The organism is Bacteroidota bacterium (assembly GCA_017303975.1).
In the GTDB taxonomy this organism is placed as follows: Bacteria; Bacteroidota; Bacteroidia; order JAFLBG01; family JAFLBG01; genus JAFLBG01.
Genome location: JAFLBG010000014.1, coordinates 1 through 57,671, shown reverse-complemented (window position 1 = coordinate 57,671; position 57,671 = coordinate 1). Strand labels below are relative to the sequence as shown.

Annotated in this window: 46 protein-coding genes; 24 read left to right on the top strand and 22 right to left on the bottom strand. The window is 35.6% G+C overall.

Annotated features, from left to right (window positions below; all coding sequences use genetic code 11):
- Window positions 1–33 precede the first annotated feature (33 nt).
- The 11 genes from J0M08_06925 to J0M08_06875 form a co-directional block, all read right to left on the bottom strand.
- Window positions 34–810 (bottom strand): hypothetical protein, encoded by a 777-nt coding sequence (locus tag J0M08_06925; protein MBN8702779.1) that lies wholly within the window; start codon window positions 808–810, stop codon window positions 34–36.
- Between the two features lie 41 nt (window positions 811–851).
- Complete coding sequence (locus J0M08_06920; protein MBN8702778.1) at window positions 852–3,395, bottom strand: SBBP repeat-containing protein; 2,544 nt, start codon at window positions 3,393–3,395, stop codon at window positions 852–854.
- A gap of 47 nt (window positions 3,396–3,442) precedes the next feature.
- Complete coding sequence (locus J0M08_06915) at window positions 3,443–9,037, bottom strand: hypothetical protein (protein ID MBN8702777.1); 5,595 nt, start codon at window positions 9,035–9,037, stop codon at window positions 3,443–3,445.
- A gap of 66 nt (window positions 9,038–9,103) precedes the next feature.
- Entirely contained in the window at window positions 9,104–10,204 is a 1,101-nt protein-coding gene (locus tag J0M08_06910; protein MBN8702776.1) for a hypothetical protein, read from the bottom strand.
- A 90-nt stretch (window positions 10,205–10,294) separates the two neighbouring features.
- On the bottom strand, window positions 10,295–12,658 hold the full coding sequence (locus J0M08_06905; protein ID MBN8702775.1) for a hypothetical protein: 2,364 nt from the start codon (window positions 12,656–12,658) through the stop codon (window positions 10,295–10,297).
- Window positions 12,659–12,956: 298 nt separating this feature from the next.
- The gene (locus J0M08_06900; protein MBN8702774.1) at window positions 12,957–14,234 is read right to left on the bottom strand and encodes a RelA/SpoT domain-containing protein; all 1,278 of its coding nucleotides are present in this window, start codon (window positions 14,232–14,234) and stop codon (window positions 12,957–12,959) included.
- Window positions 14,235–14,237: 3 nt separating this feature from the next.
- Entirely contained in the window at window positions 14,238–15,776 is a 1,539-nt protein-coding gene (locus tag J0M08_06895) for a restriction endonuclease subunit S (protein ID MBN8702773.1), read from the bottom strand.
- Complete coding sequence (locus J0M08_06890; GenBank protein MBN8702772.1) at window positions 15,769–17,208, bottom strand: N-6 DNA methylase; 1,440 nt, start codon at window positions 17,206–17,208, stop codon at window positions 15,769–15,771. The genes J0M08_06895 and J0M08_06890 overlap by 8 nt, the downstream gene beginning before the upstream one ends.
- A 2-nt stretch (window positions 17,209–17,210) precedes the next feature.
- On the bottom strand, window positions 17,211–18,146 hold the full coding sequence (locus tag J0M08_06885; GenBank protein ID MBN8702771.1) for a DUF4268 domain-containing protein: 936 nt from the start codon (window positions 18,144–18,146) through the stop codon (window positions 17,211–17,213).
- Window position 18,147: 1 nt separating this feature from the next.
- Window positions 18,148–20,556, bottom strand: coding sequence for a DEAD/DEAH box helicase family protein (locus tag J0M08_06880; protein MBN8702770.1), 2,409 nt, complete (start codon window positions 20,554–20,556; stop codon window positions 18,148–18,150).
- A gap of 112 nt (window positions 20,557–20,668) precedes the next feature.
- Window positions 20,669–22,006: a lytic transglycosylase domain-containing protein gene (locus tag J0M08_06875; GenBank protein ID MBN8702769.1), complete on the bottom strand. Its 1,338-nt coding sequence runs from the start codon at window positions 22,004–22,006 to the stop codon at window positions 20,669–20,671.
- Window positions 22,007–22,150: 144 nt separating this feature from the next.
- Here J0M08_06875 and J0M08_06870 point away from each other — a divergent pair, with 144 nt between their 5' ends.
- On the top strand, window positions 22,151–23,554 hold the full coding sequence (locus J0M08_06870; GenBank protein ID MBN8702768.1) for a hypothetical protein: 1,404 nt from the start codon (window positions 22,151–22,153) through the stop codon (window positions 23,552–23,554).
- Window positions 23,555–23,685: 131 nt separating this feature from the next.
- Here J0M08_06870 and J0M08_06865 read toward each other — a convergent pair whose 3' ends face one another.
- From J0M08_06865 to J0M08_06855, 3 genes are read right to left on the bottom strand one after another with little or no spacing between them, the layout of a single operon-like run.
- On the bottom strand, window positions 23,686–25,725 hold the full coding sequence (locus J0M08_06865) for a type IV secretory system conjugative DNA transfer family protein (protein ID MBN8702767.1): 2,040 nt from the start codon (window positions 25,723–25,725) through the stop codon (window positions 23,686–23,688).
- Window positions 25,722–26,774 carry a hypothetical protein gene (locus J0M08_06860; GenBank protein ID MBN8702766.1) on the bottom strand — a complete coding sequence of 351 codons (1,053 nt, stop codon included), beginning with the start codon at window positions 26,772–26,774 and terminating at the stop codon, window positions 25,722–25,724. Before J0M08_06860 ends, J0M08_06865 begins: the two co-directional genes overlap by 4 nt.
- Entirely contained in the window at window positions 26,758–27,207 is a 450-nt protein-coding gene (locus J0M08_06855) for a hypothetical protein (GenBank protein MBN8702765.1), read from the bottom strand. Before J0M08_06855 ends, J0M08_06860 begins: the two co-directional genes overlap by 17 nt.
- An 863-nt stretch (window positions 27,208–28,070) precedes the next feature.
- Between J0M08_06855 and J0M08_06850 the strand changes: the two genes are divergently transcribed.
- Both J0M08_06850 and J0M08_06845 read left to right on the top strand, forming a co-directional pair.
- On the top strand, window positions 28,071–28,754 hold the full coding sequence (locus J0M08_06850; GenBank protein ID MBN8702764.1) for a ParA family protein: 684 nt from the start codon (window positions 28,071–28,073) through the stop codon (window positions 28,752–28,754).
- Window positions 28,755–28,765: 11 nt separating this feature from the next.
- Complete coding sequence (locus J0M08_06845; GenBank protein ID MBN8702763.1) at window positions 28,766–29,170, top strand: hypothetical protein; 405 nt, start codon at window positions 28,766–28,768, stop codon at window positions 29,168–29,170.
- 1,560 nt (window positions 29,171–30,730) lie between these two features.
- Here J0M08_06845 and J0M08_06840 read toward each other — a convergent pair.
- From J0M08_06840 to J0M08_06825, 4 genes are all read right to left on the bottom strand, one after another.
- Window positions 30,731–31,795, bottom strand: a complete 1,065-nt coding sequence (locus J0M08_06840) for a replication initiation protein (protein MBN8702762.1) — start codon at window positions 31,793–31,795, stop codon at window positions 30,731–30,733.
- A 249-nt stretch (window positions 31,796–32,044) separates the two neighbouring features.
- Window positions 32,045–32,968, bottom strand: a complete 924-nt coding sequence (locus J0M08_06835) for a DUF1738 domain-containing protein (GenBank protein ID MBN8702761.1) — start codon at window positions 32,966–32,968, stop codon at window positions 32,045–32,047.
- A gap of 82 nt (window positions 32,969–33,050) precedes the next feature.
- Window positions 33,051–33,254, bottom strand: coding sequence for a hypothetical protein (locus J0M08_06830; protein MBN8702760.1), 204 nt, complete (start codon window positions 33,252–33,254; stop codon window positions 33,051–33,053).
- An 8-nt stretch (window positions 33,255–33,262) separates the two neighbouring features.
- A complete protein-coding gene (locus J0M08_06825; GenBank protein MBN8702759.1) occupies window positions 33,263–33,709 on the bottom strand; it encodes a JAB domain-containing protein in 447 nt (148 codons plus the stop codon).
- Between the two features lie 666 nt (window positions 33,710–34,375).
- Between J0M08_06825 and J0M08_06820 the strand changes: the two genes are divergently transcribed.
- Complete coding sequence (locus tag J0M08_06820) at window positions 34,376–35,767, top strand: T9SS type A sorting domain-containing protein (protein ID MBN8702758.1); 1,392 nt, start codon at window positions 34,376–34,378, stop codon at window positions 35,765–35,767.
- A 154-nt stretch (window positions 35,768–35,921) separates the two neighbouring features.
- On the opposite strand, the gene J0M08_06815 is transcribed toward J0M08_06820, so the two are convergent.
- On the bottom strand, window positions 35,922–37,376 hold the full coding sequence (locus J0M08_06815) for a toprim domain-containing protein (protein ID MBN8702757.1): 1,455 nt from the start codon (window positions 37,374–37,376) through the stop codon (window positions 35,922–35,924).
- Window positions 37,373–37,609 (bottom strand): hypothetical protein, encoded by a 237-nt coding sequence (locus tag J0M08_06810; protein MBN8702756.1) that lies wholly within the window; start codon window positions 37,607–37,609, stop codon window positions 37,373–37,375. Before J0M08_06810 ends, J0M08_06815 begins: the two co-directional genes overlap by 4 nt.
- Window positions 37,610–37,697: 88 nt before the next feature.
- Between J0M08_06810 and J0M08_06805 the strand changes: the two genes are divergently transcribed.
- From J0M08_06805 to J0M08_06755, 11 genes are all read left to right on the top strand, one after another.
- Window positions 37,698–38,246, top strand: a complete 549-nt coding sequence (locus J0M08_06805) for a hypothetical protein (GenBank protein MBN8702755.1) — start codon at window positions 37,698–37,700, stop codon at window positions 38,244–38,246.
- A 15-nt stretch (window positions 38,247–38,261) separates the two neighbouring features.
- Window positions 38,262–38,576, top strand: a complete 315-nt coding sequence (locus tag J0M08_06800; GenBank protein MBN8702754.1) for a hypothetical protein — start codon at window positions 38,262–38,264, stop codon at window positions 38,574–38,576.
- Between the two features lie 301 nt (window positions 38,577–38,877).
- Window positions 38,878–41,310: a TraG family conjugative transposon ATPase gene (locus tag J0M08_06795; GenBank protein ID MBN8702753.1), complete on the top strand. Its 2,433-nt coding sequence runs from the start codon at window positions 38,878–38,880 to the stop codon at window positions 41,308–41,310.
- Window positions 41,311–42,348: a hypothetical protein gene (locus J0M08_06790; GenBank protein MBN8702752.1), complete on the top strand. Its 1,038-nt coding sequence runs from the start codon at window positions 41,311–41,313 to the stop codon at window positions 42,346–42,348.
- Window positions 42,349–42,355: 7 nt separating this feature from the next.
- Complete coding sequence (locus J0M08_06785; GenBank protein MBN8702751.1) at window positions 42,356–42,982, top strand: hypothetical protein; 627 nt, start codon at window positions 42,356–42,358, stop codon at window positions 42,980–42,982.
- Complete coding sequence (locus J0M08_06780) at window positions 42,982–43,806, top strand: DUF4138 domain-containing protein (protein MBN8702750.1); 825 nt, start codon at window positions 42,982–42,984, stop codon at window positions 43,804–43,806. Before J0M08_06785 ends, J0M08_06780 begins: the two co-directional genes overlap by 1 nt.
- Before the next feature lie 3 nt (window positions 43,807–43,809).
- Window positions 43,810–44,790 (top strand): conjugative transposon protein TraM, encoded by a 981-nt coding sequence (gene traM / locus J0M08_06775; protein MBN8702749.1) that lies wholly within the window; start codon window positions 43,810–43,812, stop codon window positions 44,788–44,790.
- 1 nt (window position 44,791) lies between these two features.
- Window positions 44,792–45,646 (top strand): hypothetical protein, encoded by an 855-nt coding sequence (locus J0M08_06770; protein MBN8702748.1) that lies wholly within the window; start codon window positions 44,792–44,794, stop codon window positions 45,644–45,646.
- 3 nt (window positions 45,647–45,649) lie between these two features.
- The gene (locus J0M08_06765) at window positions 45,650–46,180 is read left to right on the top strand and encodes a hypothetical protein (protein MBN8702747.1); all 531 of its coding nucleotides are present in this window, start codon (window positions 45,650–45,652) and stop codon (window positions 46,178–46,180) included.
- A 1-nt stretch (window position 46,181) separates the two neighbouring features.
- Window positions 46,182–48,956 (top strand): T9SS type A sorting domain-containing protein, encoded by a 2,775-nt coding sequence (locus J0M08_06760; protein ID MBN8702746.1) that lies wholly within the window; start codon window positions 46,182–46,184, stop codon window positions 48,954–48,956.
- A complete protein-coding gene (locus tag J0M08_06755; GenBank protein MBN8702745.1) occupies window positions 48,956–49,630 on the top strand; it encodes a PKD domain-containing protein in 675 nt (224 codons plus the stop codon). Before J0M08_06760 ends, J0M08_06755 begins: the two co-directional genes overlap by 1 nt.
- Before the next feature lie 209 nt (window positions 49,631–49,839).
- Here J0M08_06755 and J0M08_06750 read toward each other — a convergent pair whose 3' ends face one another.
- Window positions 49,840–50,565, bottom strand: coding sequence for an SOS response-associated peptidase (locus J0M08_06750; GenBank protein MBN8702744.1), 726 nt, complete (start codon window positions 50,563–50,565; stop codon window positions 49,840–49,842).
- Between the two features lie 109 nt (window positions 50,566–50,674).
- Here J0M08_06750 and J0M08_06745 point away from each other — a divergent pair, with 109 nt between their 5' ends.
- The 4 genes from J0M08_06745 to J0M08_06730 are packed head-to-tail and all read left to right on the top strand — an operon-like array spanning window position 50,675 to window position 53,495.
- Window positions 50,675–51,247, top strand: coding sequence for a hypothetical protein (locus tag J0M08_06745; GenBank protein MBN8702743.1), 573 nt, complete (start codon window positions 50,675–50,677; stop codon window positions 51,245–51,247).
- Between the two features lie 25 nt (window positions 51,248–51,272).
- Window positions 51,273–52,001, top strand: coding sequence for a hypothetical protein (locus J0M08_06740; protein MBN8702742.1), 729 nt, complete (start codon window positions 51,273–51,275; stop codon window positions 51,999–52,001).
- 25 nt (window positions 52,002–52,026) lie between these two features.
- Entirely contained in the window at window positions 52,027–52,551 is a 525-nt protein-coding gene (locus J0M08_06735) for a hypothetical protein (GenBank protein ID MBN8702741.1), read from the top strand.
- A 14-nt stretch (window positions 52,552–52,565) separates the two neighbouring features.
- On the top strand, window positions 52,566–53,495 hold the full coding sequence (locus J0M08_06730; protein ID MBN8702740.1) for a putative phage abortive infection protein: 930 nt from the start codon (window positions 52,566–52,568) through the stop codon (window positions 53,493–53,495).
- A 120-nt stretch (window positions 53,496–53,615) separates the two neighbouring features.
- Here J0M08_06730 and J0M08_06725 read toward each other — a convergent pair whose 3' ends face one another.
- The gene (locus J0M08_06725) at window positions 53,616–54,371 is read right to left on the bottom strand and encodes a S1/P1 nuclease (GenBank protein MBN8702739.1); all 756 of its coding nucleotides are present in this window, start codon (window positions 54,369–54,371) and stop codon (window positions 53,616–53,618) included.
- Between the two features lie 88 nt (window positions 54,372–54,459).
- On the opposite strand from J0M08_06725, the gene umuD reads away from it, so the two are divergent.
- The 5 genes from umuD to J0M08_06700 all read left to right on the top strand — a co-directional run.
- Entirely contained in the window at window positions 54,460–54,915 is a 456-nt protein-coding gene (umuD, locus tag J0M08_06720; GenBank protein ID MBN8702738.1) for a translesion error-prone DNA polymerase V autoproteolytic subunit, read from the top strand.
- On the top strand, window positions 54,912–56,186 hold the full coding sequence (locus tag J0M08_06715) for a Y-family DNA polymerase (GenBank protein MBN8702737.1): 1,275 nt from the start codon (window positions 54,912–54,914) through the stop codon (window positions 56,184–56,186). Before umuD ends, J0M08_06715 begins: the two co-directional genes overlap by 4 nt.
- Window positions 56,187–56,251: 65 nt before the next feature.
- Window positions 56,252–56,713 (top strand): N-acetyltransferase, encoded by a 462-nt coding sequence (locus tag J0M08_06710; protein ID MBN8702736.1) that lies wholly within the window; start codon window positions 56,252–56,254, stop codon window positions 56,711–56,713.
- Entirely contained in the window at window positions 56,710–57,228 is a 519-nt protein-coding gene (locus tag J0M08_06705) for a hypothetical protein (GenBank protein ID MBN8702735.1), read from the top strand. Before J0M08_06710 ends, J0M08_06705 begins: the two co-directional genes overlap by 4 nt.
- A gap of 5 nt (window positions 57,229–57,233) precedes the next feature.
- A partial coding sequence (locus J0M08_06700; GenBank protein ID MBN8702734.1) for a restriction endonuclease occupies window positions 57,234–57,671 on the top strand: 438 nt, incomplete at its 3' end.

Sequence of the window (57,671 nt, the reverse complement as noted above, 5' to 3'; positions counted from 1 at the left end):
GGTATAAAATTCTATTTTCTCTCAGTTAACATTTTATTCTTGTACTCTTGCATCAAAAAAATCAAAGTCTCTATATTTTTCCTTCAGAACAGGTTTCTTTTCTGCCCAACTAATATATTTCTGTTCATCAAATTCGGATTTTGCTACTTGACTTTTATAATTACTAAACATAATTGAAAGTCGAGGGTTAATTACCGAATATGAACTTTGGTCTTCATTTTTAATTTCTTGATTTAAAAAATAAACTACTTCTTTTATCCTGCCGTCTTTTCCTATTTCTACTTCCATTTTTAAAACAGCATGTGTTTGCGGATATTGCAACCTGTAATAAACGCTAAGAGGTGTTTGAAGCTCCTCAACTTGAGTGCATAGTTTTAATCGCTCTTGTAAGGTTTGATTGTCTTCCATAAAAAACGCTAAATCAGAGGCATTTGCTAGCATAATTTGCTTTGTGACGGTATCAACAACCAATCTATATTTGTCATTCTGAATGGTATGAATACCTGAAATTAGACTGTGGTAATTGTTTTTATACTTCTTGTAAAAACCTTTATGCTTTTCGTATGGAATTTTTGTTTCAAAATTTTGGTATGTGGTATGCGTGGTAACCACAGAAATTGCTTCTTCGGAGCTAAACCAATTAAATGAACTCTTTATAACTTGGGTTGCTTGTTCGATTGAACAAGATTTCCAAGTAGGAACTTGTGCAAGTGCTGTGCAACATAAAAAGTTAAACATAAAACACATACACTTCATCCAAAGTGCTAAAGAGTACCGACTAGCAAACGATTTTTGTTGTATGTAAAACATTACTTCTAATTTTTTTGTTTCCAGATTTAAATCTTAAAGGATTATCTTTTTTTCTTATTGGATTTACTTTCCTCAATAGTCATAATTCCTTTTTCTGTTTCTTTCTTTATTCGAGTACGTTTACCCTCTTCATCGTATTCAAATAATGTTGCATAGTTTCTTTCGTCCAATTCAGCGGCCAATCGCATCGTCTGAGGATCGTACACAAAGGATTTCATCATGCCATCAAAAGGATGAACTCGTACATCGTCAAAAAAAGCAGTTCCACTAACAGCCGTTAATTTAATTTTGATATTGGTTGCAGTATTAGGAACTACAAATGAACCTTCTATTCGCTGCCAACCATCAATAATTTCGCCTGAAGGTTTAAAAGGTCCAAAGGAAACCGCTATTGATGGAAACTCTACGTATAATTCAGGCTTATCAAAAGTTGTTTTCGTTCTTGGAGCACTTTCTTCTTTAGCCCATGCGGAAACGATATACTTTTTTCCTAGTTCCGGTGCAAAGGAACTGATGCAACTGTAGCATGGGATGTTCCTTATACAACTATCCACAACAATTGTTATTGTATTAGTATCTCTGCATGAAGTGCCGGCTAACAGACCAATTACCGTATAAGTAGTGGTAACAGTAGGGCTAGCTATAATTTTAGTACCACTAGTTGCACTTAATCCCGAAGAAGGACTCCAACTATATTCATCAGCTCCGCTGGCATACAATGTGATTGAGGAGTCAATGCAAATTACTACTACAGGAGTATGTGCACACAGTTTTGCCAAATAAAAATCGTTATCCCCCGCACTTGTAAGCTGTACACCATCAAATGAATTGGTTTTGCGGAAAAAACCAGTAATAAACTTGTTATTAAATACATCCACATTACAAGCGAATGCCTCGTCATTTAAAGTATCGCCTTCCACCACCTTTGACCAAATAAAGTTTCCATTGAGGGCTCTATACTTAGCCATAAAAATATCTTCCGCGCCATTACTTTGCATTGTGTCACTACCAAAAATGGCCGTACCTGAATAGTAGCCACTGATTATAAAATCATTTGGGCCATCCATTGCAATCCCTAACGCTTGATCATCTCCACTTCCTCCCGCACCCTTTGCCCACAAAGGTGTGCCGGAAGAATTATATTTTGCTATGAAAATATCATTGCTGCCGGCACTAGTCACTGTAGAAGTGCCAACTACTAACGATGAGCCTGTATATGTTCCAATCATCAAGACATTACCTACTGCATCAATTTCTAATTTATTTCCTTGGGTAGAAAGATTTTGACCGGCATCAACTGCCCAAACTACAGTTCCGGTAGAAGAGTACTTCGTCAAAAACATATCTCCGGTTCCGGTTTTTGTTAAATTAATTGCTCCAAAAGTTGCGGTAGCACTCGCAAATAATCCAGTGATATATACATTGCCACTATGGTCTATGGCAACTCCAAAAGCTTGTTCCCCGGAATTCCCTCCGCCATTTTTTGCCCATTGTGCAACTCCCGAACTATTGTACTTCACTATGAATGCATCTAATCCCCCAAAGCCCGAAAGTGATATCGTGTCAAAATTGACTGTGGAAGAATTTGTGCCTCCTGCGATATAACAGTTTCCGCTACTGTCAACAACAAGATTGTTAGAAAAATCATTAGAGGTTCCTCCAAAATGGTTTGCCCAAAGGAAGTTCCCGTTGGCGTCAAATTTTGCAATAAAGCTATCAAATGAGCCATAGGAAGTAATTAAAGTACTTCCTATAACCGTAGTTCCTGTAAAATACCCCGTAACATATATATTGTTAGAATTATCTAAATCCAAACTGATGGACCTGTCATCACTTACACTCCCAATGTTTTTTACCCATAAACAAATGCCGTTGGGATCGTATTTTGCAATAAATCCATCAGCACTTCCTTGTGCAATTATTTGAAAACTGTCGAAAATAGCAGTATCTCTTACAACCCCTGTTACATAACTATTTCCAAGGGCATCATTTCTTACTTGCCATCCTGTTTCTGCTGATTTACTTCCCCCTTTTTTTACCCAACAAAATTTGTTGCCGACAGAAATCGTAACCAATGGATTACAAACAGTAGGAATGCATGCGGAATTAAATATTCCTTCTATATCAACACCTATCGAATGAAATCCATTTCCATACCTAACAACAATAACATAAATACCTTCTCCCGCAGGAAAGCTATCAGATAAAAGTGTGTGCGAAAGTCCACCAATAGGCTTTTTGTAAAAAGCGGGAAGAGTTCCATTGGTCATAATGGTGCAAGAATCGGAAGGACTAGTAAAAGGACCCCACACAAAAATAGAATCCATTGTACTACCCGATGTAAAGGTGATGTCAAAATCAAAAGGTGTTTCGCTGACATCTACCGTATACCATATTTTTGCAAACCCACTTACATCCTTATTAAATGCCAAATCCTCACAAATTTCGTATGGAGTCGAACACGAAGAGCCTAGCTGCGCGGAAATTCTTCCCATTGAAAGGAAAAGGATAAAAACGACAGCTACTATCTTATGGTTGATTCTAGTTGTATGTGCCGGTATAAAACTTAAATTTTTTCTTTCCATTTTGTTTATTTCATTTGGTAAAAAAAGGGTTCTGTTATTCTCAAAAATTAATACTCACTACAAAACGTAGATTCGTAATTGGGCGCATTATAAACTAATTCGATACATTTTGTGGCGGTGCAGCCCTTTGCATCTGTAACGTTTACAATATATCGAACGGTATTATTTACGCCTTGAATATTTGATATGATAAGCTCTGTTCCAGATGCTCCTAACACAATTTTTGCATTCCCTTGTGTGATATTCCAATCAAAAGTATATGGAGCCGTTCCTCCGGATACAACAGTGTGGAAATCTGCTTGGCTAATTTCTAAATTGCATTTCTTTGCAGTACATGCATCTGCTATAATTCGGTTTAATTCGGCAGGATTGCCACTGGTTACTTTTATACTTCTTCTTCCTGTATGCGCTTGCAAGGTATCTATCACAATTGAATCCTTTGGAAACCTAAAATGGTTGTCGGCACAATTAGCCAATGCGTAATCTTCAAATCCATCAAAGCCAGATTCTCTATATTTAGAATTTGCAGTAGTGGCAGCATAAAAGGTTTGATTGAAGGAATACTGTTCAGAAGAATAACGCCCAAGGGCATCTCTATTTTCCACTTCTCTGCCGTATGGATTAAATTCTGTGACCTCACTTGTGTATGTCCAATTGTTCCCATCTATGTCCCATTTGCCTCCGGTAAGCTTGTAAAATGGACTAAAAGAAGTGAAAATACCATCTTTCCGAATGTTTGTATTATTATTATAATTGCTCTGTGTTCTACCTGATAAATGAAGATAGCTGCGAGTCGGCTTCCAATTTCCCTTTGTTCCTAGAACGTACGGGTTCTTTGTAAATACACTTTGACTGCCACCATTTAAGAAACAATCGCAATTTGTTTTCCATTCATCCGAAAACTCAATGGCACCTGCTTGCAGAATTTTCTCAAAATTATTTCCGGACAAATTAGTAAGTGGGTTGCTTAATAATGTTAAAGTAGCGATAGGAGTAGAGGCCATGTTTCGAAGACCTGACCTTACAATTTTTATATCGTAACTGCCCGCTACAATGTTGCCTTGTTTGTCCATTACAGTAATTGAATTTGTTGAAACATCAGAAACCCAAACGCGTTTCTTGGTGCTGCCGGCATACAAGGCTAATTCGTCTCCGGGATGAAAATACTTTTCGGCATTTGCAATTGTTGCACTGCTTGTACTACCAAAAACAACTCCGCTCTTCATAAAATTTATATTTTGGTACGCTTGTTGCATTCCTTCGTAATACCAATGTGCAGGGTATGTAAATGAATAAATTTCATCGTTAAAGTCTGTTTTTGTTTGGGTTAATAATACTCCTCCTGTTTCTGAGTCGTAGGCAACATTCTTTGTAGAAACTATTGAGCCTAAATCCGTTGCGATGGTTTCATCGAGCAGGGCAAAACGTTGAATTACTTTTGTGAAAGTCATGGAACGAAACCGCGTTTTCTCCTTTGCAAAAGAAGGAATGATTATCGGAACGGGAATTCCCGGGGCGGTAATATCAACATTTCCATTAAGTGAGGCTGATTTAGTTTTTGTCTCCTGCTCTCTTGCATCAAATACACCTTCGTAGAAAACACCAAGTTGAGCTTGCCCATAAGTTCCATTTGGATAAATTACTGTTGCATTGTTACTTAATCGAAATGAACCATCTAAATACGGTGTTTTCTTATAGCTATATTCAACCATACTTATTGGCGTGTTAATTCCCTCTTGATAAACCTTTTGTGATTTTGGTTTCCCATGCATATCATTCAGCTCTATCGCATATCCCTGGGTAGCGGTCATGAAATCACGCACATCAATTTTTAAAATGGAACGTAAGCTATATGGAGAATCCTTTTCTCTACGCGTTTCTAAATCAGTTCTAGATGTAATCACAGGAAAATCTTTAGCAGTATAAAACTCATGCACTATCTTTCCGGTTGCATGCCTTTTTACTTTTTCATATTGCAGATTGGTAACTGTAACACGAGAATATCCAACAGAAGGCGATGGATAAAAACTTTCACCAAATGGGGTTTCTACATAATTTTCTTCGTCAGGAGCTAACAAATTTTCTTTATTAAAGAAAATCGGCTGTTTTAAGACATTTTCATCTCCACCCAATTGAGGCTCATAGGTTGCTACACCGGAGGATTTCCCATCTTCAGTGGTATAACTGTATTCTTGACCATAGCTAAAGGAAGACTCTAAACTATCCGTCATGCTAGACCACTCGTCACTGGTTTCGATACGCTTAACTCTACATCCTCCACCTAACTTATTTTTAGAGGGATTATTCAATCGAATCCAACTTTTATTCATCATCGCAGTACGACAAAACTGCTTGGTAGTATGAATATATTCATTTGGACCTTTCACTATTTCTTCGATGTTTCCAAGGACTGAGCTTGTAACCAAGTCTTTTATCGTTCCCACATTAAATGAAAAATTTTCATTCAAATTTCCGGTGGGTTGCGAATACATTTGTCGTGGCATGTATGTTCGTCCAAATTGAATGGCAGCCTTTACAATTGGACTGTACACTTGCGAACCATTATCTTTTAATTTTACAGGGTCCAGTTGAATCCAACCAAAATTTCCGACTTTCCCCTTGGCACTTATTTTCGCATACCCGGAGACAAATTCATAGTTTGTGGTATCCGAGGCGGATTGTTTATCCATGCGCATTAGAAACCGAAAATATAGATCTTCTATCCCTTCAAAGTACTTATCTATTTCAATGAAAGGATCGGGCAATTTAAAATACAACTTATCATCCGCAGGATTAAAATCAAAAGCAACTCCCTTTACAGTTGTATTGGCTGTATCATTCAAATTCATGCTGGCAATCTTGAACATTTGCATAGCCTGTTTATTTTGAACATAACCATAATCATCCGATTCATACTTCACCTTAATTGATCCGCCTGTTGGCATTGTAATATTTGTTAAACACCACGCAGATGAAAGAGAATCTGCTTCCGCTTTATTCTGATTTACATAAGGATATTCTGCATTGGTAAGATTGCTGCTGAACGAATTACACGCATTGGAAGGAGAGGGCTTATAGTTCCCCCATCTATCATAGGCTTTCATTCCATAATTCGGATTAATGCTATTGTATTCAAAAGAATAAGGGCTCAAACTTCCTTTGAGCGATTTTTGATAAGTAGTATAAATTTTTTTTAGCGTTAATTTTCCCTGTCCTGATGTAACATGATTTGGTACATTTTTACATAAAGAATAATCATATTGGAAATGTACGCGCTGCAAAGGCACTGCTGTTGAAGGATTTTTTAGGTACTCCTGTTTTACATACAGCGAAATACTATCAAGCTTTTGCATTGCCGTATTTGTTGTATTAACACCGCCATTTACGCCATTTACAGAAATAGCATCTTGCCTGTTAGAGGTATGAAATATTGCTATGTGATTCTTTGTGTTGATTGATTTTAAATACCACAACTCCTTTTCTCCATATAATATATTTCCCTTATCATCCGAAGTAATCGATTTTAACCCTTCGCTATACGATGCGCTATCTTGTTGCACAGGGGTTCTCCATTTATAGTTTGCAATTTTTTTATATTCAAATTTTGTATAGGTACCCAAATCTCCATCGCTAGGCCCTCTCAAACTGTCACTATCTAAATAATCCGGAGAAAGTACAGCTGTTAAGAGATAAGAGTGTGCATAGGGGGGAGTTTCTGTACTAGAATAATAATTATCAATTCCCTTTAAATTTGAGATTGAATTTTCAGATGGAGCATACTTTACTAGCCCGGTATTGCAATTAAAGTCATTGTTTGTGGTTCCTCTATCGCCTGTATTTGAACCGGTTGCAAACGATATTTCTTGTTGAAGGGTATTGTAAGCCGCAATGCCATACACATAACGTTGTCCTTCAGCTCCAACTGAGGTAATCTCGGCCACATGGTGTGGTTTTGCTCCAAAATAAAGAAGGGGGCTTCTCTCCAATCCCAAACTATCCAGATCGTGCCGAGAAATTGTTGTTATTAGCTCATTTCTACGATCACGAGCTTGTTTGAGATTGCTATTTACTAACGTTTTTGGCGCACCTTGATTGCTTACCATAAAATTAGTTGCCTTGGCTTTAAATTTAGCCGGTTGATCAATCTCTACTCTGTAGGAATCAAAAGATCCATATTTCTGAAAGAAACTTGAATCGGCATCAACTGTTTTTTCATTAGCCTCTTTTAAATAATGGGGTTCGTACAAACTTGCATCTACTGCTGAAGTAAAGTTAAGATAAGGCGTTGCTCCATTGTCAGAAGTCCACTTTCCTGAGCGACTGGTAGATGAATTTGCAGTTAAATCTACCCCAACATGTGAAATATTTCCGGCTCCTATTTCAGCACCAATAGATCCCCCATTGGAGGTTGTAGATACTTCCGGATCAAATACATATCCAACATCATTTCTGAATGGACGAAAACTTCCTGACATTCCTTGCCCGGTCACAGAGTAGATATCATAGGTAAAATTGGTTAATGGCAAAGAAGGAGTGTTTTGTGTGAAGGGTCCATCTTTTTCCCTGTTAAAATCCAAAAGAGAATGGTTGTATTTAGCTCCTTCGTCAGCATAAAAATACCCAAACGCAGGATTGCTACTAGTATTGGTGCTTAATTTTTGTGCTGAATAATAAGCTGAGACATTTGCACTCGGATAGCCTAACGCTAATGCCACACCGACTTTTAAAGAAGCTGAAAGGGAGGTGTTTTCCATTGGCAGTGATACCTGTGGAATATAGGTAGGCATTCCGAAATCCCAAGTGGCAGCACCACCAATAGGTTGTGTAGCATATGCCGAAATTACCTTAGACGCTTTTGCAGATTTGGTATTTATCTGTCTTGCATTGGATACACTTGTATTTATAGAAAGCGATTTCAAACCGGCTCTTGAGTTGAAGGCAGTTCCTACCTTAAGCCCTAGATTGGCTATTGAGGCATCTGCAGATTTAATTTTTTTACTTAAGCCAACTGAAGGTTGAATGGTAAGTCCATTCTCTTTACTTGAATTTAATCCCAAGCTTGCATTTAATGGTAACTTAACATTATCGCCAGAACTAATCGAAGCATTAATACTTTTCTCAACACTAATGCCGGAATAATTATTATACCGTAACCCAACAGTTGCATTCAATCCAAATTTTGCACCGGTGGGAACACCAACAAACTCAAGCCCTACACCGGTACTTGCACCCATAGTTCTATTTGTTTTTTGGTTGAATTTCTTTGTAACCACATCTCCTCTGAAATCATCTGGTAACCCTCGCATACTCCTATTTACTGTTCCTGGATTAATATTCCATCCTAACCCTACCCAACTAGCTTCTTGATCCATCGTTATTCCCGAATGATAGCTAATATTGATGGGATAGCCATCTATACTTAACAGTGGGATATTGTAAGTAAAGTCTCCTGTGAAAGGATCAACCATATTGGTTGTCTCTGCAGGTTCAAAACTCTGAACTTCCGGCTGACTAGGTCCATTTCCCAAGGCAAATGCACAGGCAGGAAATAGTACATCAAATAGGATTATTCCAGCAAATAAATAACAAAATGGGTTTGCTATTTCAAATTGTAATCTTCTTTTAATAGTTCTTCTGTTCATTATCATGTGTACTATATTTCAAAGTGGTCTATATATTGCGGGGTCAAGATTTCTTGTTCAGGAGCTTTACTCTTGAACTAAAAACTTAAGCAAAAACAATTCTCCTTTTTCATTCTTTATTTCCAGAGTGTGGAAACCACTCTGAATATTCAATGAGTTTAAATCAATTTCAAATAAATTAGTTCCATTGTTTTTAATAGCTATAGGTTGACTTGATGTCGCCTCGCTCTTTAACTTAGGTCTTATTACCGCTCTCTTTTCATCATAAATAATCGCCTTTGCAATATTTGATGAGTAGTTTTCTACAAATCGGAAATACACTTTATTGTCATATGCAGTATAAAAACCGCTACTGAGTTTTTTATTTAGGGTTGCATATTTAGGTGTAAATTTTTTGTTCTTGGATGCCAAGGTAAATTCCCATGCTTCGGACTTATTAATTACAATATCATTTGCTATTTTTTGCACCTGCCAACCATATCGCTTATCTGCTTCTAGTTTATTTGCATCAATTGGATATACAACTTGATGACTCAATAAATTATTTTTTAAAAAATAAGTAGGGTTTGTAACAATCCCTTCTTCCGCAGTTTGGTCATTCTTTAGTTCAACTAAAATCATTCGGTATGATTCTCCTTGTGATAAAACATTGAAGGGTTCGCTATGAGTCCATGCTAACAATGGTTGGGTTGTAGCAATAGTATCTTTATCAAATGGGCTTACTAAAAACAAAAATTGACTAAGGTCAGATTCAATCTCATCACAAAAATCATCTATAACCTCAGAGGTTGTAGCAGATATTACAACAATACACAATTTAAATCTACCACTAGGAAGCAGGTGGGATGTTTTAATATAGCTAGCCTGAGAACTATTCCCGTATTCAACCCTCTCAATTTGTCTAGATGAATTCGCAGAAGTATTTACCCCGTTGTGAATGGCAAATGGAATTGATCGAGCACTTAGTACAACTTCATTGGCAACATTAATCAACTTAGATTCCAAAACAATTTGCTGCTCCCCCGAAGCATTCATTATGCTTGCTTGTATTAGCGAATTAGGAGTAACATTGAATGTTTGGAATGGACTATTTATAACAGATACTTGTGCACTTACCAGAGAAGCCACTAAGAATGCAGTTGTAAGAGTACAAAGAATTTTTTTCATATTTAGTTCTATTAATTTTCTATTGTTTCACATTTTTTGCCTAAGTCCATCCCATTTTTCAGGGGTTTGTTTTTGGCTCTCTATAATTCATTACCATTGAAATATAAGTCTGCCCATAAAATAAAATGGGAAGTTGTTACTCTGTTGTTGATTAAATAAATTATAGTATTCACCGGTTACAATCTTTTCGGCTTGTAGCTCCATTGCAAAATTTCGTATTAATCCAAAGTTTGCTTTTGCAGAAAATCCTGTTTGAAATTGCTTCATGTCATATAAAGCTCCTTTTGCAGCAATAGAAACAACGGTTCCTTTCTTAAATTGATAGCCCCCTTCCAATACATTTATCAGGGTGTTATTGAAAATGCTGTCTACCTGACTATTTTTATACCATGTGGATGTAAAACCAACTCGAACTCCATTGTTCAATTGTGTTTGTTCTGTAACGGTTATATTTTGAAAATTCACAGTAAAAGAATCGGAGAGAATTCGATAATAGCCATACATGGCAGTCAATTGCACTGAGGCGTTTTCAGTCTTCGGAACATAACTTACTACCACATTTGAGATGCCATTTTTGTTTTTCCAATAATCAACTCCAGTATCAATATGTTGCCACACAGGATTGTAGATTAATCGTATATTGAGTCTTCTATTTACTTTCCACTGAACACTATTTCCCCAGGTATACATTCTGGTTTTATACTGATACAGGTTTAAGAGATTGTCTGTGTCATAACGCAGGGTTCCTGTATATTTCAGTTTTGAATTTATTTGTTGTTCCACCCTTGCCTCGTGTCTTAAATTATCTGAACGCATATAAGCTATTCCGAAGCTTCTAAAAAAAGGTTCAATATATCTCGTTGAATAGGTAAGTCTTGTTTTACTCTTTACTAAAAATCCATTGTAACGGATAAGTGCTGCATTTGAATGATTATTTTCTGTCAGCCTTTGAATGGTTGCATTTGCATCAACTTTACCCAAGGAAATATCTTGTAAAGTCGATTTACCATATATCACATCAATGGAATGATTCTTTGAAAACTCATATTTGATGTCTAACTCAACCACCGTATTTCGTTCCGTTCCATAAGGAGGAATAGTATTATTCTCGGGGTTTCGAATATAACTCGTAAGTCCCGTTCCATATAAGAAACCAAAATGAACATGTGTATTTTCTTTCTTACCCCAACCGGTTTTCACGGCAGCAATTTTTCTTCCGTCTTGCAAATTGGTAAAGTCAAAAGTGTTATATAAATTTTTTGTGTTTTGCAAAATATTTTGCACAGGGGCTGCTGAAAACAATAGGTTACTAACGGTAGTTCCACATGTAAATGCCGTAAACCAATTATTGCGTTCGTGCTGAACATTTACTCCCTTTACCGGTAAATTATTAACTAAGAAAGTAGAGTAAGTGGGATAACATAATCCAATTTCTAATTTTTTTATACCGGACAAAAAATTCTCCTTTTTGGATGCAAACGGATTATTGGCAAGTGGATTCTTCGCTAACTCCTGTAACTTGTTAATTGTTTCCCTCTTTTCTGCTAGGGAAGATTGCACTTTGTTTAATTGCGCTTGATACTCATTGATTTTTGTGGTAACAGTATCATATGTGAATTTCCCTTTAGAAGCTATCCTCGAGGAATCTATAGAAACTGATTTTATGTCCAAAGAATCTATTTTAAGTGAATCTGTAAATGGTATAGAAGGGGTTTGGTTTAACGCGGGTGTTTGGGGAGCATTTATCCCAGTTAAGCCGGGAGTGTTTAATGACGGTTTATTATAAGTTGGTTTATCAACCTTAGGGATATTCTTTTCTAAATCCAACTTTACTTTTTGGCTTTGCATAGAAAATAATTTTTGCTTAAGAACTTGTTCTTGCTCTTGCATGTTGCTTACTTCGTTCTTGTAACCAACCAATTCTTGGCTAATCTTTTTTATTTGCTCCTCTTTATAGGCATTAATGTCATAGCTTATGCGAAAATTATTATTGAGTCCTGTATTGTATCGAACATCTGAATAAAAGAAATTAAGTTTGAGTGGCATATTAAATGCACTAAAAGAAATATCTCCCTCTGCTTTGTAATTTCCAACCGGTATTTTCGAATTCATGGCATAGGGTAGCCAGCCATATTCATAGCCAAGAGAAATTGAGCCGCCTGAATGCTGCAGAAGATTTCTTCTACTAACATCTCTCTTCTTGAAAAAACTCTGTGCTCGTTTGGTTGCCTCATTTCTTTGATAAATGCTTTTTTTTCTATCAATTCTAGGCCTTAAAGGGATATTAATGTTCTTTTTATCGAACAAACTATCTCTTGATGCAAGCATTGGTATAGCAGAAATAGAGTCGGTGCTTCTAGTTTGTGCTGAAAAAGGTACAGGATAGTAAACCCCAATAAATAGGACAAAAATCACCAGAAAAGAGGAATTAATTTGGGGGGACTTTTTTCTCATTGCATTTTTGAAGTGCGCAAACTAACAAAAGTTTGTTAATAAATTATCAATTCATGGTTATTTTTTTTGATTTTTTTTCTACGAACATCGGAATTAAGTATTTAAATGTAGGAAAAATGACGACAAAACTGATTTTCAAAAAAGAGGATGAATTACAAAAATGTAATTTTACAATTTTATAATATTACAATATTGTAATTTTACAATATTTTCAATTAATTAAAAATCAGCCATTTAGCCAATAATATTAATTATGTTAAATGACATGCAGAGTTATATCCTCCCTAGACCTTTTCCATTAATACTTTTTAAATATTCCTTTAAGAAATTGTTTAATAGACATCAAAAATAAATCTTCCCAACCAATTTTAATTTTTCCATCCAAGAGGATCGCACTTCTCTTTACCATTCTATCACTCATGTCACTAAGCCACTCTTCTACTTTTTTATTGTTAGGATCATTGTTGGGAATTTCAGAGGTTAATTCATTAATTTCTTCCTTAAAACTTTCCGCTTCTTGATTTGCATAGGATAAGTAAAGATCTTGAATTTCCTTGGCTTTTATTTTATCCTTTTGATTTAAATATTCCGTAATAACAGTTTTTGCTATCGAACAAATATCCTCCTGGAACTTATGCATACTTAAGATGTAGTTTGAGTAGGCAATACTTAACTGCTTATAAGATGGGGCTTCCAAATGCGTTAAAACAATATTGGTTTTGTCGTTATTGAATTTCTTTAAATATTGTTGTTCAGCTATTTCGAAATTTGAAAAAGATTCTATGTGAGTTCTCTTTTCTTGATCTACCTCAATGATAAAAAATTTATGATCCTTTTTATTTTCAATAGATAACCATTTCTTTCTTGTTAAAATATAATTTTGATTAAACACTTCACTTAGCTTTGAATAGACATTGTATTTTTTTTCAATACTTAATAATTCAACAGAATCGCTAAAATTCAATCTGTCTAATGTGGAAAGTAAAAAACAAAATTGCTGTAGCTCGGGATTTTTTTGGCCTTCCTTTATTTTTGTATTATAAATAACATCAATAATCTCTACGAAAGTAGCCCAATTGTGTTGATCCCTTGTTCTAATTTGAATTTCTATTGGTTTATTCATTTCTTCTTTAAACCTTACATACAAATGAAGTGCAGAGTAACCATCATCATCAAGTGGTTTCTTTTTGATGTAATCCTTTACATCAAAAACATCAAGTCTTTTTTCAAGCGCTTCCTTAATGTTATATATATCTTGATTAGAATCGACAATACATCTGCAGCCCGCAACGTCAATCATTTCGGCTAAATGCATATTAGGAAATCGATTAAGTTTGGATATAACAGACTCAATACGCTTCACTCTATAAGTAACAACTCTTGACTTTCTTATTTTTCTACTTTCCTCTGCAAGAATATTAAAAATAGTAGATAAGGAACTTTTATATGATACCCTAAATTCTTGAAGCTTCAAAAGTGATTCTGCAGAAATGTTTTGGGTCTTTGATTCTTCGCGCAAAGTTTTACCTAGTTTACGAATTTGGCTCTTAGAAGTATTTGAGTTTAATTCTTCCATGATTTATGCTTCAACTGGTTTTTTCCTCAAGGCCTCTCTCAAAACCTGTTGCAATAATTTTTCATTTTGTGATTCACTTTGTTTGATGCTTTCTTGCAATTCATTACAGTACTGCATTAATTCATCTAATTTCTGAACGATGCGAGTTTGTTCTGAAAGGGGGGGGATAGGAATTAAAGTATTTAAGATTACTACTTGATTGATTTTAGGCATACTTTTTTGAGCACCAAAAGCATTGTTGGAAAAATATTTTCTATTAAATGGTGAAACTAAAACTTGATGAATAAACTTTGTATCAATCATTTTCGACAGACGAATCTTTATCATCAAATCCGGATAGATAAAACTATTGGGTATCCCTTCGTACAATGCTGCAATACCAACATAGTCAATTGAATTACCTCTCTGAATTAAAATGTCCCCTGTTTCTAACCATAAATATGAATCTTTAGGAATTTGCTCATCTACAAGTTTATAAAACTGCTCTCTGAAAACTCCTGAAGTCGTTGCAGTAAGCGTTAAACATTTAATTCCAGTTCCTTTCTTACTCTCCTTTGGCGAATATCCATTAGATGGTCCAAAAGAAAGTATCTCACCCAACCTACACCAAATCCAATTCTCAGGAATTTCAAAAGGAATTTCTTCGGGTTTGATAGGTGGTAGTTCTTTTTCCTTTTTGAGTTTCTTTTCAGTAATCAGTTTTACTTTTTCGGCTTTTATCCTTTTGAGCAATTCGCTTGCTGGTTCATCTTTTTTATTTTGCTCAACCAACTTGCCTTGTACGGCATCTTGCAATAATTGCTGACGAAGTTTTTTTACTAAAGTGAGTTGGTGGGTGAGTTCGGAAGAGAGTTCTTCTCCTTCATTTATAAAAGATAAAAACTTTTCGACTAATTCAATAAAAGATATTTCAATATTGTTTTTTCCTTTCTTATTGAACTCAATTTTATCGCCATTTAATAAAGCCGTATCAATTGATTTAAGTATAGAAGTTAACTTTCTTTGAACGGCAAAAGAAGGAAAATGTGTCTTTATTCTACTCAAATCATTTTTGTTAAACCCGCCTTGAGCACTTCTAGAAATAGAAGTTAAAAAGTTTTGGAAATAAGATGAATGAAGCCAGTAGAAAAGAAAGTCTTTATTTATTTTTTCTTTCTCGAGAAAAATAATTTTAGCACAGGCAACATTATATGCTCCAGATTTACCTGAAAGTATTTTCCCAACTGATGCACCATATCTGCCCAATAGCAAATCGTCCTCGTTACATAACTTATTATTCTTTGAAATAGGTATATACGTAGGTGTAGAATCAGAAGAGAAATCTCTAATTTGAAGAAATTTTACATAACCCTCCCTTGGTTCATTAATGAAAGTTGACTTTGGCGGTTGTGTTCCACCAGCAATATCAAAATAGTCAGTAAAAAAGCCCTTTGTAAATTCACTGGGGAATTGCAATGCAATCTTATTTATACAATCAGCGCAAGCTTGAATTGAGAAATCTCTTTTAGGCTTATTTCTATGTAATGAAGTTAAATCAGCCATTAATATCTGCCTTTATTTTGTTTAATAACTCATTCGATTTGTTCATTGAAGAAGTAAGCATTGAAATAAGTTCATTTGAAGAATGTGTAATTTCTTCTTGTTGTTTAGTTGGGTTCTTTATATCCAAATCATAACCACGTTCTATAATGGTTTTGATGTTTACTTTCCAAGCAATATCACTTTCTTTTCTTTTGTTCCACCATTTTTTAATGGGCTCAAACTCTTCAACTTTAATTGGTCGTGTTTTGTTGTAAGCCTTATAACCTTCAGGCATACGATGCTCATAATACCAAATGTCTTTGGTTGGTTTGCCCTTTTCAAAAAATAATAAGTTAGTTGCCACCGTTGCATAAGGCTGAAAAACTGAATTTGGCAACCGAATAATGGTGTGCAGGTTGCAATCTTCCAATAGTTTTTGGCGAATCCGTTGCTTTGCGTGATCACCTGTTAAACTGCCATCAGGTAAAACAATTCCTGCTCGTCCGCCTTGTTTTAACAAATGAATCATTAAAATTAAAAACAAGTCAGCACTTTCTTTAGTGCGGTAGGTTTGTGGGAAATTGTTTTCGTTGTTGTTGGCTACAATGCCACCAAAGGGCGGATTTGCCAATATTACATTTACTCTGTGCTTTTCGGTGTAGTTGCTCAACGGTTGGTCTAGAGCATCACCAAATTTGATGTTTGGTATTTCAATATCGTGCAAAATCAAATTGGTGGTAGCTAACAAATAGGGCAAAGGTTTGTATTCCCAACCTGCAATGTTTTGTTCAATGCTTTTTCTGTCTTTTACATTCTTGGCTTGTTTCTTCAAATGCTCAATAGCACAAGTCAAGTAACCACCAGTTCCGCAAGCAGGGTCAAGCACTTTTTCGCCCAATTGCGGATTGATTGTTTCAGTAATGAATTGTGTAATGGCTCTTGGTGTATAAAACTCGCCGCTTTTGCCTGCACTCTGTAATTCTTTTAAAATGGTTTCGTACAATTCGCCAAAAGCGTGGCGGTCTTTGGCAATATTAAAATCAATTTCGTTGAGCTTGTTCAACACCTTGCGAATGTTGATACCGCTTTTCATATAATTGTTGTTACCCTCAAATACTTCACGAACAATAACGGCACGTTGATTACCTGTACTTAAATCTAAATTACGAAGTGCAGGAAATAATTGTCTGTCCACAAACTCCAACAATTCATCGCCAGTCATTCCTTCATCGTCACCTGCCCAATTGCCTTTTTCTTTTACCCAGTGAAATTTGTCTGGAATAGGAGATTTATACTTATCATCTAGTAACTCTAGTTCTTTGTCTTTATCCGAAAATATTTTCAAAAAAAGCATCCAGCCCAATTGTTCGATGCGTTGTGCATCGCCATTCAAGCCTGTGTCCTGCCACATTATGTTTTGAATACTTTTTATTATGCCTCCTATGTTGCTCATAATTATACCTTTCCTTTAAATGCCTTTTGAAATTTCTCTGCTGTTAGTTTTAGCCAACTGTGATATTCTGGCCATTTGTCCTCATTAGTAGGATCGCCCTTTTTTGATAATGTAACTCTAAATGCGGCAGACTCAGGTAAATCCATCCAATCCAAAGAGTATCCTATCTCAGCCTCAATTATCTCTTTTTGAGCTTTGAGTCTTTCATAAAGATTTGCATCTTTCCTAATATATAATTCACATCCAACTTGTTCCTGCTTAGAGTTAAATGTAAGAGATAAATTTACTTTTGATGAGCCAATGCTTATATCAAACCAGTGTTGTGGCCTCGGTGTCCTGCCTAGATTTAAAATAGTTTGTGGTTTTTCTTTATTAACAAATTCTTTAAACTCACTCCAAAATCTTTGTTGTAATAATTTCAATTCTGAAGGAGAACCTTTCTCAATGCGGCCTGCTTGTTTTATAGTTTTTGCCCAATTATTTGGTTCAGAAATAATATTGAATTTTGGCGCTGGCAAGGAATCATTAATCTGCCAAAGTTCAAGTTGAGCCAGGAAAAAACTAATCGTTTCTGGCATGTTACGATTAAACCAATCAATAGCTTGCTTATGCTCCTCTGTATAGTCTTTAACCACCCATACGATGATACTGGCGTCGTGAGCTGACGCATAGGTTAATATTTGACCCAAATGCTTATGGTCGGTTGTCTCTAACTGATTCTCAATTATTATAACTCGGCCAGTATTCGCCTCCTTAGCAACAATATCTGCATTGTATCGACCGGTGGCTTCTTCAACCTTAATTTCCTCGACAGAGATTTCTAGCTCGTCTGCCAATATTTGAATATTTTCTTCTTTCGCTAACCATTTAGTGAAGTCTAATGCTTCATGTGGCCATTGTTTTCTCAAATCAAGCTTTTTTAATTCTCCTAATGACATACTATGCTACTTTATATAATTCAATTTCTAATTCCCTTACCGCTTGCAAATACTTTTCTTTGCTTCCAAACTCGTTGATGATTTCAAGGGGTGATCCAAATTCATCAAATGGATTTACTCTCAAAACTTCAATGCTTTCAATGTTAGTAATTCCCTCGTCTGCATATTTGTCTAACAATGCTTCCAATACTTTCTTGGCTTGTTCGCCATATTTTGTAAAGTAGTTTCGCTTTTTTACGTTGTTGGCTCTTTCTTTACGTGTTAATGGTGGCTGGTCAAATGCAACGTGACAAATCAAATCAAACAAATCCACTTCTTTGTTTACGGCATCGTATAATGCTTCCACCATTACTCCTTGCCCTTGCAGTTCTGCAATGATCGCTTCTTTGCGGTCGGTGGTGTTCCACTTATTTAGAAAGTCATCAAGCGAAGCAAAATTTTCTTTGATGATTTCTTTAGTATGGTCTTTCAAACTGGTGGTGATTGGTTTTCCATGTTGGTCAAAATACATTTCACGGCTCACCAAAACAGTAACATCAACACCGTTTACATAAATTTTTTCTCTTTTGGCTTCGGGGTTTCTTTCTACCCAGTTACCATTTAAGGAAGAACCTTCGGGATAACGAATTTTAGCTTTTTCAAATACAATTTCTTCTCCTGTGGCTTCATCTAATACCGTAAACTTGTTTTCTTCTTCTTCAACTACAACCAATGATAAATCTTCGTCTTGCGAAACAGGTTTTACACGAATTGGGTCTCCATCAAAATCTTTGTCGGCAAACAAATCTGTTGCGTTTCTAAAATCAAGAATGGTGAAATATAGTTTTCCGTATTCTTCATTGATACGGGTTCCTCTACCAATAATTTGTTTGAACTTAGTCATGGAATTAATGTTGGCATCCAACACAATTACTTTACAAGTTTGTGCATCAACGCCAGTGGTCATCAATTCAGAAGTGGTTGCAATTACAGGATATTTTTCTTCGGGATTAATGAAGTTGTCTAATTCTCTTTTGCCTTCGTCATTGTCGCCAGTTATTTGCATTACGTATTTGTAATTCTCGGCAACTAAATCAGCATTTTGTTTGGCTAATGCTGTTCTCATTCGTTCTGCGTGGTCAATGTCTACACAAAACACGATTGTTTTTGCAAAGCGGTCGTAACCCTTTAAAAATTCAGTGAGTTTTTTTGCAACTAATTCAGTTCGTTCTTCAATTACTAAACTGCGGTCAAAGTCCTTTCGATTATAAACACGATCTTCCACTTCATTTCCGTCTTTGTCGGTTTTACCTTGGTCTGGTCGCCAACCTTCGGCATCCACATTTAATCCAATTCTTACTACACGATAAGGAGCAAGGAAACCATCGTCAATTCCTTGTTTCAATGAATATGTATATACTGGGTCGCCAAAATATTCGGTGTTGCTTGTTTCCTTTGTTTCTTTTGGAGTGGCAGTTAAACCAATATGCGTAGCATTTTTGAAATAGCATAGAATTTCTCTCCAACTGCTATCTTCTTTAGCACTTCCTCTGTGGCACTCGTCAATTACAATAAGGTCAAAGAAATCAGGCGAAAACTGCTTGTAGACATTTGCATCTTCATCTAAACCTGACAAACCTTGATACAAAGCCAAATAAATTTCATAGCTTTTATCAATTTGTCGGTGTTTTACCACCGTCATTTTATCTTTAAAGTGCTTAAAGTCTCCTCTGCGTGTTTGGTCAATCAAAGCGTTTCGGTCAGCTAAGAAAAGAATTCGTTTTTTTGCTCCACTCTTCCAAAGTCTGTGAATGATTTGAAATGCAGTATAGGTTTTTCCCGTACCTGTTGCCATTACCAAAATAATTCGGTTCTGTCCATTGGCAATCGCTTCAACTGTTCTGTTTACTGCAATCTGCTGGTAGTATCTCGGCTTGCGGTTTGTACCGTCAAAATAATAGTCCTGAGAAGCAATCTTTTCAGCCGCTGGAGTAGTGATCCCTTTGTATTTTTTGTATTTCTCCCAAAGCTCTTCGGGAGTAGGAAAGTTGTCAATACCAATTTCCGTTTCAATATTTCCATCTGTGGCTGTTCGGTCGTGAAATAAAAAGCCGTCGCCGTTACTACTAAAAACACAAGGTATGTCTAAGATTTGAGCATAGTCCAAGGCTTGTTGAATTCCAGCTCTTATTGAATGTTTGTTGTCTTTGGCTTCAATAATTGCAATTGGAATGTTAGGCTTATAATACAAAATGTAGTCCGCCCGTTTTTGATTTCCTCTTGCAGTCAATTTAGCTCTTACATATATTTTTCCATCCGTGAACGAAACCTCCTCTAATAGTTGCGTCAGTTTGTTCCAACCGGATTTTTCCACCGCAGGTGTAATAAATTTTGTGCAAATATCTCTTTCTGATAAACTCTTTTTGTCCATTTATAAATCGTCAAAATATAGTTAAGCAAAATACGAATTATTGTCTGTGCGTTGGCTAAAAATTGGCTCTTCTGGTTTTGCGAAGCTAACAGACTCTCCCCTCATTCATTTATTATTTCAAATAGACCGTTTCCCCCTCAAAAATCTTAGGTGCAAAATCGGTAAAATAGTTGATACTTTCTTGGGTGTTCAAAACCTTCTGAAAATTAAATTTTTGGTGACCGTCCTTTAAAACGACCTTGCCAATTAAAACAGAATTCCTAGGTATAGAAGAAGAAATGGAACTTAAACTTCTAACCTTGATTTCTTCACCTACCTTATAATCAAAATCGTTTATAACCTCGCAGATTATTACATCGCTTTCCTCCTTTTGAGGCAAACTGTTTTTTGATGCATTTACATTTTGGCTTGTGCCACGGGTTGTTCCAAAAACACTCTTTTGGGTTTCAACTTTTTCTTTCTCACTCTTTGGGTTTTTAGTATTGGCAACAGTTTGAGAATTTGAAGTTGAAACTGAATTAAAAACGGGAACAAATACCTTGTCATTATTGCCGGGTACAATTCCAATATAAAAAGATGGATTATAATATTTTAATTCCTTCACTCCTACTCTCTTCTCCTTTGCTAATAATTCAATGGATGTCTTTTTAGTTACTTCCACAATCTCAAAGTCCTTTGGTGCAAGCTTCGTTTTCAATATTGGAATTTGATGCTCTTTGTGAAAAGACATAACATAGCTTGCAGCCATAAATGCCGGCACATAACCTTGCGTTTCTTTCGGAAGGTATTGCATTATCTCAAAGAAAGACCGCTTCCCTCCTGCCCTCTTTATAGCCTTGTTTACATTTCCTGCTCCACAATTATATCCTGCAATAGCCAATGCCCAATCCCCATAAATAGAATACAAATCTTTCAAATATCTACATGCAGCAGCTGTTGCTAAATCAACACTATACCTTTCATCAATATAGGAGTTGATTTTAAGATTATACGCTTTACCTGTTTGAGGCATAAATTGCCATAGTCCTGCTGCACCACAATAACTCTTAGCAGTTGGATTCAAAGCTGATTCAATAACTGATAGGTATTTGAGTTCTAATGGAATTTGATATTTTAATAAATATTCCTCGAACTTTGGAAAGTAATAATTTGAATTGGAAAGTATTATGGAAACGTTCTTGTAACCATTGAGGTAATTGGAAACGTATTTGTTTACAATTGAATTGTACTCAAAAGGGAAAGGAGAATTTTTGGATAACTCCCCAAAACGTTCTTTTAATTCTGCTTCCGTGGATTTAAGAATTTTACCCTTAAACTCCCCTCCCTCATATTCCAACTTTGAATAATAATAAACAGAACTCAAACTATCCAATACCTCCAATACCCTATCCTCTTGGGCAAAATAAAGCAATGGGGAAAGAAGTATAATACAAAGGACAAGCCGTTTCATTTATCTAGTGGTATTAATTAACTAATCTAAAAGATTAGATTCTATTCGAAAATAATATATTTGAATATAAAATCAGGAGAAATCTTGTTAATTGGTTGAATAATATAGTTAGCAACCATTTTAAAGGATCATAAGAGACAGAATATGAAAGTAAAAGAATGGCTATCAGAGAAAGAATTTTCGTTTCATAGAATTGAGACATTAGTATTTTTATTAGTTTCTGCCGGGCTTCTTTTAATGAAAGTTGTAATTCCCTTTGTTAATGGCTACACGACAAATTCAATAGTTCATTTCCTTGTGTTTTTAATAGTCTCTTCTATAATTGTAGCTTATTGGTATTACGACAGATCTGTTTTTCCAAGAAATAAAAATAGCCGAGAACATATTATCATAGCTATTGTTACAGAAAACGCAAAACAGAAGACTAGAATTACAACTGACTTCGCAAACCAAATCAAAAAGCAGATAATTGCATTGGGCTTGGACACAAACTACGATGTAACAGTCCTCCATAACCATCAATCAAGGGTTCTTCAAAATAGAATTAATCTTTACTCACAATCTTTAAGAGCTAATCTTCAAAACTCCGTTGATGTTCTAAAATTCAATAAACTAACCAAAAGACTAAAGGCCAAGTTTATTATTTATGGAGACCTCATCAAAAGAAATCCGGATAATAGTACTTTTTGCTTGAGCCTTGAAGCGATGATATTGCACAGGCCAACAGACCAGCAAAGTGGGAAATCAATACATGATGAATTCCAAAAATTGTGGAACAGAGAGATTACATTTTTAGAAAAGGAAGAACTAACTGGCTTTAAGGCTAACGCTGAACAAATATTCTTTACCGCTTCATACATGCTCGGATTGGCAACATTTGTTGATAATAATTATTTACAAGGTATTAAAATCTGGGAAGGACTGGAGTTACATTTAGGAAAAAAGACCGAATTAAAAGAATACTTAGAAAATGTAAAGAGATTAAAATCTGCTGCATATTTTATTTATTCTAGGTTCTTATACTTTAATTCACAAATTGAAGAATCTGTTGCGTATCGTATTAGATATCTTGCTTTATTTCCCAATGAATACGATAAATACTTGACAGAGGCTATAAATCAAATTAAAATTAGAAATGATGCAGAACTCGCGCTTGAATTTATCAGAAAAGCGGAAAAAATCGCGCCTCAAAATGAGGGGACTTGGAGATATAGTGAATTTTATTTGTTGATTAGACTTTCTCGTTTTAGCGAAGCGCTAAAATCTTTAGAAGATATTATAAAAAATGTTTTTCCAAATGAAATTGATACAATTAACCAAGTAATCAGTTACAATACGACTTGCATAAAAGAAGATCCGCTTCACATTCAATCCAATTTCATTATTGGAGCACTTATTTATAAAAAATTAAATCAACCAATTCCTGCATATGAAAAGTTCGAACTATTCATAAAGCAGGCGAAAGGAAATACAAAGTTTGAACTACTAACTGAGAAGGCAAAAGATTATTTGGGCGAAATAAATAAAGTAATTGGTGTAAAGAATTAAAAACAATTACTAACAGGGCTTTGCGTTAGTGCGCAGGCAGTACAATTAAAAAGATTTTAGTAATTAATAAACTTTGCTGATGGCCGACAGTTTTGAGTTTCAAAAGCCCTCCAAACTAAAGCCCGAAACCACTACTTAAACAGAATTAAAATTGATTCAACTTCCTTTTGAACCTTCATGAAATTTTCCTCCAAAATAGTTGCTCTAATATTTCGCTGTTCTTGTTTAATTAAAATTCCAAGCAATCGTTCCTTATACACATCTATTGAAATGCCTCCGCTTTTAAAAAGTTGCTGCACCTCCTCTATCTCAAAAGACTGTCCCACCAAAGGAACAGGTGAGCTTTCTAGAGAAGCAACTTGCTGATTAAACTCATTTATCTTTTCTTCCGAAATCTTAAAGTCACTTACAAATTCAGGGATTTCACTCAATGAAAAACTAGAATTAAAATCCTGAACGCGTTTTAGTTTTCCCTTAAACCAACTCTTTTCACTTTCCACCACCTTACCAACAAACACTCCCTGCTCCAAAGAAAACATATCCTGTGGTTTTAATATTTCCCTGTGTTGCTCGCTGTAACTCTTACCTTGGTTTTGACTAGATCCTGAATCGTTGGTGCTCTCTCCTAGATTTACACTTTCCACATATCGATATTCTCTTCCTACCAATTCACTTACATACTTCGCTGTTTCTAGTCCTGAAACATTCCCAAAAAACTGGGTTGCCAAATTCGATACCAATGCATTGCGCTTATCCTTACCATACATCGCATCCATTTGAGAAAAATCTTGTGCCATGTAAACCACTGCTAATTTATTACTTCGGGCAGTAGCAGGAACTTCATCTAAATTCGGAATGTAAATAGTTGGACCTTCATCAATCAACGCGATGCTCTGATGCTTGCCTTGCTGGTTCATTACTTTTAAAAATACAGAACCAATAAATGCTATTATAGGAGAAAGTGCGTTTCGCACAGAAGGGTCGCTTCCCAAAACTACAAACTTCGGATTCGTTATATTATTGAGGTCAATCGTAAAATCATTTCCTGTTAGTACCCAATTAATTTCAGGGGTGTTAATTTTTTGTAATTGCATGGTAAGACTTCCAATAACCCCAGCCAATTGGTCGTAGGCGTTTTTTTCAGAAGCTTCCTTAACACTCTTCATCATGCCCTTCGTTTCTACATCTGAACTTATCATCTTTACAAGTACAGATGTTTCTGCATTCAATAAAATATTTATCACATGAGGTAGCGTGCAATAGTCTGGAAAATTTCTCTTCATAAACCATATCACTGCTTTCAATAATCCTGCTGCACTCTCCGGAAAGAATCCTCCTTTTTTAATTGCCTCTCTATCTAAATTTGAATACAATGCCCAAGCATATTCTTCCACATGAGTTTGTGATTCCAAAAATCTTGGGTCTAATGGATTAAACCTATGCGACTTTGAAAGTTCTGTAAATGAAATAGGGAAAAATTTTATTTCATTTCGTTTATGATAAAGAAAACTACTATATACACAATTGGCTAACGTTGGAAATTTAAAGTCATACACGAAGCCGGCATACTTCTTCTCAATAGCCTTATAAATAATTGGCTCAGCAACAGAAGCACTTTTCCCCGCTCCTGCACCTCCTATAACAAGCACCGACCTAAATGGGTTGGGGATATTTACGTATCCACCATGACCTTCTAGCACCAGGGCTAAATCCTTTTCACTTGCTTTACTTTCAAGTGTCAACGAGGTTGCTTCTGTTTGAATAGGTGCCGAACTGCGATAGTGAAGTATTAGAATAAGCAGGCAGGCATTCGCTACAAAAAACAAAGTTGGATATAAGTAGTAAATAATTGTAGTGGAAAGGTTGGAAATAAATAATAGAATGGCAATGCTAAAAAATGAAATGAGGTACAAGCTAATCTTTACGGCACTACTAAACTGAACTCTCCTAGAGGTTTTAGCAAAAACTTGTTTGGAATTATAAAATGAAATGACAATGAAAAGCAAGAAATAAAGTGCCTTTACAATTTCTCCCAACTGAAAGGAAAATCGTTTCGTTGCCGCCCCTCCTACTCCAATCAGTCCCAAATAATCTATTCCAACGGCAAGAAGTGCAAAGACCAACACCAACAACAAGGTGTCCTTCATTTGCATTGTATTAGGTTTTGTCATAGTCCAAATTTTCGTCTTTTCTTTCTCCTTCTTTCCTCCCTCTCTTGTTTTCCTTGTCCAATTTCCACACTCGCGCTTTCAATGGTATCTAAAAGTTTTTCGAATTCGCTGTTGGCAAAAGTCGGCTTTTCTTCCAACTTCTGAAAATTCCCGTCTTGAAATACCTCGGGATGTTCACTTCGATAACTCTTACTTCCTTTACGAATATATTCAGGGATATCCTTAATGGGAAAATTATTGGAGCTGTCCCTGATAAATGAATTCATATTATAAGAAAAGGTTTTATTAAATTTCATCTCCTCTCCTACCTGTTTTAATTCACGAAGTGTGCCTGAAGTAAATCCCATCTTTTCTAATTGAATAAACTGCTTATCTACAATCCTCTTCTGAGTCTCGTGGTACATGTCCACATTGGAACGATAATTAAATATGTATTGAAAAGATTGCTGGTTCTTTCGCTGGAATTCCTTTAATTCAAATTGCCTACTTATATTATTTCTAGCAGTAAGTGCATGAATATTTTTCTTCATCAATTTATCTCGGGAGGAAACAATAATATGCGCATGCATCGTATTTCCTGGTTTTGGGTCGCCCACTTTAAAACTTGGAGGTGTTCCATTCTTGGAGGTATAAACACCAACCTCCTTTTCACTATAAAATCTTTTCTCGTGAATAATTCCCACCCACACTAAATCTTCCTTTTGCACCTTATCGTTTTTAAAGGATAGGGAATAGTTAACCATGGTATGGCGAACAAACTCTCGAAACTTCTCTTTATCGTTTCCAATAAACTCCAATTCCTCATTTGATGGATTTACTGAAATGGAGAAAAATTTGTGGTCTTCTTGTTTACACCCTTTTCGATTTTCGTTTATTCGAGCGATTGCTTCCGAAGAGGAAATGTTCACTCGGTCAAAATCGAAGTACAAATCATCCTTATCAATCTTCTCCTCGTTACCTACTAAATAGTTCTGCAAACGTTCAACCCCTCCCCTATTTGTATAATCTTTACTCTCTGCTTTTTCAGGATTATCAATCTTGGTTATCATTGGCTAACTTTTTTAAGGCTTCGTCATTTCGGTGAATCATCCGTTCGGCTAATTTTTGATTCGGACTTTGATTCATCAAAAATTGGGTATTAACTAAAATTTCTTTCATGTAAACCTCCGAAACTTCCGATGAACCACTTCCATTCTCTCTAACCAACCCCACAATTTTTCCCATGACCTCCAACTGTCGCTTTTCAAATTCCTTTAAAAAACCAGCCGTATAATTATGGTACCGAAACACCTCCTTAGTCAAATTTTTATCAAGCAAATCATCCAACGTTTTTAATGATATTTTGTTCCGTATGATGAAAAATAGAATCTCGTCCAAGCCTTCTTTCATTCCCACTCCTTGTTCCTTACAATAGCTTTTAAAGAGCTTCTTAACGTGCCCTGAGACGGAAATCTTATCCTCTTTTAATACTGCTTTCTCCATTACTGTAAATGTGCTAATATTTGCCTAAATATACGTTTTTAATTCTCATTTACAATACATTAACTCACAAAATAGCTTTGCTATTTTATATATAGCTCAAATACACCGGATTAGTGCTTTCTTCTTGCTAATACCTTACACACACATTTATATTATTACATTCTTCCTTCTCCTGAACGACATATCTTTGCATTTCACCCGATGGTTATACAGGCTCCTACCCGATAGCGATGGGAAAGAAAAACTTATTCGGTTTACTTCTTCTCCTATTCTAAAGCCAATTAGTTGGGAATTCAAATTGCCTCAAAAAATGCACAATATCTTTCGGGTGCAAGAACAATAGAATGAACCTGAGACAGACTCCAAAGCACTAGTAGTATAGCTGTTCTTTGTAAATTTGTAATTTTACAATATTACATTTTTGTAATTTTACAATTTTATATTTTGCGGCAACCCACCCATTATTGGGGCCTCGAAGAAAGGGTTTACTTAATAAAGGTGATAAAGAATAAAATCAGCACTAAGTAAATCCGAAAAAACGGCAGAATATACTACCATATGAAAAGTTCACTCCAAATAGAAAGGAAGGGTAACTGTATTTATACAATATTGTAATTTTACAATATTACAATATTACATCTTTACATTTTTATAATATTACAACATTACATTCTTACATATTTACATAATTGTAATGTTACAGTTTTACACAATTACAAGTTTATAAGTTTACATTATTACATAATTACAATATTACATTTTTACATATTTTTGTAATTATAATATTACAAATTTACAATTTTGTAATTTTACATTATTACAAGTTTACATATTTACAATATTACATTTTTACAATTGACACTATGGAAACAAAAATTATAAGCTTCTACACCCAAAAGGGGGGAAGTGGAAAAACAACCTTAACCCACTTAATGGGCATTGCCTTAAGCGCAAAAGAAGTTGGCAAAAAAGTGTTGGTAGTGGACAGTGACCCACAGCGTTCCTTAATGAAAATACTCGAAGACATTCGAATGAGTAATGAAGACCCAAAATTAAAACCTCCGTATGACCTTGTCTATTCGCCTATAGGGGAAATACGAGATACCTTACGTAAGCATCATGGGAAATACGATATCATTCTAATTGATATGCCGGGAACATTAGATATGAAAGGTGTAAGATCTGGTTTACTAGCTTGTGATGTAGTTTTTATTCCTATCCAACCATCTCAGTTAGATTTTGTGTCCTCTCGCGAAACCATTGAAAAGATTAAGGAAATCCAACAACTGAAAAAATCAGAGAAGGAAGACTTTCACTACTACTGTTTAGTTAACCAAGCTGAACCGAAGAAAGTAAGAACCCGTGAACTCCTTGAGTATATTGGGGCTTCAAAGATTCCACACCTAGAAGTACCAGTACTTCGTTACGAAAAATACAAAGACATGATGAATGAATACTCGGTGGATATCTTTAAAAAGAAAAACTGGGGAAATGAAGAATTAGCACTTAGAAAAGTATTTGATGAAATCTTAGAAAAACTAAACTAAAAGCAAATCATATGAGCACAAAAAAATCAAAATTCTTATTCAACGATAATTTCGATAAAATTTCTGATAAGATAGAAAAGGAAGTGGAAGTAAGAAAGGGCAATCCTGATGATGACCACTTCAAGGTAGATATTGAAAAAAGAATCGACACCTTGGTTCAGAAAGAAAAAAAGAAGGCATCCGCCAAGAAGCCAATTCCAAATGGAGAGGAAAGGGGCAGAAACAGGTATCAAGCCATTGCAAAGGAACTAATCCCTGAAAAATTTATTGGAACAGGCGAAACTGGAACACTTCCCGTATACAATGAGCTTTTAACTAAGCTGAAAATTTTATCTACGTTGAAAAACACCTCTATGCGCGACCTTGGAAGTTTGGCTTTATATGAATTATTGAAAAAGGAAAAGTTTGTAGATTAGAATAAGAATTTACAAAATTGTAAAATTACATTTTTGTAAAATTGTAAAAATGTAATATTGTAAAATTACATTTAACCTTTTTTGTTAAGTACTGCTTTTAGAAAACAAATACCATTCTCGCATTCTACTGAGAAGCTTTTCTTGCTTCTCGGTAGATAAGGAATTCTCAGTTTCCCAAATTTCGATAACGCTAGGTAAGGAATTGTCGTGTTTGGTAAAATTCACTTCACAAATCATTTTCGGGTACTGCGTGTGTATTATCACGGTCTTTCCAAGAAACTCAGATAACAGGAACTTTGGTAAAACTTTATTCTTCTTCATTGAACCACAAAATTAAAATGCAAATTCTTGAGTGCCGCAAAGCTACCTATAATTCCTTGAAAGGTGTAGAAAAAAGTACAATTCTCCGGTGCCAAGTTCAATTTTAAAACCTTCGGAACAGCCTATTAATGGTTGTTTCAGAACAAAGGTGTAGAAATTCTTACATCTAGTAAAAGCAACATTCGACTTATAGAGGAGCTTAGTTGTGGAAAAAATTAAAAATACAACGGAGCTTATGATTGTAATAGTCTGTATAACAAATATATATAAGTAAAGGTGTAGAGATTCTTACATTCCAAGAAATCCCAAAGGTGTAGAAAAAAGTACATTCCCTCCGGTTCGACCTGAAAACCATTTCTGTTGAAATACCTGTCAAATAAGAGATTCGAGCCAAAGGTGTAGAAAAACATACATGTATAGGCTACTTTGAAAGCAGGACCTTTTGAAAAGCCCTGTGGCTAGGTTCAAAGGTGTAGAAATTAATACATTTGATTACAACATGAAAAGCCATATATTATTAATTATCAACACATTATACTAAAAGGTGTAGAAATTCTTACATTAATTCGAGTACGATTTAAGCTAGTAAAAGTAAGGTTTTAATGGGAGGAAGGTTAAAAGGTGTAGAAAAAAGGACATTCCTCAAACGGAAAAATTACAGTATTCGTCTATTATTCAATAAATTACGATAAAAGGTGTAGAAAAACCTACATTATTGGACATTCGGTTAGAATAGCTAATTTGGTTAGCAATGTTCGGTTGCATCTGGCTACTAATCCTAAAGCTCACATTAGGAAGTAATGGGGACTAAAAAGGCAAAGGTGTAAAGATTCTTACATGTGGAAGATTTGGACTAAAAGACAAATATTTAATAATCAACTAGTTAAACACAAAGGTGTAGAGATTCTTACATTTCGCGCCAAAAATCATCTTTAAATTGATTTTGATTTTTTTCAATTTTTTTCTTCCCTTGCAACTGCCACATTTTCAGGTCCCTTTGAAAACCAGTATTTTCGCGTTTCACATTTATTCTAAATACTTTTACAATTGAATAAATTGTAATCTATATTGATAATTGTAGGTGACCTATACCCTAATCACAACAACCCATTCAAGGAATTTAGGTGTAGAGAAACCTACATTAAAGTGTAGAAATTCTTACATAGGGGTGTAGAGATTCTTACAGTAGAGGTGTAGAGATTCTTACGCACAAATAGGGTAGGTGTAGAGATTCTTACATCAATCATGCAACCCCCTCTGAATTTCGAATTTAAACTGGGTTAGGAGAGAGGTAAGGACATAGCTAGGTACATTATTAATTGGATTGCCGTTCTGCGCTTTAATCCTAATTACATCCATCAAATCAAGTAGTTTAATTTGGATGGCGCCAAGGTTCACTACATTGTCAAGAAGCGGTTGAACTTTTAACATGTGTTCTTGCTTAAAACCAAAGTGCAACTTTAAAAGCCCTTTAATACTCTCAGCCTTGGTTTCCATGAATTTGATTTGACCAACGGTAATGATTTTAAACTTCACATGGCTAACTTTTCCTTCCGTTCTTTCAAACCCTGCTACTTCAAACCAGCAATCACTTTTTTGGTAAAGTTCTTTATGTGCCACATCAAGGACATTTCGTTTAAACTCTTTAAACTCGCTGTATTTATCGCCCATGAGTAACATTTCACGAAGCTGCGCATATTCAATAATCGCCCCTCCTTTATCTTTCCAACGAGAAATTAATTGATAGATGCGTGCTGTGTATTTGTTTTTGGCATTGTAAGCGATTTCATATAGGAAATTCGTGTATCCTTGCTGCACCATAACCATGCGCGCTGCCACATCCTTGGATATACGAATAGAAAAATAATGCTTTTTCTTTTGGTCAAGTGGAAGGTAGGCTTCGAATAATCCCCCAACGCGAATCGCTTCTACCCCGGTAATAGGGTCAATCCCTTCAAAGGTAAAAGGAGAGGTAGAGAGCTTCATTACGGCTTCCCACACCTCTTTATATTGAGAATGTTTTTTGGCTATGTCTTTAAAATCAACTTTAAATTCTATGTGCGAGTTAGGAGTTTGAAATAGTTGCAACTGCTGAATGGACTTTGTTCTATCTTTTACCACTTGGTTGATGGTATCTTGCAAAGCCTTGATAATGGTAAGGAAACAGCGTTGTTGCATAATCGTATAATCATACTTTGCGTTGGTAATACGATTAGGTTGCTTGATATTGGTCATGCTCGTGACATCGGGAATCATAATTTCCGTTTTTTTCTTTTTCGAGCTGCCTTTTTTATTTTCTTCCATCGTGAATAAAAAATTGTATCAACACCTTGGTAATCCTACCTGAATCTATCGCCCAAATTTACTAAAGTTTCGGGCAATATCCTCGTAAAATAAAACAGTCAATCAGGTATTTATCAACTTTTAAAATTTAATATCCGCTTGGTTTCAAAAAGTCCCTGGCAGCCCAATGGGGCTTTTTGAAATTTTTTAAAATAGAAAAACCCTTGTTTTCTTTCGTTTCACCGAAAAAGAAAACAAGGGTTCGCCATGCTAGTCAGCGTGCGCAGGCACTTTAGTTTTTTGAGATGTAAAAATAAAATTCGTTGCCTGTGTTGCTTTTCGATACGCTTTAAAAATAAATTGGTTATCCTCTTTTAATGCTGTTAGCCATGTTTTAATATAAGCCGCTGAATTTTCAAGGGGTACATTTATACCCATTCTAGCGCAAGAAAAAACGGCACTTAGTTCTGCGATAAGTTCCTCAAAAGCATATTGAGCGCTCTTTTTATCATTTATTTGTGTTCTATTCAATCGGCTAGAGTGTCCTGTCCAATGCGCTAACTCATGGAAAAACACAGGATAAAAACTAAGTTCTTTTTCAAATTGATACGTTTCAGGTAGTTTAATAAGGTCAAGAGTAGGATTAAAATAAGCTCGGTCTTGGTCTTGAAAAATAATTTTTAAATCGGGGTGCAAATTGGTAAACAATTTTACAAACTGTCCCACTTCAAATGGTGTAAAGGTGCATTTTTTGGGAAGTAAAAAAGATTCTTGTAAGCCTTCGCAGTCGCACACATTAAAAACAAAATAGCGTTTTAAAAAACTTTCTTTGAAGTAGTTTTTCTGTTCGTTTTCGGTTAGTACCTTATAAGCGGCTTCTTGGATTTTATTTTTTGTTTCCTTATGAACATACAAGAAGGAAGTAAAAAAGATGTCGCACCCTTTTGCTCCTTTTTTAAGGGTGGCATTTTGTGCGTTGATTTGTTTGAAGGTTAACCAGTTGTTGACTTTATAATGTCGTTGCTCGTATTCTAGGGACAACATGAGCATATTTAAACCGCTGTAAAAATTTCTTGTAACGGGGTTATAGGGTACTTCTTCGGAATTCATCCAAGGTTTTTTGAAGTCCAAATTCTCTTGGGTTAAAAAAGAAATAATTCTTTCGGTAATGGATTGATAAATTGTTGTTTTCATTTTGTGCGCCCGTTTTTTATCTGCTGGCTCCGCAGGGGTTTAGATTAATTAATATTGATTGATTTACTTTATTTGATTGTTTTTATACCTCTTTTAATTGGCAATAATCTGCAAGGTCTTTTAAGTTGATTCGACCAAAATTTGAGCTATAATAGCCTTGTTTTTCATATTGCGCTTGCCATTTGTTAAAAGCTGCTTTAGCTTGTTTGGGGTTGTTATAGGTTTCTGTTGGGTGGATAGTGAACCCATCGGGGGACACTATCACATACTTACTTTTCTTGCTCATAGATTTTTTTAAATCCTTCCTTCATCAGCGAAGGAAAAATAATTTTCATTTGTAAAAATTACGTGGTCGTGTAGTGCTATATCAAAAAGGCGTGCAGCTTCTTTAATTTGCTGTGTGATTCGTTCGTCCGCTTTGCTTGGGGTCAGGTTTCCGCTTGGGTGGTTGTGCCCAATGATAATACTGGAAGAATTAGTTTTAATAGCAACAGCGATAAGGTGTTTAATATCAACCACACACCCCGCCACGCTTCCAATTCCTAGGTTATAAAAACCCATTACTTGATTTGCACGATTAAGGCAAAGCACATAAAAATACTCTCGTAGTTCTAAAGTGTCGGGGTCTGAAATTTGCTTCAACACCTCAAAAGCGCCTTTGCTTGTTGTAATCTTTATACGGTCTTGTGTGTTGGTTTGGGACTTATAGGAAACTTGAATTTCTGCGATGTTTGAAAACATAGAGTTAGATTTTAAAGGTTAGTAGATAAAATCAACTCGATTAAATTTTCTTTTGTCAAGCCCATTTTTTGGACAAAATCAAAACTGATTCCTAGAAAGCTAGATAATTTTTTAGTTGAAAAGTTGGCTAATTCTGCACGTGAGTAATTTTCCCCGATAGAGGTAATGCAATTTGTATTCATTTTATTCGCCCGTTTTTTTCTCTAAGCTGGCTCCGCTTACGGATAAATTTATAATTAATTAACTATACAAATATACAGCGCAAAACCTCTGAACGCAAGTATTTACAAGGCTTTTAACTAACAATTCTTAGCACCCTTTACTTTCTTTCCCATCGCCAAGTCGTAGGCTTTAAAACAAACCACTTTCCATTTTTAATGAACAATGAACTCTTAGAATTTATAAAAGGGTAGGGGAGCAAGTACTACTCAATAGAGTAGGTCTTGCCATTAAATAACAAATTTGCAATGTGTTGAAAATTGTACTTTTACAACGTATTGCACCAATTGAAGCGGTGGGGAAGAGAATCCAAAGTCAACTAATCTCTATTTATAAATGGCAAAGACATATGGCAGCTTACAAACTAACCTAAATCACAAGCAAAATAACTAGATTGACCGGGCAAGACTTTTTTCATACTTTTAGTAGTAATCCAAATAAATTTAAATGAAATTTAAAATTGTATCGAAAAAGATTTTAGAGTATAAAGTACTTACAATTATCCTAGTTTCTTCATTACAGCTAAGTAGCCAAAATACGCTGTGGGCTTGGGGAAGTAACTTTTATAATCAATTAGGTGATGGTACAAACGTGAACAAAAACACCCCCACTTCAATAGGAACATCTACAAACTGGAAAAACGTTGCTTCGGGGGGCAGCCACACTCTTGCAATAAAAACCAATGGTACGCTTTGGGCATGGGGTTCCAACTTTTTATCTCAATTAGGAGACAGTACTACTGTAAACAGGTCCATCCCTACACAAATAGGCATGGCTAATAACTGGTCGAGTGTTGCCGTGGGTGTATACCATTCACTTGCAATTAAAACCGATGGTACATTGTGGGGATGGGGAAAGAATGATGCCGGTCAATTAGGAGATGGCACAACTTTCGATAAAATTGTTCCTACACAAATAGGAGTAGACACTAACTGGTTGCAAATTGCTGCAGGATATGGGCACACTCTTGCAATTAAAACCGATGGCACGCTATGGGCATGGGGAGCAAATCTTGTAGGACAATTGGGAGACAACACAACTATAAGTAAAAGTGTCCCCGTGCAAGTAGGCACCGGAAACAACTGGTCGAGTATTGCTGTGGGTGGGTACCATTCCATGGCGATAAAAACAGATAGCTCGCTATGGGGGTGGGGACAAAATTCTTTCGGGCAAGTAGGAGACGGCACAACCTTAAATAAAATTATCCCGACACAAATAGGTACTGCAAACAACTGGTCGAAAATAGCTACTGGTGGCGTCCACACCCTGGCTATAAAAACCAATGGTACGTTATGGGCGTGGGGAATTAATGCATCTGGTCAATTAGGAGACGGCACAACAGTGAAACAGATTATCCCTAAACAGATTGGTACGGCTGGCAACTGGTCGCAAATTTGTGCGGATGACTTCCACAATCTTGCAATAAAAACAGATGGAACCTTGTGGGCATGGGGAGAAAATACTTTTGGTCAATTAGGCGATGGCTCCCTTGTGGGTAAGATTATCCCAACGCAAATTGGATCAGCAACCAACTGGTCTCACATTGCAACCGGCGAGTCTCATTCTTTAGCCTTTCAAGGTGCAACAAGCAGTATTTATACTAATGAGGTGGCCAAGATGTTTCAAGTATATCCAAACCCATGTAATGGAATTTGTACTTTGGATTATACCACAGCACAACCAGTAACCTTAAAAATACTAAACAGCCAAGGTCAAATGGTGTACGAAAGTTTAACCGCGGATAACACAATTGATTTAATAAATCTGCCAGTAGGAATTTACACGATACTTATTTCTACCAATAATGCTCTTTATGCTGAAAAGCTATTAAAGCAATAGAAATTTCTCATCGCTAAAAAATGCCCTATAAATTGAAAATTTTTAACTAATTTCTTTAAAGGAAGCGGTGGGGAAAAATAACCCGGATGGAAGCCCGAAAGGGTGCTACCGCGTAGCATTCGCAGAACGACAGCCGGAGAAAGTTACTAATAAACTAGATTTTCTCTCTTATCGCTTGAATCTTCTCCAAACCCAACTGTTCTTTTAAATCATCATTCCAATCAACACCTTTGCTTGCCTCTAAACGAATATGTTCTGAATGATCAAACTTTAAGGTCATCAAGCTTTCATTAATAGATTTCCAATTGTCAACCGTATTTACGAAAGATATTTTTACAACACTTTCATACTTATTAAAAGTGCGTTCTATAGTAAACGGATATTTTTCATCATTCACTAAGTACAATTCCTTATTCAATCGTTCGTACTCATTGCAAACGCGCTGAAATTGCGGAATATGTTCCAATAGATACTCTTCTCTTCCAAGATTATCTAAAATTTTATTGTGCTGGAATTTCCAAATAACTTCTCCGTGCTGTCTATCCTTATATCCTGCATGAATATCACAATCCACGATAAGCTTATTATTCTTTTTATACAACTCATCCATATACTCATCAGGCAGGGCAATTCGAGAAAGAATCTTTGCATTAAATTGTTGCCCCTTACTGTTATTATCATTCGCTAGAACAATTTCCTTAGGTTCTAACCTAGTAATAATCTCTTGGTATAAATCAATATGCGTTTTGGAAAGCTCTCCATTACTGGCAACTAGAACAGGATTGCAGGTTGCCAAATCCATTTTCTTTAATTGTACATAGGACAAAGAATCAATCGGATTTTCTGAAATAATTAAATGGGTAACCGGTTCGTTTCGTTTATAATCACTTGACCAAATCCCTATGGATTGGAAACTATCGGTGGCAGTAACTTTTAAGTTCTCGTTCTTTCTTACATACCCACATATAAAGGTTTTATTGCCATCGCTTGCGAATAGAGGGAATACGGTATTTATATATTTTACGGGTGGCTTATGCGTAGAAGAAATCTTTGGTCCATAAATGATTTCATTTTTAATTCTATTCTTGCACAAGTGCGAGTTCAAGATTTCCATCGAAAGTCCCCGAGATCCTAAATACTCTTGATGGTAAAATTCAGGCAGCACTTGGTATTTGCGTTGAACTTCGGCAATGGTTCTGTCGGTGTTCTTCTTATCCTCATCACTTTTTAACTCAATGGAAACACCTACCGAAGAAAAATGCCCTTTCTCCAAATTCTCCACAAAGCCATAGATTTTCTTCTTTGCCATGGGAATAGAAAATGCTTCACTGCGGTACTTAATAAAAGAAAAAATATTCCCTCTGTCTAAATCGTTATAAATGTTCTTGTATAGGTACTGCTGCTTACCATCTTGAACCACTCGTGAAATTAGCAGCTTGTCACCTATTTCGTTCTCCACAAAAACATACCTTGGATTCCTAGAATCGGCATTCTCTTTCGATGTTCTTTCTTCATCCAGTCTAAAACCGTGTGTAAGACAAACAAAATCAATAAGGTTTACCTCTTTGAGCTTTTCTATCTCTTCGAATAATTCTTGTTTGGTCTTCATTTAGATTTTTTTACGTGAAAAAACGTAAGTTTTTCAACTTTACTTACTTTATATCCCAAGGCAGAAAGCACTTTCTTCATCGTAGTATTGTAATGAAAATCATCCGCTTTCAAATTTTGCAACTGCTGGTAATTTATCTTATTGGTCTTGCAAAAAGAGGATAGGTTTTCCCCTTTCAGCTTCTCCTTGACCAATTTCTTTGCTTTCTGATAATCTAAGATAGTAGTGCTCATCCTTGGCAAATATAGGAAGAAATGAGTGCGCGAAAGAAATCTACTAAAATTTTATTATACTATATATTTAGTATACTTTTACCGCTCCATGCAAAAAATCCTTTTATCAAACATACTTTTTAAACTATTCCAACATCAAAAAAAAGGGCTTGTGGTGGCAATTTCCTCTTTGCTGACCCTGGCACTCTTGCTTAATATCAAGGGTATCATCAGCTTCTTAGCAGGGGATGAAATAGGAGTTTTGGATGTCTTATGTACCCTACTATTTGCCTACATGATTATTGACCTCATAAATGCCTTTGCATTAAAAACAACCACAAAGACTTCCGAACCTACCGATAATGCCAAACCGACCGAAGAAAATAAAGGAGTAGAAACAAAGATTCTGCAAAAGGTTAGCTATTCGGCTAAAAAAACCATCGCAACCTCGCCTAAAAGTATTTTAGCAGAAAAAGTTAGTCCACCCATTGAAAATAGAACCCAAGTCCCTACCTTTGCGCCCCATGAAAAATCGGAGCCTTTACCCGGCACCGAAGCAAACTTAACCCAAGAGGAAATTCCTGTAAAGGAAACTCCTCTACCTGAAGCAGAAACCGCCCTATACAGTAGGGCATATAAGAGAAGTAAGTTTGTTTAATTAACACTATCAAAAATGAAAAAAGTAAATCTGAATTTGTTGCTAACCCTAACCGTGGTTCTAGTAGCACTATGCAATCAAGACTTAGCAGCACAAACAGCACAAAAAATACAAAGTCTGACCGCTACAAAAGTAAAGCCTGTTGTAAATGCATTGCTAGCCCTGATGGTAGTAATTGCAGCAGGGAGAGCGGTGTATAAATGGTTTTTCCAACAAAGAGAAGCAGCCGGAGAAATAGCTGCCTTGGTAATTGGAATTATCCTTTGGGGAGCTTGGGCAATATTTGCCAATGAAATTCTTCAATTCTTTGGAGTTCCTATAACTGTATAATGAAAGTTCCAAAAAATATAGAAAAGCCAAGCTATATTTTAGGATTACCATTAGATGAGTTTAGAATTCTAGCCATATTTTTCCTGCTAATATTTTTAGTGTATAACATATCGGCTTCCTTTAACTTTAATCTAGGGTTGTCCTACTTTGTAATCATGGGTTTTATCCTTTGGGGACTGTACCTGATTTTAAAAAGGTCTTCCAACAAGAAATACCCCGGGTTCCTCTTGAGCTTTTTATCCTATAAATTTCAGCAACCGAAAAAGTTAGAGACCTCCAAATTTAAAATTGAAATCAAGAAATGATTTTTTCAAAAATAGCGAGTGAAGAAAAATCTTTACAGGATCACATTCCCATTCTCCGGATTGAGAAGGATGTGGTTATTTTAAAAGATGGAAGAGTAGGGAAGGGGTTTTTAATTCAAGGAGCGAATTTTGAATCTCTCCATGCAAGTGAGTACGAGAACTTTTGTAAAATGTATGAGGCTGCTCTTGGAGCATTGCCACAAGACTACATCGTCCAAAAGGTGGATGTGTTTCACAATGCCTATTATCCAAATGGACGAAGTGATAAGAAAGAAACTACCTTTTTTGAGAGACAAACACTTAACTACTTTGCTTCAAGAGCGGTTCTAAGACAGGAGAGCTATTTATTTATTATCAGCAACAATATTACCAACAAAAAGAGAAACCCTTTTTCAACCACCTTTTCACTAGGAAGCCAATTATTGGGGAAGGATTTTAAAGGCATTGAGAAGAGAGTAGAAGAAATTAAAATCAATGCAAAAAGTTTTTGCGAAACCATTTCCTCAACATCCAGTGTTTCTTACAAAGAACTAACAGCAGAAGAATTAGAAATTGTATATGGACAATTTCTAAATGTGGACTTTAGAAATAAAAATAGCAGGCCGGAAAAAGGATTTTACAATCATGAAAACTCCTTAATAGTAGGGGAGAAGAAGGTAAACATAATCTCTTTGCAAGAGCAAGGCGATGAATTATTTTACTCGGTGCCTAATCATTTAGGAATAGATTCTCCGTTTACATGGCCTTTTGGAATTTATTTGCAATTTCCTCACCTCACAGTAACCAGTTGGTATGTAGATAATACGGAAAAGGAATTGCGCAATTTAGATTCGCAGAAGAGACAGAACAATACACTAAAAAAGTTAGGTGGGCAAAGTGCTATTGCCAAAGCGGAAGAGTTAGAAGAGTTTACGTTACAAATAAGAAAAGAACAAAGTAAACTTTGTTCTGTCTCGTTTCAGGTTGTATTATTCACTGCCAATGATACGTTAAGAGAAAAGAATATTCAAGAAACATGCGATGCATTCCGTTCTCTTTATGGAGCAAAACCACTGGTAGAAACTTTTGATAATGCTAACCTGTTTTTCTCTTGCTTACCTTTTGGAGCATCCAATAGTCTTCGATGGATATTAATGAGAATAGACATGGCAAGTTGTTATGCGAATTTCACCTCTGAATTTTTAAGTGCAAGAGATGGGGATTATGTGTGCGATAGATTTAGGAATTTAGTTTACATCAACCTTTTTGATAGACAACTCAACAACCAAAACTCCATTGTAATCGGACCATCGGGTTCTGGAAAATCCTTTACAATGGGACACTTTATTTTGCAACGCTTTGAACGTAAGCAGCGACAAATCATTATCGATGTTGGAGGAACGTATAAAAATTTAGTGGATATTTTGGAAGGGAAGTATTTTGAATACAACCCGGAAAATCCAATTTCATTTAATCCTTTTATTACCGATAAGATTCATGGGAAATACCGAGTTACGGATGAAAAGGTTGGTTTTATCATTGGATTATTGACCTTGCTTTGGAAGCCATCCGGCACTAAATTATCAAATGTGGAATGGAGTCTTATGCAAGATTTAATTCCAAGATTTTATACCCAGCATGAAGCGAGCTCTTCTGAAATACCAACGCTGACTCATTTTGCAGCGTTTTTAGTTGACTTTAAAAGTCAATTAAAGTCCGATGCTTCCTTAAGCGACAAGTTTTCACGCTTTGATATTTCTGAACTTTCGATTTGTTTGGAGCCTTTTGTAACAGGAAGATACAAGGCACTTTTAAATAGTAAGGAGGTTTTAGATATTTCAGCCTACCCACTTGTTTGTTTCGACCTTGCTAGAATCAAGGAGGATATACGATTGTATCCAATTGTGACGATGCTCCTTACTGAACTTACCTTAGATACCATTCGTAAATTCCCTGACGAGGTAAAATACTTTACCATGGACGAAGCATGGAGTATGCTATCCGATGCTATGGGAGATTTTGTTCAAAACATGTACCGAACGGTGAGAAAGAACAATGGGTCTATTACCATTATTTCCCAAGATGTAGATGTGATTGTCAAGTCATCCATTGGAAAAGCCATCATCAATAACGCGGAAACTAAAATTATTTTAAATCATACCGACCAAACATTGATAGAAGAGTTAGGAATCCACTTGGGCTTTACCAAAGAAGATCTTGGTAAAATCTATTCTCTTCGTGTGAATCCGGATTGCAGAGAAGTTTTCATTAAGCAAGGAGGAACTTCCTTTGTTTTTGTTATCGAAGCGCCACCAAGCGAATATGCTGTTGTAACTTCTAATCCTGTGGAAAGAAATCATTTAGTTCGCTTAAAGAGTTTTTATAAGGGAAATATTGAATTTGCAGTAAAGCAATGGGAAGAAGATAAACTTAACAAAGCGATTGTCTAAATGAGTTTCATTCTATTACAATACACGAATGCGAATACTACCCATGGGGGAATTACCAACATTACTGCCCTCTATAATGCCGCCCTAAGTGCGTCAGGGGATATACAGCGCATCTCCTTACCTCTAGTTGGTCTTGCTGTGCTTTTGCATTTCTTTATCATTACTACAAAAATTCTTACTGGACAAAGAGAATTTGATTTTTTAAGTTCGGGAAAATTATTCCTTCTGCTACTTTTTCTAACCAATTATTCTGAGGTGATGGGCTGGATAAATGAAATCATTCACTATTTCACTGATGCCATTGACCATAAATTTATGAATTGGAGCAGTGGAAAATCTATAACGGAAATTTACAGTGGATTTCAACAGGAATACAAAGCCAAATACGGTGAACCATCCATGTTCGATAATTTTACAGAATATTTAATCCTTGGCGTAACGCATTTGACCATCTTGGTATCACGTTCAATTATCTATTCTATTCGTGAATTGTATATGGCATTTCTATTGGCAGTAGGTCCTTTGGCTGTTCTAATCTCCATGTTCCCCGGGTTTGGGTCAAACATTGGGAACTTCATTCGTTATTATTTTTCGGTAGCATTTTGGGCAATCACACTTGCCGTGTTGGATTTGCTTTTGTATAAATATTTAGAAAACTGTGCATCCACCAACGACAAGGAAGGATTTTTTGCAGTGAATATTGGGATGTGTATTTGCTACATAGCAGCACCTTACTTAACTGGAAGATACGTGTCAGGAATGGCAAGTCAATTCATGTCTAAGTTTGCACAGAGCGGTACATCCATGGGCAGGTTCGCAGGTCAATTGGCCTCGGGGGCTGCGCCTATGGCAGGGCAAGCCATTAGAGGCACAACTTCAGCAATGGGCTCCATGGCAGACAAAGGGGGTCTATCTAGAACCGCCCAAGTATTAAAGGGAGAAAAATCACTAGGTAAAGCAGCAGGAGAAGGAGTAAATGCACTCAAACAAAATTTTTCCGCTATCCGTAATCAAATAAAAACAAATCAAGGAGGATAATATAAGAATGGAAACAACAGACTTTTTAAAAACCATCAAGACCATGAAAAACATCGTGGTTATTACCATCGCACTGGCATTCATCACTTGCCTAGTTTTTGCAGGACTTTATATAAAAGCCACCTCTGAAAACGGAGAGAAAATTTATGTGGTATCTGATGCAGGAACATTTCTAGCAAAAAGAAATGAGCTAGGCATGCGTTATGATTTTGAAATTAAAAATCACGTTCGCCTTTTTATGCAAGATTTATTGGAAGGAGACCAATATACCTATACCCAAAACATGAATCAGGCTCTTTCATTAATTGATAACGAAAATGGGAAACGTATTTATGACCAGATGCAACGAGGTGGATTTTACGATTTGTACAAAAGAGAAAATGCACATACCAAAGTAACCTTTGATTCTATCCGAGTGGATATGTCTGCTAGACCATATAAAGTAAAGGCTTACCTAAAACAGGGAATCTATTGGGCAGGATATTCTAAGGATATTCCCTATGGTGCTATTATGGAAATTGTAGAAGACAGTCGCAGTGAAAAGAACCCATTTGGACTTCTAATTACCAATTTCAATTTTATTGAATATGCTGTTTCCTCTTCCATTAGAACTCCACAAGACAGTATCAACTAATGAAAAGAATAGTCATCGTCCTACTTTCGCTTGTTAGTCACCTGCTTTTGTCACAAAACAATAAGCAGATTGATACCATTTATTGTGATTCCAAAAACACCTCCTATCTTATTTTTTACGATAAAGTAGAATTGGTGGATGTTGGGAACCCTGATAATTATGTGGCTCAGATTGAGGAAAGCGCGATTTTTGTAAAGGCCTTAAAACCATCGGTGGAACCAACTACGATTTTGGTAAAAATTGGTAAGAATTTTCATTTTGGAATTTTATTAGGGCTTGAAAGAAACAATAAAAACTACTATGACTTTACGAAATTAAATGGCGGTGGGGAAGAAAAAAACACCAAGGGCATAGAAGCAGCGAACTCTTCGGAAAAAAAGAATCCACTTGACCTAACAGCTAAAATTGAAACCCTACTAGCTACTAAAAATGAGATGCACACCCTGGGTTCTGTTTCTAAATTTTTAGAAACTTCTATTCCTGTGATCAGAAATGACAAGGAGTATACGTACTTAAAATTAGTAGTGAAAAACAAAAGTTCTATTCCTTATAAGGTAGATTTTATTTCGTTCCAATATTTTGAAGACCAGAAAAAAGGAGTAGGAAAAAAAAGAAAGAAAGTTCCTCGCGATGAATTTCCAATCAATGAAAATAAAGTAAAAGAAATTGAAAGTGGGCAAACCGTTGCCATTCCCTTTGTTATCAAATCCTATGCGCTCTCCAATAATGGCTATTTGATGGTACTTGTAAGAGAGGCCTCCGGCAATAGGGTATTGAAAATAAAAGTGGAAGGATCCATCATTCAAAAAGCACCTCAATTTTAAATCATGAATAATAAAAAGTTAACGAACATTCTTACATTTTCCCTGGGTGGATTGCTCGTGCTTTTTATTGTGGTAAGACTGATAAATAAGAATGCAAAAGAAAAGGTTACGGAGCTAGAACCAATCAACTTAAATTACGACCCTCAAAAAGAAAAGGAAGTTTCAAAAATACAGCAGATAGAAGAAGAAAAGCGAAGAAAAGAAAGTGATGCGTACAGCGATAAATATTTAACACCCAATTATAATTCCTTGTTTTCAAAAACTGCCGAAATGGGAACGGATGGCAGGAATCCAAGTGGAAGTGAAAGAAGCACTTCAACCACCTATGAGTCGCAGTCTTCTTTTAGCAAAACAAGTGACCCAACTAATTTAGGTTTTGAATCTGAGTTTTTAAAGAATAGGGAGAAGCAGCAAAATTCAACTACCGAAACTCCCCCTATCACCTCTCTCCAAGAAAACGAGAAAAGCGCACCAACTACCAAAAATCCTTTTGGGACAGTGAAGAAAAGCGGTACTGAAAAAATGGAACCAGTACCAGAAAAGGAGCTATTTTCTCAAGGAGAAATTTACGGGGATCAAAAAATAAGTCCTAACGGTGCAGCAACTATTCGACTTTTGGAAGCCATAACCTATAAAGGAAACTTCTTTCCTAAGAATTCCATTCTGTATGGTCAAGCAAATTTTTCAGACAACAGGGTCTATATAAAGATTAATCGCATTAAATGTAATTTTGGAGAATTTCCAATTGCCCTTTCTGTTATCGACAACGATAGAATAGCAGGGATATACTATAAAGCTCCTGTTGATGAATCTGTCAAGAATACTTCTTCCGATGTGAACATTCCTACCGTAGGAAGGTATGGGGCAGTCGTGAAGGATGTAACCGAAAAGGTTATACAAGAAGGAAAAAATTATTCAAAGAATTCGCAAAGCCTTTCCTTAGAAGACGGCTATAAGATATTTTTAACAACTGAAAAAAATTAAGATGAAGAATTTATACCTACTCACATTTTTACTTGCAACAACAATCACCTTGCCTGGGCAAGTGATTACTAGTGATCCTATTCAAGAAGGGCAAAATAAAGTGATGATAAAATTGCAAGCCCAATCACTATGGAATGCCGTGGACCAATTTAAAAAGATGAAGGAGCACTATGATGTAGCTGTACGCACGAAGGAGCAAATTGTAGAATTGAGAGATATGGCTCTAACCATCGAGGAGCGATTGAAAGAAGTTGGGGATATAAAAAATTTAAGACTCAACAATATTGGTGCAATACTCGATCGGGTAATGAGTTTAAAAGAAGGTCGTCAAGTATTTATGGCCAATAAGTTTATGGATATTGCCAGCACCTTTGAATCAGCATTTTTAAAACTTGATAATTCTGAGATTTACGAAAATTCCTATTCGGGAGTTGCAAGTAGTTATAGCGCTACCTTGGATAACCCTAGAGAAAATGTCCGTTCGGTGCAAACCAAAATTAATTCTTTAAATAGTTATTTAGAAGAGGCAACTAAGACTTCCATGGTTGCCGATGCGCAAAACCAAAAAATGAAAATGAATCTAGCCATTCAATACAAAGCCATTTCGGATGAATTAATAAAAGTGGCAAAAGAGTTAAATGTTGCCATCAATATCGAAAGCGCAATCGCATTAGATCCCGGGCAACGTATGGAAATGATGGACAAGGTTTTGAATCTTCAAATAAAAGCAGCAGAACTGGAAGAGCGGTCTGCCCAATTGTTAAAAGAAGCTACCACACCAACCGAAGAGTCTATGGCAATGGTTAGAGAGATGAGAATTAATTCACAGATTAAGCAAATGTCCCTACACAATTAATTCATGAAGAATTTTGTACACCTAATTTTCGCTTTACTCAGCGTTCCTCTCTTTGCGCAAGAGGCTCAAACAAATAGTGTTTCCTTGAAACATATTATGGGACAGCATGCTATTGATGCAGGATATAATTTTACTAAGCACGGAAGCGGACCCGCTATTTCCTATATCTACTACAAAACAAATAAAGATGTATTTGATATGGGACTAAATTCAGAAATAGGAAAAATAGGACTCACCAAATTCACTAATTATGGAGCAAGGCTGGTTTACAACCGAACACTTGGAAATGCAGAAGAGGTCGTATTCCTAAACTTTGGTGGGGGTTTAAAAACAGGAGTGGAATCTTATACAAACGAGTATTTAAAAATTGATGAATCCGTTTTCTATTATGGAGGATTGGTTAATTGTACGATTGAAATTTTGTTTTCAAAACGGCTTGGAGTCGTTTTAAAAGCAGACCAAAATTATATTTTGAATTCCAAATTAGGTGAATTGAATTGGCAATTGGGTGGAACCATAAGATATACATTTTAATATGCAAAGAATACTACTTACCATCCTTTCTGTTTTCCTACAGCTAGCGGCACTCAGCCAAAGCAAGGTATGGGACAAAACCTTTGGTGGACAGAATGACGATGCACCAATTTTCAACTATGTCGACAGCGCAGGGAATGTATATGTATTTGGGAATATTTCCTATTCTGCTATAAGTCTTGATATCACCACACAGTATGGCAACACGGATTTTGTGTTCATTAAGTACGATAAAAACGGAAATAAGATTTTTGATAAATGTTATGGAGGCAGTGGGGATGATGTACTTAAAAAAGTAATTGTTGATGGAAATGATTTCTATTTGATTGGTCTTTCTGATTCTCCAATCAGTGGGGTTAAGACTGATCCAGTTTCTTGTTCGCCCTACAGCAAAGAAATGTATTACTTCAAAATAGATTTAAATGGGATGATAATATCCCAAGATAATATTTGCTTGCCAAATGTTGTGTCCTTCTACAATGCCGGATTGAATCCAATTCGACCCGAGGAAGTGTATGATTTTAGATTGCTTTCTAATGGTCAATTTGCTGCACTTTTACTTGCGAGTAACTATACACTTGGCGCAAATAATGAAACCATGATTGTGGCAATCAACTTCAATTCAAATTTACTTGCAAACACATCAGGGGTTGTTTACAGTTTTTATACTAGCTATTACACTAATTCAACTTTTGAAAAATTTTACGGTGGTAAAATAATTCAAATTCCCACAGGAGATTATGTAATTGGGCTTACGCTGACGATGGAAAATTGGACAGCAGGAAATTACCCCAGTTACTTATATGATAGAACCTATATTTCAACGGTTATTAGTTTAGATGCAGGCATGTCTTCACTCCAATCGCAAAGATATTTATTCAATAACTACCGTGAATCCTTTTTTGAAGATATCATCTATTTCAATAACAAAGTGTATGTGGTAAGTACGATGTATCCCTATAACAGTACAACCATAAACATGGCTGCCAACAGTGTTGGTTCTTCCTATGCATGGGGTTCACAGATAGTAAGACAAAGTCCTGCTCGTTGCAATAATGGACAAAAAGATTTAGTGGTACACAGACTCAACACAAACCTAAGCTACGACAGTGATTTTTCGTTTGGAGTAAATGGCACTTTGAAGTATTCCTCTTTTGCTATTGATACGGCAAATCAAGTTTTTCATTTGCTAACTTCAACTGATGCAAATGCAAGTTTTGACAAATCGCAAAACGCAAAGGGGGGATTTGATTTTTGGCAATTAAATGTACAATTAGGTACTTCACTGGTAAAATTAGACGACCGAACCTATGGTTCTTCAGGGGATGATTTCGGCTCTTCGGTATTTAAAACTTCCAGAGGTTTTTATTTGACAGGGAGTTCAAGCGGTGGAGTAGGTGGCGACAAAACACAAAGCTTACGTGGAATGAAAGATATTTGGAACCTAACACTGTGTTCTGCTCCCCGATGGCCTGTTATAAAAAATGCCGGGCAAATATTCAACTTATGGGTTCCCTACGCATGTACAGGGAAACCAAAACTTTTACAAATTGATTCCGTCAACACTTCGCTCAATTACAATTGGTATTCCGTTCCCTCCGGAGGGAGTCTAATTGATACGGGTATATTTCACACCACTGCCGTAGTATCTACAACAAATTCGCCCATCTATGTAGAATCCAACAATGGTCTTTGTTCCTCTCAACGGATGCCGGTATTTATTTCGCCAATTGCAACACCCCAAAAACCAACCATTGTAACTCCTTCCATTGTTTGTTTGCGGGACACCTTAACACTCTCAGCTATTAGGGATACAGCCACAAACCCATTTCCCATTTACTATTCGCTTTGGTATGATTCTTTAAAAAATCAAGTAAGTAGTGGATCCGATTTATTTACAATCTCTAACATTTCAGCACCTGTAAAGATGTTTCTTTCTACGCGCGATTCTATGCCGGGGGGGATTTCCCAAGGATACTCCTATTCTTCCTTAGTATGTCAAAGCACGTTAGATTCCACTACTGTTGTTCCTGATGTAGTGCCAACACCCATTATTAGTAATCCTAATCCTACTTGTTTTGGTAGTACAATTACCCTTAGTGTAAGCAATGCAGGAGTACTTGCCTCCTATTGGTATTCGCAATCCACTAGCCAATTGGTTCATCAAGGAAACCCATTTCTTATTCCTTCTATGGTTTCCAATGATTCATTTCAAGTGGTACTTCAAAAGGCGAATGGCTGCCGATCACTTGCAGACACCATCACAATTTTACTGGAGAAGCCCATTGCCGGTTTTTCTGTTTCCCCCACCCAGCTCAATGCCGGGGACCCTATTCAATTTATCAATACATCCCAAGGCATTGCTTCATCCAACTGGAATTTTGGAGATGGGGGTATTTCCTATAACCAAAATCCTTGGCACTATTACAATATCCCTGGAACGTTTTCGGTGCAACTAATTGTTACTTCAAGCACAGGGTGTATGGATTCCATTCTAAAGCCAAACTTAATTTTTGTGAATCCTTATTTGGGAATTGATGAAAGCAGTGCTAACATCCAATTGTACCCAAATCCTGCAACCACTGCGCTCACCATTAATGGCCTTTTTGAAATGAGCCATTTAACGCTTACAAATTCCATGGGACAACTTATTTTAGAACTCGATTTAACCTCTGGGGAAAATACACTTGCACTCGATCAATTTGCCAGAGGTATGTATTATCTACAACTTACAACTCCTACTAAAAACTTTGCAAAAACAATACTCATTCACTAATGAAAAAATATTTATTATTTCTGTTTACTCTACTAGTTTTCATCTCTTGCGATAAGCGAAAGGATTTTGGAGAAACCCTAAACAAAACTCCGGAAGTACAAGTGGCTCCGGCTGATTCGTTTTTTTACACTTTTTCTGCCACTAGAAGAGACTCGATTAAAACCACAAAGGTAAATTCTGCAAGTTACTTTTTTAAGATAAGCGATGAGGATGAAAAAATTGAACCCATTGTTGAATTTCCAACCACAGCCATCAGTTACTCTATTGACTATTCTCAATCAAAAATTACCTTCTTTGGTTTTCAATTAGGAAACTACGATGCGGTTATTACAGCAGTCGATAAATATGGTGTTGAAGCATCTCCGGCTCGAATCAACTTTGAGAGTTTTGTAAATAAAAATCCTATTGCTTCTCTGAATTATTTTATACTTGGAATTCTAGATCCTCGAGAATATATTTTAAATGGGCAGTTTTCATTTGACCCTGATGTTCGTTTTGGAGGTGGGATAGTAGAATACACTTTTAAAGTGGGAAGCAGTTACACTGTTGTTACACCCAACCCATCCATCAAATATATTTTCCCAAGCGCAGGAACCTATCCAATTTCCCTTCAAGTGAAGGACAATGATAATAGCACTTCGGTTTGGATAAATACTACTGCGGTTATTCCATAGTCTCTTTTAAAAATAGAAATGTAACTTTGCTTAATCCAAGCAATGTAACGTAACCCAATATTTATACCCAATAATTGCTTTTTCCCAAGTCTTCAATTTTGTTAAATCACGCTTATAATATTTTGGTAAAACCAGCTTATTAATTTTAGCTAGAAGTTGAAAGATGTTTTTTTTCATTATAAGTGATTTATTCAGGGAGCAATATAAACTTAATTAGGATTAATATTTAATTCAGGAAACTGCACTTCATCCATAATTTCAGGGATATTGGAATTTTGATCACGCGAAGTTATCAATTTAGAAATGGTATGTGCTTTCATTTGCTCCTCTGCAAACGGGTCGCTGAATTTCAAAATATCTTCTTTACTAATACTCGCATCCAACCATGTTTTCTCTAATTCCCTATGCAGAATTACAGGCATGCGCAATTTGGAGTTATGGATTTTTGCCATTAAAGGATTGGCTTCCGTTGTACAAATTGAAAACGTATTTACTATTTCTCCTGTGGATTTATCAACCCAAGAATCATGTATTCCTGCAAACGAAAAAATAGGCGCTTGTTTCAAAGAAATAAAGTAGGGATATTTCTTCTTATTAAATTCTCTCCACTCAAAAAACCCACTCGCAGGAACTAAACATCTTCTTCTCTTAATTGCATCCCGAAAGCTTGGTTTCTCAAATGCAGTTTCAATGCGGGCATTCAAGGTATTTATCCTCAATTTTTTTGCTGTCTCCATATCCTTCACCCAAAAAGGAATCAGTCCCCAATTGAGCAAACTAAGCTCCTTCGGTTTTGAATCCAATACAACAGGCAGTTTTGGAAAACTAAAAGCATTGATATGATATATTGGTTCCCACCCTACAGAAATATTTCCTAAATCGTAATGTTCTATTAATTCCTTTTCGGTGTTTACTAGAGTGTAGTGGTAGCACATGGTTAAATTGTTAGGAACTCGTATCCAAAAGTACTATTTACGAATAGAATAGAATATATTTGGATCCAAAATAATATTATCTTCTTACACATAGATTTGCACAAATTTTATGACGATACACAAAACGGTATTTGACAAAGGTTTTCGGATAGTTCCAGCAGACGAAGAGTTCGAGTATCAGAAAGACTTAACTGCAAAACTTGACACGACTACAGAATTGTTTGACCAACAAATAATTAATGAAATCGTATTATGGAAAATTAACCGCTATGCGAATGTTGACGGTGAAACCTTGAAATTGCTCAACGAAATAGACCCAAACTCAAAAGTACTTGATATTGAAAAGACAAGAAGAATAGTCAAGATACTTATTAATATAAAAGGAATACAACTTCCAATGGCTTCGACAATTTTGAGATTTAAAAACAAGAATATTTATCAAATTATTGACCAACGAGTTTATAGAATAATTTACAAGGATAAAAAACTGATTCTAAAGACACATCTTAACGACACGAACCTAAACGAAATGGTTGACCTTTATCTTCAATATTTAAAAGACTTAACAGAAGTTTGTAAACAATTTAAAATACCATTTCACAAATCAGACCGTATACTATTCATGGTAGACAAACGAATTAATAAGGACATCCCACTCGACAATTATTCAACTAAGTCATAAGAAATAGATCGAAAAAATAGAAAACATGGGAAAAATAGAATTGAGAAAGACCAGAAAGCAAAGTAATAAAATTGATTTAAGAAACTGGAAACCTAAAAGGAAATCAATAGTACTAGAGAATCAAGTAGCAGTTGCAATAATTACTTTTAAGGGATTTAAAAACAAAAGGAATGATAATATACAGTTAATTAAAAGTGATAAACTTAAACAAGCTGAAATTAGAAGAGATAATAGAAAACAATTAATTACTATACTTAAACCCTTTAAGTATGTTGAAATGCCATTTAGTAAAGATTTTTTCAGAGTTACAGCTAAGGTATCCGACTTTATAAAACTACAACAGAATCCGATAATAGACGAGATTTCCATTTCTGAAATTAAAAATGCAATTAATCTTATCGATCTAGAAAGAGAGAAATGGAGAAAAACAAAATGTATTTTTACATTTAAGATTCAGCTTGATAGAATCTCTAAAAATAAGAACATTAGAAAGAGCTGCATTATAGTACTATCGACAAAGACGCATTCATACACAATTGCTCGAGCTAGAATCCAAAAATATTGCGAAAATGATATAAATTGCAAAGATTACGATAGAAAAATTATTGGTTATGCTATTGAAGATTTAGATACATTCTCAAAGGGCTTTGATCAAAATGGAGTAGTTGCTCTTTGGCAAGATTTCAATTCACCAATAAGTAAGTTAAACCAAAAAGAAAACCAGTATTTGGGCTCACCGCTCAGACTATTATAGTAAATAAGACCAAAGGAAATAATAAATGGAAGTTAAAATTTGTATAAAGGTCCGAAATCCAGAATGGTATTGGACTGCTAAAGATATAAAAGATAGCAAGGGTTACTATGAGGAATGGAAGTTACTAAATGAAGATAAGGTATATAAGCATGTGAACTTTGTTGAATTTGAGTTCAACTTTCCTGTACTAAATTATGAAGACACCAGAAACGGAGAAATCAATGTTTTATACGGAGAAATAGATGAACAAACCAATCTCCCCGAATGGAAAGTTGCCAAGTTTACGAATATGACAGTTGCGCGATTTAAAGGTGAAATTAAATCTGAATATGTTGCTTTATCAAATGACATAATCCATCAATTCATAGGAGCGAAAAATAAAAAAGGAAAATTATATTGGTACTTCTATATAAAGGAAGATATAGAGTGTAAAAAACTAGATGAAAACATTTGGTTGTCCGAAGAACAAACAAAAATATTTGGTTCAAAGAGCATTATTTACCCCTTCAGCAAAGAGATTGCAGTAAAAAAAACGGGGTGTAGCATTTAATATTTAAGAAGCTAATGCAAACTGATAAGAAACCGTCTAAAAAATTCTTGAACAATTTGTATAAGAAATTTAGAAAAGATCAATCAATTTATATCCCTAGTATAATTATTTCAATTCTAATAATTGCAGCCTGGTTCTTCACCCTATTTGTTTTAAAGGAAAGGGCAAATAGAGGAACCTTTGGTGATATGTTTGGATCAATTAATGCATTATTCTCCGGCTTAGCATTTGGGGGAATTATTTTAACCATCTTGCTTCAAAGAAAGGAGTTGGAACTTCAAAGAAAGGAATTAAGGCAAACTAGAAAGGAATTTAAAATCCAAAATGAAACATTAAGACTCCAACGATTTGAAAATACATTTTTCAGCCTTTTGGAATTGCACCATCAAATTGTAAATAACATATACTATTATACATCTCAAAACAAACCTGGATTAAAAATGGCTTTAAGTTCGAGCCAGGAATCTATCACAATTAAAGGTCGCGATGTATTTGAGGCGAGATTCGATCAATTGTTTAAGCACCTTAATAAAAATAGAACATCCCAAATTGATATAACCTATATGAGTTACTACCCAGTAGTTCAAATGGATTTTGGTCACTATTTTAGAAATCTATATCGAATAATAAAGTTTGTCCATAACACAGAATTTGTTTCAATAGATTATATTCCAACAGAAAATGAATTGGAAGGTTTTAATTCACTGAAAGGATGGGAAGAGGAAAATTACAAGATTCGATATAAATATACTTCAATGGTAAGGGCTCAACTTTCAGATTATGAACTATTATGGCTATTCTATAATTGTTTAAGTATAAATGGATCGGAAAAATTTAAACCGTTGGTAGAACAGTATTCTTTACTAAAAAATTTACCTGAAAATAAACTCCATCTAACCGACATCTTATCATCATATAAACCTGAAGCATACGGAAGGAGCTAATATTTTCTCTAAAACATAAAGACTAATTGGTTCCAAAGGCTTCAAAAAGGATTCATCAGATTATGCCAATAATCTTTGCACGATCCCCAATGATATTTAGCCAACCATAAACAGAAATCGCTATTTAAAAATTTCATTCAAAACCTGCGCCAATTGAAGGCCTCCTTTTCCGATAGATAATTCCACAAATGGTTTGTTGAGTTCCAGATACTTCTGACTTTCGGTCGGGTTTGGTAAGTCATAAGCCAATTCTAAATTCCTTCGGCTATCATTGAACCAATATGCTGCACCTCCGTTGGTATAAAAAGATATATCCTCCTTGCTTTTTATCTTTAGTGCTTTAATACAACCCTCGGTTGTTACTTTGCCCTTTTCAATAATTTCCGAATCCCACACTTTATGCAGATTCGTTCCCTTCCCAAAAAATTGTAATTGAACTGTGTTGCCTCCCTTGTCCTCTGCATACCCACAATGCAAGGGTTGATGAATGTCTCCCATCAAATGAAATAAGATAAGCAAATCGGTTTTACTTGGCTTCTTCTTTAACTCTGAAATTACCTCCTCCAACTTATTTACGATATTTTCTCCTTTCTGCTTTTCATAATTTTTCCCTTTTTCTTCATTAGCGTAATGCCATGGCTTCATATAATCGTAAGTGGAATTACTCCTCATTTCATCCATCCAAACCGATGCTTCTTCCCAACTCATGGTACCTAAATATTTATTCACGGAATCTTCAACGCCCGGATTTAAAAAATGTTTAGCTACCTGCACCGTCATCTTATGTCCCTCCGCTCCCCAAGCAAATAGGCGATGGGGAAGAAATAGGGTAGGGGTGAGGAAAAATAAAATTTGTAAAACTCGTAAGCGAATCATATAAACAAAAGTAAACATTATTGGGGTTAAATTTTGATTACTACATTTTATAGCAAACTAATACTACAAATTGTAGTATTTTTAAAATATGGAAAAAATTGAGCCTACACAAGGATTAAAAATTACACCAATAAATGGTTTGGAACTAAAAAAAATAAGTATACCAATTCTTAGTAGTAAGGTGCCTGCCGGGTTTCCTTCTCCGGCAGAAAGCTTTTTGGATGACCCAATTAACCTACACGACTTCTTATTTAAAAATCCTTCTTCAACCTATTGCTTTTGGGTTGAAGGCGCTTCCATGATAGAAGCCGGTATTTTGGATGGAGATCTAGTAATATGCGATTATTCTTTAGAGCCTCACAATGGAGATATCGTGGTTGGTGTTATTGATGGAGAATTTACATTAAAACAAATTCATGTTTCTTCAGGCAAATTATACTTAAAACCACGCAACGAAAAATTTAAACCTATTGAAATCACAGAAAACATGAATTTTAAAATTCATGGAATTATTACTAATACCATTCACACCTTTAGGAAATGAAACCCGTTTTTGCATTAGTTGATTGTAATAATTTTTATGCTTCCTGCGAACGTGCTTTTAACCCTAAGCTTGAAGGTAAACCCATTGTAGTTCTTTCAAACAATGATGGCTGTGTCGTGGCAAGAAGCAATGAGGCAAAAGCCCTCGGTGTAGAAATGGGCGTACCCGCTTTTGAAATAAAGGATTTGATTGAGAAAAAAAACATTCGGGTATTCTCCTCCAACTACGCTTTATATGGAGATATATCAAACAGGGTAATGAATACATTAAGGAATTTTACACCCAACATGGAAGTATATTCCATAGACGAATCCTTTTTACTCCTTAATGGATTCGAAAAATTCGACCTAATCAAGTATGCACAAAAAATTAGAAAGACAGTAATCAAACATACTCGCATTCCGGTAAGTATTGGTATTGCTCCAACTAAAGTGTTAGCAAAATTAGCTAATAAGAAAGCCAAGAAATCAATCACTGCAAATGGTGTATTGCAATTAGAAACCCCTGAACAAATAGAAGCCGTATTAAAAGAAACACCGGTGGAAGATGTTTGGGGAATTGGAAGGCAGCTAAGTAAAAAATTAAATTACTTCGGAGTAAAAACAGCGTATCAATTTTCAAAATTAGAAAGCTCTTGGGTAAGAAGACAAATGGGGGTTGTGGGGGAAAGGCTGCTAAGAGAGCTTAATGGTATATCCTGCATTCCACTTGAAGAAAAACCAGACCCCAAAAAAGGAATTGGGATTGCCAGGGGATTTGGAAAGTGTATATCGGAATACGGAGAACTAGAAAGTATGATGGCTGCATATGCAACAGAGATCAGCGAAAAGCTTCGTAAACAAAAATCGGTTTGTAATATTATTTCTGTTTTTATTCAAACAGATCCTTTTCAAAAAGATAAACCACACTATTACAATGGGAAAACAATGAACTTAAAAATTGCAAGTAATGATATGCGAGAAATCGTGCATTACGCAATGATTGGGTTTAATAAAATATACCGTCCTGGGTATGCCTATAAAAGAGTAGGTGTATTTGTAACGGCATTGGAGCCGGAAACATCCCTTCAATATAATTTATTCGACACCATAAATCGGGAACGAAGCTCTAAACTTATGAAGGCTGTTGACAAAATAAATAAGATAATGGGCAGGGAAACAATTAAGTGCGCAATACAAGGAGTTCAAAAAAGATTTAGGTTGAAGCAAGAAAAATTATCTCAACGGTTTACCACACGAATAGCAGAGTTTCCTAGGATTGTAATTGGGTAAAAGTTAAAGGGAGGAATAGATTAAATAAAACTTGCCAATTTTGGAAAGTTTTTGTATATTTGTATATGTACATCAAAGACCAAAAGGGTCAAAAGATTGTAGTTGAAATTAAGCCTGTTGAAGGTATAGACTATAAACTAATAAGTAAATCCAAGTTCTTTTTTAACTGGGAAACGGAGAAAAAGAGAAGCGTATTTAAACTTACAAAGTTAAATTCTGAAGAAATTTTGGGGTTAATTTCTTTGATCGTTATAAAAAAAGAAAAGCGAATTGAAATTAATTTGCTTTCTGTTTCAAAGGAAAACAGAGGAAGAAAGCAAAAGTATAAGGGAATAGCCGGCGCTCTGATTGCCTATGCATCCAGGGAGGCGATAAAATTATTTGGACACGAAGCATGTGTTTCTCTAACGCCCAAAACAGAATTAAAGGCTCATTATATAAACAAATACCAAATGCTTGATGCTGGCAGACAAGTGTTTTTAGAGGGTAGGTTCCTTACAAATATTATTAAAGAATATTTATCATGAAGATCGAAAAATTGAAAAACAAATACAGTAAAAAAGAGCTCTCCGATTCTTTTGTGTTTAGAAATAAACTTTCATTAAAAGAAAAAGGGGAAGCCACTAAGCAATTAAACGAAGCTAGAAAGGAGCTCAGAAGAGGGATTTCAGAAAAGGAAAAAACAATTGCCGATTTGCTTCAATTAAAATTTGTAATGGAAGATTATATAAATAATCCTTCGTATCGTTCCACAAAGTCATTTGCTTATTTTTTGAACCAATATACGGAGCTATTAGGAATCAGTAATAGGGTATTGGCTCATGAACTTGGGGTAAACGAAACCCTAACTAGTAGAATTTTAGGGCAAACCAGAAAGCCAACTGAAAGTTTGATTGTTCGCTTAGAAACACATTCCAATAAAACAATTCCCGCTATAACTTGGTATAAAGTTTTAGAGAAAGAAAATGAGTTTGCATTCCTTTCCAACCGCAAATTTGTACAAGAGGAAAGTAAGCATGTTCGAAAAAGATTAGCGATTTAAAATCAATGATAATAGACTTTACAGAGATTCCAAGTCCTCGAGGTCATTCAAAAGATAGGGATTCTTTTGAAAAATTTTCCCGAGATTTTTTGGAAAATCTTGGGTTTAAAGTTTTAGTAGGCCCCTCCAGGGGCCCTGATGGAGGAATAGATTTAAAAGTATTAGAAAAAACGGATAAGGGTGAGATACTTTGGCTTGTAAGTTGCAAGCACAATGCAAAATCAAAAAAGTCGGTCACACTAAATGATGAACCAAACATTAGAGATAGGGTTGAGTCATGGGATTGCGACGGATTTATGGGACTATACTCCACTATTGCGCATACCAGTTTAAATCTAAATCAAGAGCGATCAAAGAACAAACTACCATTCAAAATATTTGATAATGAATGCATAGAATCGCAAATAGTTGGTAATCCTACAATGGATAAACTATTCATGAGA

Bases quoted from the DNA above. Each gene is read 5' to 3' on its own strand.
- J0M08_06790 (MBN8702752.1), top strand. From the start codon at position 41,311: ATGAGTTTCATTCTATTACAATACACGAATGCGAATACTACCCATGGG.
- J0M08_06915 (MBN8702777.1), bottom strand. From the start codon at position 9,037: ATGAACAGAAGAACTATTAAAAGAAGATTACAATTTGAAATAGCAAAC.
- J0M08_06795 (MBN8702753.1), top strand. From the start codon at position 38,878: ATGATTTTTTCAAAAATAGCGAGTGAAGAAAAATCTTTACAGGATCAC.
- J0M08_06710 (MBN8702736.1), top strand. From the start codon at position 56,252: ATGTACATCAAAGACCAAAAGGGTCAAAAGATTGTAGTTGAAATTAAG.
- J0M08_06800 (MBN8702754.1), top strand. From the start codon at position 38,262: ATGAAAAAAGTAAATCTGAATTTGTTGCTAACCCTAACCGTGGTTCTA.
- J0M08_06880 (MBN8702770.1), bottom strand. From the start codon at position 20,556: ATGGACAAAAAGAGTTTATCAGAAAGAGATATTTGCACAAAATTTATT.
- J0M08_06780 (MBN8702750.1), top strand. From the start codon at position 42,982: ATGAAAAGAATAGTCATCGTCCTACTTTCGCTTGTTAGTCACCTGCTT.
- J0M08_06855 (MBN8702765.1), bottom strand. From the start codon at position 27,207: ATGGAGAAAGCAGTATTAAAAGAGGATAAGATTTCCGTCTCAGGGCAC.
- J0M08_06825 (MBN8702759.1), bottom strand. From the start codon at position 33,709: ATGTTTTCAAACATCGCAGAAATTCAAGTTTCCTATAAGTCCCAAACC.
- J0M08_06745 (MBN8702743.1), top strand. From the start codon at position 50,675: ATGACGATACACAAAACGGTATTTGACAAAGGTTTTCGGATAGTTCCA.
- J0M08_06715 (MBN8702737.1), top strand. From the start codon at position 54,912: ATGAAACCCGTTTTTGCATTAGTTGATTGTAATAATTTTTATGCTTCC.
- traM (MBN8702749.1), top strand. From the start codon at position 43,810: ATGAATAATAAAAAGTTAACGAACATTCTTACATTTTCCCTGGGTGGA.
- J0M08_06765 (MBN8702747.1), top strand. From the start codon at position 45,650: ATGAAGAATTTTGTACACCTAATTTTCGCTTTACTCAGCGTTCCTCTC.
- J0M08_06900 (MBN8702774.1), bottom strand. From the start codon at position 14,234: ATGGAAGAATTAAACTCAAATACTTCTAAGAGCCAAATTCGTAAACTA.
- J0M08_06735 (MBN8702741.1), top strand. From the start codon at position 52,027: ATGGAAGTTAAAATTTGTATAAAGGTCCGAAATCCAGAATGGTATTGG.
- J0M08_06870 (MBN8702768.1), top strand. From the start codon at position 22,151: ATGAAAGTAAAAGAATGGCTATCAGAGAAAGAATTTTCGTTTCATAGA.
- J0M08_06875 (MBN8702769.1), bottom strand. From the start codon at position 22,006: ATGAAACGGCTTGTCCTTTGTATTATACTTCTTTCCCCATTGCTTTAT.
- J0M08_06885 (MBN8702771.1), bottom strand. From the start codon at position 18,146: ATGTCATTAGGAGAATTAAAAAAGCTTGATTTGAGAAAACAATGGCCA.
- J0M08_06815 (MBN8702757.1), bottom strand. From the start codon at position 37,376: ATGAAGACCAAACAAGAATTATTCGAAGAGATAGAAAAGCTCAAAGAG.
- J0M08_06755 (MBN8702745.1), top strand. From the start codon at position 48,956: ATGAAAAAATATTTATTATTTCTGTTTACTCTACTAGTTTTCATCTCT.
- J0M08_06770 (MBN8702748.1), top strand. From the start codon at position 44,792: ATGAAGAATTTATACCTACTCACATTTTTACTTGCAACAACAATCACC.
- J0M08_06835 (MBN8702761.1), bottom strand. From the start codon at position 32,968: ATGAAAACAACAATTTATCAATCCATTACCGAAAGAATTATTTCTTTT.
- J0M08_06925 (MBN8702779.1), bottom strand. From the start codon at position 810: ATGTTTTACATACAACAAAAATCGTTTGCTAGTCGGTACTCTTTAGCA.
- umuD (MBN8702738.1), top strand. From the start codon at position 54,460: ATGGAAAAAATTGAGCCTACACAAGGATTAAAAATTACACCAATAAAT.
- J0M08_06865 (MBN8702767.1), bottom strand. From the start codon at position 25,725: ATGACAAAACCTAATACAATGCAAATGAAGGACACCTTGTTGTTGGTG.
- J0M08_06725 (MBN8702739.1), bottom strand. From the start codon at position 54,371: ATGATTCGCTTACGAGTTTTACAAATTTTATTTTTCCTCACCCCTACC.
- J0M08_06840 (MBN8702762.1), bottom strand. From the start codon at position 31,795: ATGGAAGAAAATAAAAAAGGCAGCTCGAAAAAGAAAAAAACGGAAATT.
- J0M08_06860 (MBN8702766.1), bottom strand. From the start codon at position 26,774: ATGATAACCAAGATTGATAATCCTGAAAAAGCAGAGAGTAAAGATTAT.
- J0M08_06805 (MBN8702755.1), top strand. From the start codon at position 37,698: ATGCAAAAAATCCTTTTATCAAACATACTTTTTAAACTATTCCAACAT.
- J0M08_06730 (MBN8702740.1), top strand. From the start codon at position 52,566: ATGCAAACTGATAAGAAACCGTCTAAAAAATTCTTGAACAATTTGTAT.
- J0M08_06810 (MBN8702756.1), bottom strand. From the start codon at position 37,609: ATGAGCACTACTATCTTAGATTATCAGAAAGCAAAGAAATTGGTCAAG.
- J0M08_06845 (MBN8702763.1), top strand. From the start codon at position 28,766: ATGAGCACAAAAAAATCAAAATTCTTATTCAACGATAATTTCGATAAA.
- J0M08_06785 (MBN8702751.1), top strand. From the start codon at position 42,356: ATGGAAACAACAGACTTTTTAAAAACCATCAAGACCATGAAAAACATC.
- J0M08_06890 (MBN8702772.1), bottom strand. From the start codon at position 17,208: ATGAGCAACATAGGAGGCATAATAAAAAGTATTCAAAACATAATGTGG.
- J0M08_06905 (MBN8702775.1), bottom strand. From the start codon at position 12,658: ATGAGAAAAAAGTCCCCCCAAATTAATTCCTCTTTTCTGGTGATTTTT.
- J0M08_06760 (MBN8702746.1), top strand. From the start codon at position 46,182: ATGCAAAGAATACTACTTACCATCCTTTCTGTTTTCCTACAGCTAGCG.
- J0M08_06740 (MBN8702742.1), top strand. From the start codon at position 51,273: ATGGGAAAAATAGAATTGAGAAAGACCAGAAAGCAAAGTAATAAAATT.
- J0M08_06705 (MBN8702735.1), top strand. From the start codon at position 56,710: ATGAAGATCGAAAAATTGAAAAACAAATACAGTAAAAAAGAGCTCTCC.
- J0M08_06910 (MBN8702776.1), bottom strand. From the start codon at position 10,204: ATGAAAAAAATTCTTTGTACTCTTACAACTGCATTCTTAGTGGCTTCT.
- J0M08_06895 (MBN8702773.1), bottom strand. From the start codon at position 15,776: ATGGCTGATTTAACTTCATTACATAGAAATAAGCCTAAAAGAGATTTC.
- J0M08_06850 (MBN8702764.1), top strand. From the start codon at position 28,071: ATGGAAACAAAAATTATAAGCTTCTACACCCAAAAGGGGGGAAGTGGA.
- J0M08_06750 (MBN8702744.1), bottom strand. From the start codon at position 50,565: ATGTGCTACCACTACACTCTAGTAAACACCGAAAAGGAATTAATAGAA.
- J0M08_06920 (MBN8702778.1), bottom strand. From the start codon at position 3,395: ATGGAAAGAAAAAATTTAAGTTTTATACCGGCACATACAACTAGAATC.
- J0M08_06830 (MBN8702760.1), bottom strand. From the start codon at position 33,254: ATGAGCAAGAAAAGTAAGTATGTGATAGTGTCCCCCGATGGGTTCACT.
- J0M08_06820 (MBN8702758.1), top strand. From the start codon at position 34,376: ATGAAATTTAAAATTGTATCGAAAAAGATTTTAGAGTATAAAGTACTT.